We start from the raw sequence: 56,166 nt of genomic DNA, 5'->3' as shown, positions 1-56,166 counted from the left end.
ACGCCCGTTTCGCCGGCAAATGCCCTTTCGAAATGTTCAAGGTCGCCGAATCCACACACGTAGGCAATGTCCTCCAGCGACAGGGCATGATTGGCGAGATACGCCTTCGCCCTGTCGATCCGCGTGGCCATTGGCAATAGCGCGGCACCGAAATCTTCCCGAGGGTCCCCGCCTGGCGCCTCTCCACCGCTCGTCTCGATCGGCTCGCCATACCGATGCAGCAGGTGGGCGCAGATGGCGACTGCCACGGGCCGCAGCGGCGCCGGCGAAGGCGCCTTTCCGTTACCGGAAAAAAATGCCAGTAGCGCCGTGCCGAGATTGTGGATCACCGAATCCGGCTCGCCACGACGGCACACGAGGCGGCGTTGTTCTGTGTCCGGCGATAGCTCCGCAGTCTCGCCGAGCAGGGTCTTGGGTAGCACGAAAGCCAGCGAACGCAGTCGACTGTTGAGGCGAATGGCCGCCCCGTCTGCAAGATCGACGAGGCAGACCGTGCCGCGCCCAAAGCGGCGAACCGGAGTGCAGGAACCGTCCGAGCGGATGTCGGCGTGTTCGGCGTCCTCCAGATAGAGCATGAGGAAGTAGGACTCACAGGCCGGCAGTCGAACGTCATTCGCCTCACGTTCCCCAAGCTCCCGGAAAATGCTGGTCACGGAAAAGCTCGCGGCGCGGATCGGGACCGTGGTCAGGCAGGGGGCTTCTGGCGTCCCGAAGCAGACGCCTACGCATGCCATGTCTCTACTATGTAAGCTCAAGCGACAATCTCTGGCGACTTCTGTGGAACGAACCTACCGACACGAAGTCGGATCCATTCCCCAACCTTATTCCAGCCTCGGCCCGCGTGCAACGCGACTTCGGTGTGTTCCGCATCTTGCGTGCGGGGACTTCGGGTGAACGAGAATTGCAGAGATCGACATCGATGCGGAGCCGGAACAGGCTGGGCTCCCGCAACGAGGATAACCCTTGGCACCGGCTGTTGCTCGTATGGCTAAGCGTTCGTGCCCCGGAGAATTTCGAACAAAAACCAGATCCGCTGTTCGCCGTCGTCGATCCAATTCTCCAAAAAACTAGCAGTGGCTACGTCACCTTCGACGCCGAGAATTTTCGGGTTGGGCCTGTCTGTCCATGCCATGCCCTGGCGCACACCGATATCCATGAAGTTCACGCCTGCAGCGGCGACCTCGACCACTACATGTCCCGGTGTAGCGACCGGGTCGGGGAGGTCGACATATGCCATCACGTCGGTGCCACCGATCTCATTCATAACCACGGCTTTCATGATCTTCCTTTCTTGACTGATCATTCCAGAAATGCACAAAAAATTTAATCCTCACGTCAGCGCCCGAAGCGCGATCCTGGCAAGGGTCTTGAGCTCTCCTGGTCCCGCGCCGCCGCGCGCAGCGATACGGATGCCGGCGACATTCGCGAAGAGGAAATCGGCCGCCTCGTCCGTGAAGAGCGTTGCGTCCAGATCCCCTTCGGCCTGAGCCTCGGTGATGCGTTGCTCGGCGGCTTGCTTCAATCGCCGATCAGCAGCCTGATGAATTGCCGTCAGGTCAGGTCGGCTCTGGCCGAACTCGCAGATCGAGTTCACGCCTAGACAGGCCTGGGAAGCATTTTCAGCCACTCGCTCCATCATCGCCCGGATGCCGTCCTGGGCACGCGGCGCACCGCGCAGCATGGCGATGTGAGCATCCGTTTCCGCGGCGGCGTAGCGTTCCACAGCAAGGCAGTAAAGCTTCCACTTGTCACCAAACGTATCATAAAGACTTTGCCGGCCAATTTTCATCGCATGGACGAGCATTTGGGTGGACGTGCCCTCGAAACCGCGTTCGCGGAACACCTCGATGGCGTCATCCAGCGCCTGCTCTCTATCGAATTCCTTTGTCCTCGCCATATATGTGACTTAGGCATTCTGGAACGATCTATCAAGAAAAGAGCATGGCGAACGCTCTGATATCTCCTTTGGAGCTTTGACGGTGACCTCACTCGGTCGAGGTCGGTTCCGGCCAAGCCTTGGATAGCTGTCTTCGATCGGGCCGCTTCTGCCTCATTGCGCAAGGACGCCGTTCTTCTTGGCGGTCCAAGTCGCTAGGAAATCCATAAGGCCAGGGGACAAACAGTCATAAGGCTCCAAGCCAAGCTCTTTCAGACGAGCACGAACGGCGGTCATCTCATCCGGGTTATAACCGCTTTCGATGATCGAGGAGACGAAAGCCGCAAAACCGGGACCAGCCCAACCATCCTCCTCAAACCTCTCCGGATGAAGAAATGACAGACCCTTGAAGGCATGGTCCCGTTCGACCGGACCGTACATATGTACGCCGCACTCCGTGCAGGCACGCCGTTGGATGAGGGCCGAAGGATCGACAACTGCCAGCTTGTCACCGTTCTCCAGAACCTCGATCTTGTCCGTAGGGGCAACGGCGACAACAGAAAATACCGCCCCTTCAGGTTTCCAGCATTTCGTGCAGCCGCACGCGTGGTTGTGCGCGATGTCGCCACTTACTCGGACCCGGACCGGATTGCTGCTACAGTTGCAGACGAGGGTCCCTCCCGAGAAAGACCCACCGGTTGCCTTGAAGCCGGTGTCGACGGCAGGATGTATCGCAATTCTACTCATAGCTTCTCCCTCCCACGTTGGACCGCTACAATGTGAGCGGCGGATTTCTGCGCTTCCCGCGGCGAACCGCCCCTCCCGTTTAGATGCGGGATAGGGACGCGGGCGGTCTCACTAAGATTTGCCCTCCACGAGGATCGGCAGATGATAACACTTGGACGCGGGTAACGCGCTTACGGAGATGCGAAATCGCTGTTTGAGCAGAGGTCCTTCAGGCGCACAATCGAAAATAGGTGAGTGTCGGCATTGCCAGCCCCCTGAAGGCGCTGGATCTTCTGCTCGTCACTGACGCGGACAACCCCGAGATATCGGCAGTACTTCTTTCCACCACTATGACGATGTCGGATCGCGCGGTCGGCGCTCCTCATTCATGTCGCCATTGCAGTTTCCCGGGCGTTGCGCCGGATCGTCTGGGGCGGCTGTCCCAGCGTCCTGAGAAACGCCCGGCGCATGCGATCGCTATCGGCGAAGCCGGTTTCCTCCGCGATCACGTCCATGGAGTGGCGTCCTTGTTCCATCAGCAGCCGCGCCGCCTCGACGCGCAGGTTCTCCACCGCCTTGGCGGGCGACTGCCCCGTCTCTGATCGGAAGGCCCGGCTGAACTGGCGCGCGCTCAAGCCCGCCGCATCCGCCAGTTCCTCCACCGACAGAACGCTGCGCAGGTTGGCCTTGGCATAGTTGACCGATTTCTGGATCCGGTCCGACTTCGGGTCCAGTTCGAGCAGCGCCGAGAACTGCGATTGGCCGCCGGCCCTGCGGTGGTAGACCACGAGCTTGCGTGCGACCGAGCGAGCGACCTCCTGACCATGGTCCTTCTCGACCATGGCGAGAGCGAGGTCGATGCTCGCCGTCATTCCCGCCGACGTCCATACAGTGCCGTCGACGATAAAGATGCGATCCTCCTCGACCTTGACGGCGGGGAAGCGGTCCCGGAGCTGGCGTGCAAAAAACCAATGCGTGGTCGCACGGCGCCCATCCAGCAATCCGGCTTCTGCAAGAATGAAGGCGCCGGTACAGGGGCCGGCCAGCCGTCGCGCAGTTTGCAGGGAATGGCGCGCGAATTCGATCAGACCCGGCGTCACCGGCTCGATCGTGGTGCCGGCTCCAAACATCACGGTATCGTAGGTCGTATCGTCGAAGGCTTTCGTGATGACGCCAAAGCCAGCCGACGACTTGATCTCTCCGCCGGCTTCAGAAAGCAGCGTTATCTCGTAAGCCGGCTCTCCAAGCTGAATGTTGCTGATCTCGAAGGCGGTGACCGCTGCAAAACCGAGGAGCTGAAATCCTGGAAACACGACGTAGCCGACCTTGTGCATGACACACTACCTTTTGTCTGAAACCGCCGCTTATATCATATTTGCGCCATCGCAAGAAGCTCCCTCGTCCTCACGCGAAGTGGACGTTGCTCAGATCGATGGACACCAGCAGCGGATGGTCGACGACGCTATCATCCGTGCCCCGCAAGAAGGCGCGGCGCCTCGTCGGAAACCGGATGCCGTTAGCCTCGTCGTAGTCGTAGACGCGCTGTGCCGCCGCGAAACCGCCGGAGACGTCGACGCAGTAGTCGTGCCGGCGCATCAGCAGATCGTCGCCGAAAAAGAAATCCTGCACTGCGCTGTGCGTTGCGATCTGCGGTGAAAAACGTGCCCGCAGCCTGTGCCAGGTTTCTCCCGACTCGCTCCACGGTCGCAATTCCTCGACCATGACCCCAGGCAGGGTGAGCAGGAACGGCGTGGTCAGATAGGTCCACAGCGCATACCCATTAAAATACGCGCGATGAAGCGGATCCCACGCTGTCGTCTTCCCGTGCCCGGCAAAAGAAGCGCGCGGGTCTAGCCGCTCGGCAACGAGCCCGCCGTCGGTCGTCTCGATCGCGATGCGGTCGGGAGTAAAGGCCGTCCGCTGGTTCGGTGCGCCGAACGGGATCACCGACGCCTTTTCCTGATGGAGCCAGACCGTCATCTCGCGCGGATCGGCATCCTGATGGAGCCCCTTCATTCCCCACAAGGCACCGCCGGTGACGATGGTGCCCTTGACGATACTGAACTGGTTCCATCGGTCGAGCCCGCCATGGGCCGCGATGATGCGGTTGAGAAGGTCAGTCATACTTTGCCTCCGTGGGAAGCGGTGCGCATCTCGTGGACGCAGCCCCCGCGTAACGTTGTAAGCCACGCTGCCTTGCCAGGCCCGGCTGTTTGCCAGGCGACAGACAAAAGCGGGTGAGAAGAAGCGGACGGGGACGCAATCCGGCTTTCGATGGATTGCGTCCCCGAATACGGCCTCGCGGACGCTTACAATGGCAGCGGCTTGCCGGCCTGCTCCTGTACGATGTAGTCGGCGTACCAGTCCGGCCAGTTCTCATCATGCTTGCCGCCGCTTCGCTTCTCGTGTTCGCCGTGGGCGGCTGCCGCGCGCCGTAACGCGCCTGCGAGTTCGCTCGACGAGGTGAATGTCGTGATGTCCGTGTCGACGCGTCCAGGCAATCGCTCGGTGACCTCTTGGAGCAGCCAGCCGTTGCCGTCCGGATCGGCGAACGAGGCGGAGGAGCGGTAGCTGCGCCGTTCCGGATCCCGGCCGCTGATTGGCGGCTGTCCAGGGCCGGCGCGGTGGATGATCTCGCTCACGACGGCGCCGCGAGCGGTGAGTTCGGCGCGGGCAGCTTCGATATCCGAGACGACGAGATAGAGCCCGCTTGCCGAGCCGGGTACCGCCGACGTCAGCCCTGTGCCGAAGTGGATCGAGCTTGGTGATCCCGGCGGCGTGAACTGCACGACCCGGAATGTGTCACCGACCGCGAAGTCGGCGTCGAGCCTCCAACCCAGGCCGTCATAAAAGCGTTTTGCGCGGTCAACGTCCGAAACAGGGATAACAACGACCTCAAGCTTCAGGTCGACCGTTTGCACGTTGGAGGTTATGGTTGCACTGGTCATGGCTTTCTCCTTGTGACTGGGTGAGCGCGCCGTATTTCTCAAAGCGACGGACGCAACGATTTGAACGAGGCCCTGAGCTCCTGGGCAAAGATCTCCGGCTGCTCCCAGGCCGCAAAGTGCCCGCCTTTGGGCAGTCGATTGTAGTGGATCAGCGTCGGGAAGGCTTTCTCGGTCCAGCTGCGGGGAGCGGTGTAGATTTCGTCCGGAAAAGCACTCACTGCAACGGGGATGGTAACGCCCTTGGGAGCGAAGAAAGCGAGTTTGCTCTCCCAGAAGAGGCGCCCCGAAGACAACCCCGTGTTGGTCAGCCAGTAGAGCGTGATGTTGTCAAGGATGTCATCGCGCGTCAGCCCTTCCGTGGCCCCGTCAAAGACGCGGCCGATCAGCTTCTGGCTCTCCGGATCATGATCAGTCATCCATGCGGCAAGGCCGATCGGTGAATCGTTCAGGCCGTAGAGTGTCTGTGGCCGGGCTCCCATTTCCAACGCGTAGCCGACGCGATGCTTGTAGAAGAAATCGAGCTGCTTCCACGCATATTCCTCGTCGCCCGTCAGGCCCGTCGGCTGCGGACCGCCGGCCAGCGCCCCTGAAATGCTGTCGGGAAGCGTGCCGGGCATGTTGGTGTGGATGCCAAGCAACCCTGCAGGCTTCTGTAGCGCCATCTGCTCGTTAATTGCGTCACCCCAATCGCCGCCCTGTGCGACATATTTCTTGTAACCCAGGCGGTCCATCAGAACGGCCCAGGCCCGCGCGACGCGCTGCGGGTCCCAGCCAAGCTCGGTGGGCTTGCCGGAAAAGCCATAACCGGGGATAGATGGAATTATGACGTCAAACGCATCGGCTGCGGCGCCGCCGTGCGCTGTGGGATTGGTCAAGGGATCAATGATCTTCAGCTGCTCGATGATCGAGCCGGGCCAACCATGGGTAATGATGACCGGCAGGGCATTCGGATGCTTCGACTTGACGTGGATGAAGTGGATGTCGACACCGTCGATGTTCGTGACGAACTGGGGCAGGGCGTTCAACCGCGCTTCGACCTTTCGCCAGTCGTACTGGTTGGCCCAATAGTCGGCAAGTTTCCGCATCGTGGACAGTCGCACGCCCTGAGTATCGTCCGTGACCAGTTCCTGATCGGGCCACTTGGTTGCGACGACGCGCCGTTTGAGATCGGCAAGAGCCTCATCGGTTGCACGGAACTGGAAGGGATGGATGGTTTCGTCGACAGCCGGCTGAGCTGTGGACGCGCCGTTCACGGAAGCCTGCGCAACCTCGACGCCACTGCGCGCAGGAGCGCTCGTTTCGGCATGAGCCACGACCGCGGGAAGAAAAATTGCGATCGCTCCAGCCAGTGCGTAGGCGGCGAGGTGTTTGCGCTTGCCAATGATCGAATGGGGTCTCGACATGATCATTCTCCTTGTTTCAAGACCGATGGAATGCCGTCCACATGGCCGTTGAATTCAATGGGTGAGGGCTCTGACGGGAAGAAGCGTATTACCCCGCGGCTCGATATCGGGCAGCCGGCACGCTGAGGGAAAGGTTCGGCATGAGCTTCTGCCGTGCCGCTTCGTAGGCCTCCCAGTCGCGTACGTCCGGAAGCGCCGGAATGGTGATCCGCTCGCCGAGATCGAAGCCTGCAAGGGAGGCATCCACCATGTCCTCGGCGGACATGACGATCTCGCTCGGCACATGCTCCAGCGGCGTCCCGGCGATACCCCAGAATTCGGTTGCCGTGGCGCCCGGAAGCACTGCCTGGATACGGATATTGTTGTCGGCAAGCTCCTTCTGGAGCGACAGGGTGAGGGCAAGCACGAAGGCCTTGCTTCCGCCGTACACGCCATTCAGCCGTTCCGGCGTGATGCCGACGATCGAGGCGATGTTGATGATCGAGCCGGTGCCACGCTTCACGAAGCCGGGTACCGCGGCGTAGGTCAACCGCGTCAGAGCGGTGACGTTCAGGGTTATCATCTCTTCCATCTTGTCGATATCGGACTCCAGCAGCGGGGCGGTCGCGCCGATGCCGGCATTGTTGACCAGCGCGGTGATGCTTGCGTCGGTCCGAAGCACATTCTCAACGCGACCGAGATCATCCTTGTTGCCGAGATCCGCCGCGACGACTTCTACGGCGCGGTCCGTCTCGTCAGTGAGGCGCTCCGCGAGCGCGTCGAGGCGCGCCTTGTTGCGGGCCACCAAGATCAGGTCATAGCCCCTGCGCGCCAGGCGATCGGCATAGATCGCACCAATACCAGAGGAAGCGCCGGTAATCAGTGCGGTTCCCTTCGAGTTCTCAGTCATAACAATCTCCATCATCTGAATTCCTGGTCCTGATATTAGGACCTAACTCAAACGTCTCAAATGTCGTATATCCGTCAATTTAGGACATCCGGACTGGCGCCTGTCGTGGACACTGGGAGCGGTATGCGCATTTGGCCGAAGGGATACGATCGGCCCGCTCGAGCCTTTTCAACGCAGGCGGGATGCAGCAGACGACATCTGGCATCCCTCGACGATCTCAAAATCACGGCCGCCGGTTTCATGACGAGTGAAGCCGTTGAAATGCGGCCACCCATACTGTTGATGAAGATCGGAGGGATAGTCGGCGACATCACCAAGCACGCGACCGATAGATCATCGCAGCCAGGAGGAACTCATCCGAGGTACCCGGAGGCGCCATCCCACAACAACTTCAACGCCGTCACCACCAGCAATCCGTAGCAGGCCCGATAGATTTGGTGTTGGTCCAGCACGCCGTGAAGCCGCCAGCCGAGCCAAACGCCGCTGGGAATGGCGAGTAGGCAAATCGCCATCAGCGTCCAATCGCTGCCTGCCGGTCGCACGAGAAACAGCCATGGTACAGCCTTGGTCGCGTTGCCAACAGTGAAAAACAGGCTCGTCGTTCCCGCATAGACTTCCTTGCTGAGGCCGAGGGGCAACAGATACATCGCAAGGGGCGGTCCGCCCGAATGCGCCACCATCGTGGTAATTCCCGAGGTGAGACCGGCAGCGATCGCCTTCGGCGTCGAGCGCTGTCGGACCGTTACCTTCCCGCCTCCGGCAAACCACAGGCCGACGAAGACCAAGGTGACAACCGCCATGATGATCGCGATGAGGTGATGATCCAAAAAGCGGAACAGCAGATAGCCGAGCCCGACGCCGATCAACAGTCCAGGCAGCAACAGGACGAGGTCCGGCCTCGACCACGTCGAGGCCTTCCAGTAGCGCAGCGCGTACAGATCCATCGCGACAAACAATGGTGCGAGCAAGCCGCCGGCCGTCACCGGATCCATCACGATCGACAACAGTGGAATGCCGACAATGGCGAATCCGCCGCCGAATGCGCCCTTCATGAAGCAGATCAGGAACACCCCGGCAAAGGCCACGAGGACCGTGGTCGCCGTCAGTTCCGGCGCAACCGATGAGGCTATCATCGTGGCGTCGCCCGGCTGGAAGCGGTCATGAGGCCGCAAGCCGCCGCTTCGATCTCGGAGCGCGCGAGGCCAATGTCCTTAAGCGCGTCGTCGTCGAGCGCGCAAAGCCTCGCAATGGCGGCGCGGCGGACGAGAAAGCGAGCGATTTGCTCTACGGGCCGGACGATGGTTGAAAGCATTGCAGACATTTCTGTTCTCCATTGGTTTGCTCCGCGGCAATGCGACGCCGTCGGCGCCAGCGCTTGTAAAGCGCGGCCGCGTGCCACTAACCGCAGACCTTGGTAATGCCCGGTGCAATCCGGTTGACGCAGACAGTATGATCCGATAAAATCTCAGTACAATATAAACATTGAACTCGGTGCAATAATGTCGAAGTCCGCATATCTGAAGCTGGCCGATACTATCGCCGCTGAGATAGCCGCTGGTACGCTCAAGCCCGGCGACCGCCTGCCGCCACAGCGCAACTTTGCCTACGAGCGCAAGATCGCCGTCTCAACGGCGAGCCGCGTCTATTCCGAGCTAATGCGCCGCGGGCTTGTCGTCGGCGAAGTAGGCAGGGGTACCTTCATCTCGGGGGAGACCAGGCGCGGCGCAGCGGCGCCAAGTGAGCCACGCGGCATCCGGATCGACCTCGAGTTCAACTACCCGATGCTTGTGGGTCAGACCGCGCTCATCGCGAAAAGTCTGGACGGTCTGGAGAAGCCCGCTGCGCTCGATGCCGCATTGAGACAGGCGACCAGCGCTGGCACGCCAGCGCTCCGAAGCCTTGCGGCCGCCTACCTTTCGCAGGGCGCATGGTCCCCCGATCCAGAACAGCTCGTTTTTACCGGCAATGGGCGGCAGAGCATCGCGGCGGCGCTGGCGGCAGTCGTTCCAACGGGTGGCCGTTGCGGTGTGGAGGCTCTGACCTATCCCTTCATCAAGGGCATCGCAGCCCGGCTGGGTATCTCGCTGGTGTCGCTGGCAATGGACGAAGGCGGCGTACGGCCCGACGCGGTGCAAAAGGCGCACAACGAGGCGCATCTCTCGGCGATCTACATTCAGCCGGCGATCCACAACCCGTTGGGCATGACGATGACCTCGGCGCGCCGGGCGGATCTCCTGCACGTCGTCGAGAATCTCGATCTTCCCATCATCGAGGACCATGTCTACGGCTTCCTCGACGACGAGCCGCCGCTTGCCGCGCTCTCGCCGGATCGCTGCATTGTCATCGACAGTCTCTCCAAGAAGGCCGCGCCGGGCTTGACGCTGGGCTTCATCGTGCCGCCGCAGCGGCTGCGTGAAGGCGTGATGGCCTCGGTGCGTTCGGGTGGGTGGACTGCATCCGGGTTCGCGTTTGCGGCGGCGGAGCGGATGATGGGCGACGGCACCCTTGCCGAGCTTGCCAGGCTAAAGCGCCTCGACGCGCAAGCGCGCCAACATCTGGCCGCCGACCGTCTGTCGGGTTTTGAGATCCAGACCAACGCGAAATGCTATCATCTGTGGCTGACATTGCCACCGCACTGGCGATCGCAGAGTTTTGTTGCTGCCGCGGCCCGACGCGACATTGCGCTAACTCCTTCGACGACATTCGCCGTCACGCCCGGTCATGCGCCGAACGCCGTCAGGCTCGCGCTGGCGGCGCCAACAATGGATCAGCTCGATGCCGGCTTGTGCACACTGGCCGCGATGCTGGCATCCCGGGAGGACGATTTCGACACGACCGAATGATCACGGTGCAATTGCCGGCAACGTGCCGTCACGATCGAGTGGTCGCAGCACCTCTTAGAAACAAGTCCGCGCACATCCGCGCGCGCTCGGCAATCTCTTCGATGCGAGGCGCTGGTTTCTGACGTAACATAACGGCCCGCTGAGGTTCCATGACCATCATCCCGCGAAGCATCCCACAAGCGGCATGCGGATCTGCAAGCGTAAGGGCACCGCGATCGGCCTGCTTGCGTAGCCAATCCTCCATCAAGTTGTTGGTCTTGACGATCGCCTGTTCATAAAACGCGGTTGCGATCTCGGGGAAGCGGTCGGACTCGCCGATGACAAGACGCGTGATGGTGACGGTATCGTCGGAGAGCGTCAGCATGCCATAGGCCATCAGCATCCGCTCGAGACCCTGCCGCAGGTCCGTCGTCGCAAGCGTGCTCACATCCAGCGCCAACAGGAAGCGGCTGATGCGATCGGAAATCAGGTCCGAAAAGACGTCGGCCTTCGTCGGGAAAAGCCTGTAGAGCGTTTTGGTCGAAACACCCGCCTCTTGCGCAATCGCGGCAATGCTGGCCGCCGCATATCCGCTCTGGTGAAACTGCTTGTTTGCGGCCTCGAGGATGACATTCCTGGTGTCCTCGTCGCACCGCACCTGGGGCCGGCCTCGCGATCTCTTCTCGATTTTGTGATTTTGGACCATGGCGAGTTTCCAAATTTGCGTTGACTTCGATTTTATAGCGCGTATTTTGGAAAATATCAAATTTCCAATTAACCAAGGGCCGTAACCTTCGCGACCTGTTCCGGAGAGAAGCAATGCCTATCAATAAGCTGCATGCCCTGAATAATAACGTCCCCTCCGTCAATGACGCGGTTGCGGAAGCGCTGCCCGCAACGCTCGATGCCGGCAAGCCGCCACGCGTCGCAGAACTGGCCGGGTCGGGCGCTGAAGCAAGGACGGCCGGCAAACGCTCGGGCCGCTCTCTGCTCATCGGCGCGACTGCGATCGCATTGATTGCCGCCGGAGGCTATTTCGGCCATGACTATTGGACGGTTGGTCGCTTCCACGTGTCAACGGATGACGCCTATGTGAAAGCTGACTCCAGCACGATCGCTCCCAAGGTGTCCGGCCATATCACCGAAGTGCTTGTCAGCGACAACCAAACGGTCATCGCAGGTCAACCGCTTGCAAGAATCGACGATCGCGATTTCAGGTCCGCGCTCGACCAGGCGAAGGCAGATGTCGCTGCCGCCGAGGCTACGCTGAAAGCCAAGGAAGCCGCTCTCGACATTCAGCAATCGACCATCGCCGCAGCGCGCGCCACCGTCGACGTCGACCGGGCGAACGAGACCTTCGCGCAACAGAACGACAAGCGCTATTCGAACCTTGCGACCACAGGTTATGGTCCGGTGCGGACCGCTGAACAGGCAGCCTCCGAGATCGCGGTGGCGAGGGCGGCCGTTGCGCGCGACAGCGCCATTCTCGACGCCGCGATCAAACAGGTCGATCTTCTGAATGCCGAGGTTGCCCAAGCAAAGGCCGCTCTAGCCCGTGGCCTGGCCCTTCAACACCAGGCCGAACTCGATCTTTCCTATGCGACAATTCTCGCGCCTGTTGACGGCTCGGTGGGCAACCGCACGCTACGGGTCGGCCAATATGTCCAGGCGGGCACGCAGCTGATGTCGATCGTGCCAACCACCGCGGTCTACGTGATCGCCAACTACAAGGAAACACAGTTGACTGACGTGCATGCGGGCCAGACTGTCGATCTCGAAGTCGATATGTTCCCCGGCCGCACCTATCATGGCCGTGTCGACAGCATCGCGCCGGCAAGTGGCCAGGAGTTTGCTCTGCTTCCGCCGGACAACGCTACGGGCAACTTCACGAAGGTGGTCCAGCGTATCCCGGTCAAAATCGTACTTGACGGTCAGAGCGCCGCATCCGGCGATCTTCGCCCCGGCATGTCGGTGCAGCCGAGTATCGACACCAAAGCTGCCGCTCAGGGCAACCGGGTCTGATGGGAAATGTGAGGAGATTGCAGCCATGTCCTCCGAAATTTCAACCGCCACAGTCGCCTCGCAGCCGCGGGCCAGCACCAGGGATTGGATCGCCGTGCTCGCCGGCATGATCGGCGCGTTCATGGCCATCCTCAACATCCAGATTACCAATGCCTCATTGCTCGATATCGAGGGCGGCATTGGTACCGGCATCGACAATGGCGCCTGGATCTCCACCTCCTACCTGATCGGCGAAATCGTCGTCATTCCCTTGACGGCCTATTTCAGCAGCGTCTTCTCGTTCCGCCGATACATTCTGGTAAACTCGGTTCTCTTCCCACTGTTTTCGATTGCCTGTGCCTTTGCCCACGACCTTGGAACGATGATCCTTCTGCGAGGGTTGCAGGGCTTTGCCGGTGGCGTTCTGATCCCCATGGCGTTTACCATGGTCCTGACCAAGCTTCCGAAGGCGCAGCAGCCGCTCGGCCTGGCATTCATTGCCCTGTCGGTTACGTTCGCCCCTGCAATCGGCCCGACGATCGGCGGCTACCTGACAGAAAATTACGGCTGGCAGTCGATCTTCTTCATCAACGCCGTACCGAGCGCCATCATGGTCGTTGCGCTTGCCCTGACGCTCGACAAGCAGCCGATGCAGCTCCACCTGCTGAAGGAAGGCGACTGGGCAGGCATCGTTGCGATGACAGTCGGGCTCGCTGCCCTCCAGACCGTGCTCGAGGAAGGCAACAAGGAGGATTGGTTCTCGTCGGCCTTCATCGTCAGGCTCAGCATCGTTGCCTTCGTCTTTCTTTCCGCTTTCATCTGGATTGAACTCACCGTGAAGAAGCCGCTGGTGAAGCTGCGGCTGCTGACACAGCGCAATTTCGGGATCGGCGTCGCCGTCAACGTGCTCGTCGGTGTCGCACTTTTCGGTACCGTTTACATTCTGCCGCAATATCTGGGCCAGGTGCAGCGATACAACGCCGAGCAGATCGGCAACGTCCTGGCTTGGACGGGTTTGCCGCAATTGCTGCTCATTCCGCTCGTTCCTGTCCTGATGAAACGGTTCGACGCCCGTTACATCGGTTTCCTCGGCATCTCGATCTTTGCGATCAGCTGCTTCATGAACATTACCCTGTCGGCGGATAGTGCCGGCGATCAATTCTGGATCCCCAACATCGTGCGTGCGATCGGACAGGCGCTGGTGCTGACACCGATCACCGCCATCACCACAGGTGGCATTGCCCCGTCCGACGCCGCTGCGGCCTCGGGGCTGTCCAACATGTTGCGTAACCTCGGCGGCGCGGTCGGTACGGCATCGCTCGGCACGATCCTGACAAAGCGCGAGCAGTTCCATTCGAACATCATCGGCCAGTCGGTGACCCTTGCCCGGGAAGAGGTCCGCGACCATCTCTCCCAATCCACCAGCTACTTCATGGCGCACGGCGTTTCCGACCCGGTTCTTGCCAGCCACAAGGCGATCGCGGCTCTGGGTCAAGTCGTTCGACGTCAGGCGCTCATTCTGGGGTTCAGCGACACCTTCGCTGTCATCGGGGTCGTGCTGGCAATCGCTGCTCTGGCTTTGCTGCTGACCCAAAAGTCAGGGGCTGGAGGCGGCGCCGGTGCTCATTGAGGCGTTGTCAAATCGGCTGCATGCCGGCTTCTCCCCTTGGTATCGACGTCTGATTTCGCGAACCGGAGGTCGATGCCTCGGAAGCTGTGGCTGATGTTGCCGGTAAGCAACGATATGCTGCTGCGCGTCGTGCCGCGGTGCGGCTGGCGGTAAGACGGCGGCCGAAAAGATTTCTTGAATGGTTTGTCGAAATCCGGATCGTCTATGGAGGGAAGGCGGCCGTAACTGGCCCGACCAAACGCCGACCAACCAGAAGGAACGACGATCATGAAACTGATTACCATGACGAATGTCTCCCTCGATGGAGTCATGCAGGGGCTCGGCTCGGTCGACGAGGACCGCCGCGGCGGCTTCGAGCGCGGCGGATGGATCGCGCCGCTCTTCGACGAAGAGGCGGGGGCCGCATTGGGCCAGATCTACGCGCGCGCCGACGCGTTTCTGTTCGGACGGTGGACGTACGAGGTCTTTGCCGGCTCCTGGGGTGCGGTCAAAGCGATCCCGCGCGGCAACCCCGTCGCACTCGCTTTGAACACGCGGCCCAAGTACGTGGCATCGAATACGCTCAGGGACCCGAAATGGGCGAATACCACTGTCCTTTCAGGCGACATCGCGACCGCGATCCTCGACCTGAAGGCCAAGCCGGGCGGCGAGTTGCAAGTGCATGGCGGCACCACGTTCATCCGCTGGCTGCTCGACAACGACCTGGTGGATGAGATCAACCTTTTCACCTACCCCCTGATCCTCGGTCAGGGCAGGCGGCTCTTTCCCGAGACGGGTCCGGACAAGGCACTCGAACTGGTCGAGTCGCGGTCCACTGTCGGCGGGGTTATCATCCAAGCCTACCGTCTCGCCGGGCGTCCGCAGTATCGAACGGCCACAATGGAATCGACGGAAACAAAGAAGTAGACATCTCCGCCTTTGTTGCGGCAGGGCCGCACCACCGGCTGCGATAGCGCTGTTCAGGAGAGGACGCATGACGAGGCATCGAATCTACTCAGTCACTGTCGCGAGCGTCTATCCGCATTATGTCGCCAAAGCGGAGAAGAAGGGGCGCACGAAATCTGAGGTCGACGAGATTATCTGTCGGCTGACGGGACATTGCCAAGAGACGCTGGATAATCAGTTGGCGAACGACACGAATTTTGAGGACTTCTTTGCGCAAGCGCCGCAAATGAACCCCGCCCGAGCACTTGTTACGGGCGTGATCTGCGGCGTTCGCGTGGAAGACATTCAGGAACCAACGATGCGGGAAATCCGCTACCTGGACAAATTGATCGACGAACTTGCCAAAGGGAAAGCGATGCAGAAGATCCTGCGAAAATAGCCAGGCGGTTTTTTCGAACGCGCAAGGCTTAATGTTCCGGGCTTGAGCAAGTGGTGGCGTCGACCAACGACCTCATCCCTGTCGCAAGATTGAATTGCGCGCGCCAGTCGCCGTCGCCAAGGGCTTCCCAGGCATCACAATTGGAAGGACTGCAGTCCGAACTCATCGGCCGAATTGTAGGGATCTCTCGACCCCCGTGGCGGTCATTCCAACCGTCGATCACCGCGGCGCCTGTGTTCTGCTTAGGCGCCTAAGCGGAGCGTCCGGATAAAAAGGGAAGCGAAAGTGCGACCAGATCGTCAATAGCGGCCGCACACCGAGCGAAGGAGGTGGCATCGAGCGTCAAGCCGGTCGTGGCAGTGCGGCAGGGCTCTGCACGACTACAACGATGCCTAAGAATGCCACCACCCCGGCTATGCCAATTGCTACGGTCATCCAGATGGACGGCACGACGCCGAGCCCCGCCATCGACATGGACATGGCGAGCGGGGCAATCGCCGACATCATCTGTTTGGCCGACGTGGCCCAACCGAGACGACTGCCGTATCCCTTTGGTCCGAACAGTTCGAGCGGCAATGTCCCCCCGACAATGCTTGTCAGACCGGAGCCCAATCCGAAACAGATAGCAAACAGGACCGCTCCTGGGAGCCAGGGTGTCGTCATCAGCAGGATCGTCAACCCGATTGGCAGAAGCCCGGTCGCGATCACGGCCAGCCATTTCTGCGACAGTTCGCGGCCGAAGAGCATGTTGATCAGGCGACTTGCGACCTGTGCGGGACCGAACAGCGAGGCAACCAGCAGACCTGCGGCACCAAACCCGAGCGCCTGCGTCAGCGGTACCATGTGAACCAGGATCGCCGAAAGGGCATAGCCTTCGATCGCAAAGCCGAGCAGCATCAGGGCGAACAGCGGCGTTCCGTTCGCAACAGGGCGGTGTTCGCTAACGGGCGCGGTGGTGGCTCTGGAAGCGGACACGGCTGTGGTCGTCAGCCGGGCAAGCGCCAGGTGCACTGGAAGGCAGACGAGAAGGTTCAACGCTGCGAACAGCAGATAGACCTCCCTCCAGGACAGAAAACCGTGTAGCCAGGAGGTCAGTGGCCAGAACAACGAGGAGGCGAAACCAGCGATCAGCGTCAGGTGAACGATTGATTTCTGGGCCTTGGCTCCCCCGGTCTGAACGATTGCAGTGAACGCAGTGGCATAGAGAACGGCGACCGAAACGATCTCGGTCAGCGCCAGTGCGACAGCGAAGCTGATCGGTCCGGTGGAGACGGCCATCAAGACGAGTGCTGCGGACGCGAGCAGCGATCCTGCCGCCATCAACCGCCCGGCGCCAATCCTGTCGGCAAGATAGCCTGACAGGGGCGCGGCGAGGCTCCCGACCAGAAGAGCCACGGAGAAAGCTCCAAACACCCATTGCTGCGATTTGCCGATATCTTCAGCGATTTCCGGCACCAGAATGCTGAAGGCATAGTAGAGGGTGCCGTATCCGATGATCTGTGTTGCGCCGAGCCCCGCAAGTGCCCATGCCGGTAGCTTCCGTTCTCCCATCATCACGCTCGCTCTTCTTCGACAACTGGTGCGGCACAGCCGCATCCGGATTTTCCAGCGGCCTTCGCAGTCGCATCTGCGACACAGCAGGCGTCGGCTTCTACGGGCGCGGGTCCCCCGCAGCATCCCGATGTGGCGTTTACTGCGAGATCGACCGAGCACGCCCCCGTTTCGGGTAGAACCAGTTCCACCCGTCGCGCGGCGACATGATCTCCTGCAAGCTCCGCGACCACGGAACGGACCTGTTCGTAGCCGGTCTTCATCAGGAATGTTGGAGCGCGGCCATAGGATTTCGAGCCGACAATGTAGAAGTCCTTGTCCGGATGAGCCAATTCGACGACGCCGTGGGGCGGAACGGTCCCGCAGGAATGAAGGTTCGGATCGATCAGTGGCGCCAGGGCTGGTGGAGCTTCCACAGTCGGATCGAGATCAATGCGGAGTTCTCTGAGAAACGATAGGTCGGGCCGGAAGCCAGTCGTGACCACCACCCGGTCTAGCGCCTGCGTCACTGGCTCTCCGTTTGCCATCGCGTTGACGACGATCCCATCGGGCTCGGATGTCACGCTCGCAGCAGCAAAGGACGTCAGCATTTTGAGGCGACCCTCGTCCATGGCTTTCTTTGCAGCCAGCCCAAGGGTACCGCGCTCGGGAAGCTGGTCATTGAGACCGCCGCCGAGCAGGCGGGCCACTCCATGATGGCGGAGCGCCCAGAAGATTTCGGTCGCAGGATCACTTTGCTGAAGTTCCAGCAGGGCCAAGGCGACATTGATTGCTGAATGACCGCTTCCGACAACCAGTGTTCGCTTGCCGATGAAGTCAGGCCGCCTGATGCCGGCAACGTCCGGGATGCCATAGGAAACCCTGCTGGAGGAGCGTTCGCCAATGACGGGCAGGCCGTTGATCCCCATCGGGTTCGGTTGTGTCCACGTGCCTGAGGCATCGATGACAGCTCGTGCCAGAACTTCGTGCTCGCCCCCGATATCGTCGTATCGGACCACAAAAGGCGCATCCTGACGACCCTTTGATGAGACCTTGTCAAATCCCTCGCGGGTAATCGCCGTGACCGTTGTGCCGAGCTTCAGATTGGCAGCAATGGAAGGGACGGACGATAGCGGAAGCAGATAGTTTTGAACGATTTCCCGACCCGTCGGCACACCATCGGCCCGTGGGGCGTTCCAACCATGGTCGTCGAGCAATCGCCGCGCGGCATCGTCGATGTTGTATTTCCAGGGGGAAAACACCCGCACATGGCCCCAATCGAGAAGAGACGAACCGACGGAGGTCCCCCGTTCGAGGATAAGCGGCGTGATGCCTGCCTCAACCAGTCTTGCCGCAGCCGCGAGCCCAACGGGACCAGCGCCAATCACTGCGACCGGAAGAATTTCATCTAAAGCCACCTGCCTATCCTTTCGTATTTCCAGAAATTTCGAAATTGAAACGAAAAAAAATGCCTTCAGGCCACGGTTTCGCGGGTTTGCTTCGAGCAAGCCGCGTCGGCGCAGCACTCGTCAGCGAGGTAGCCGATCAGCGCATTCATGTGCCTGTAGTTTGCGGTACAAATCAGCGTCGTCGCCTGACGATCCTGGATAACAAGGCCTGTATCGACGAGCCGTTTAAGATGATGTGAGAGAGTCGATGCCGGGATTTCCAGCTTCTCCTGGAGCCTCCCGACGGGCAGGCCGTCTTCACCGGCACGCACAAGCGCCCGGTAAATCTGCAGTCGGGTAACGTTGCCAAGCGCTTCGAGCTGCGATGCTGCTTTTTCGATAATCATGGAAATAAGCTAAGGCGAGGACGGTGCTTCGGTCAAGTGATATTTCCATCTTTGTCGAAATAACCGTGAGACGAGCGACCTGATCGTCTCACGGTTGATGCCGCACGTCAGATGGCCTTGAGCTGGACCCGTTTTTCCAGCTTCTCGGCATCCTCTTTTCGCTCACTGTAGCGGTCGGTGAGGTATGGCGACGCATCCCGGGTAAGCCAGGTAAACTTCACCAGCTCTTCGCAGACATCGACGACGCGGTCGTAGTAGGACGACGGCCTCATCCGGCCATCGGCGTCAAACTCCTGGTAGGCCTTGGCAACCGAAGACTGGTTCGGGATCGTGATCATCCGCATCCAGCGGCCGAGAATGCGCATCTGGTTGATTGCATTGAACGACTGGCTACCGCCAGACACTTCCATGACCGCCAGCGTCTTGCCTTGGGTCGGTCTGATGGAGCCGAGGGAGAGCGGTATCCAGTCAATCTGGGCCTTCATGATGCCCGTCATCGCGCCGTGCCGCTCCGGGCTGACCCAGACCTGGCCCTCGGACCACGCGGAAAGATCGCGCAGTTCCGCCACCTTGGGATGGCTGACCGGCGCTTCATCGGGGAGCGGCAGGCCCCTGGGATCGAATACCCGCACCTCGCAGCCGAAGTGCTCCAGGAGACGACGAGCTTCGTGAGCGAGAAGTCGGCTGTAGGAGATTTCCCGAAGCGAACCGTAAAGGATCAGGATGCGCGGCTTGTGCGTCGAGAACGCGGGACGAAGCGCGCCGAGATCAGGCATGCGGAAGTGCTCGGAAGCTGCGGCAGGAAATGTTTCAGACAATGCGCTGCCCCTTCTCGTCGAGGACCCGTTCGCCGTCTTCCTTCGTGAAAGCGCCCTTGTGGGTGTCGGGAAGGATTTCCAGGACGACTTCGGACGGACGGGCAAGACGCGTACCCATCGGCGTGATGACGAACGGACGGTTGATCAGGATCGGGTGCTTCAGCATGGCGTCGAGCAATTGTTCATCTGTCAGCTCCAGATTATCGAGGCCCAGTTCCGCATACGGAGTGCCTTTCTCGCGGATCGCCTCACGGATCGTAAGCTGCGCATCGGTAATCATCTGCACGAGTTGGTCCCGTGTCGGAGGCGTGTTCACATATTCGATGACAGTCGGCTCGATACCCGCATTGCGGATCATTTCCAGAGTGTTGCGCGACGTGCCGCAATCCGGGTTGTGATAGATAGTGACGTCCATGATCATGCCCTTTCGGCAATGGTTTTTTCGACGAGAGTGTTTTTGACGACGGCAGGGCTTGCTTCGTACCAGCCCTTCGACCGGTTCACGATCCAGACGACGGACAGCATCACAGGGACCTCGATGAGCACGCCGACCACGGTTGCCAGCGCAGCACCCGACTGGAAGCCGAACAGACTGATCGCAGCGGCGACTGCGAGTTCGAAGAAGTTCGATGCCCCAATCAGTGCGGACGGTCCCGCAACGCAATGCCGCTCTCCGGACATGCGGTTCAACAGGTATGCGAGGCCCGAGTTGAAGTAGACCTGGATCAGGATCGGAACGGCAAGCAAAGCGATGATGGTTGGCTGGGCGATGATCTGTTCGCCCTGGAAACCGAACAGCAGGACCAAGGTGGCCAGCAACGCCACGAGCGACAGAGGCTGCAACTTGATCAAAAGCGCATCGAGAGCCTTCGTCGTGCCGTCGGCCATCAAAATTTTCCGGAGGGCTTGCGAGATTGCCACCGGGATGAGGATGTAGAGCGCAACCGAGATCATCAGCGTGTCCCAAGGGACCGTGATTGCCGACAGGCCGAGCAACAGGCCGACAATCGGCGCGAACGCGACAATCATGATCGCGTCGTTGAGTGCGACCTGGGAAAGCGTGAAATGCGGCTCACCCTTCGTCAGGTTGGACCAGACGAAGACCATGGCCGTGCACGGCGCTGCTGCAAGAATGATCAAGCCCGCGATATAGGAGTCGATCTGGTCTTCGGGCAGCCACGAACGAAACAGGTAGCCCACGAACAGCCAGCCGAGCAGTGCCATTGAGAACGGCTTTACCGCCCAGTTGATGAACAGGGTGACGCCGATCCCGCGCCAGTAGCTGCCGACCTTGGACAACGATCCGAAGTCGATCTTCAAGAGCATGGGAATGACCATCAGCCAGATGAGGATGGCGACGGGAATATTGACCTTGGCGACCTCCGCTGCACCGATCGCCTGGAAGACGCCTGGCATCAGATGACCAAGCGCAATGCCGACGAGAATGCAGAGAAATACCCAGACGGTCAGGTAGCGTTCAAACGAGGACATCAGACTGCCTTTTCCTGGGGCTGCGTGGAGCCCTCCATCTTGCCGATCTGGCGAAGGTGCTGTTCGAGCGCGAGCTTTTCGATGGAAGAGATCGGAAGGCTGAGAAACGCAGTAATGCGGTTCTTGAGGAATCGGGCTGCCTGGGCGAACGCCCGTTGCACCTCGACCTCATCCCCCTGAACGGCTGCGGGGTCTTCAACCCCCCAATGCGCGGTCATGGGATGACCAATCCACACAGGGCACGCTTCGCCTGCTGCGCTGTCGCAGACAGTGAAGATGAAATCCATCTCCGGTGCGCCGGGCTCGGCGAAGACATCCCAGCCTTTCGAGGAAAAGCCGGTGGATGGATAACCAAGCGCATCGAGTTCCCTAAGGGCATGCGGGTTCACTTTGCCCTTGGGTTGGCTGCCGGCAGAGAACGCCTTGAAGCGCCCGCTGCCTTCTTTGTTGAGGATCGACTCGGCCAAAATAGAGCGAGCAGAATTGCCCGTGCATAAGAAGAGCACGTTATAAACACGTTCAGACATTGGAGTTGTCCCTAGTGGCGTTGGTCCGACTTCAGAGAAATGGCGCCGATCATGCGGTCACTCCCACGGGTGGGCAGCAGGGCGTGAGTTCGGCAATCAGAGGGGTGCAAATCTCCGCATTGCCGCCACAGCAGTCCTTGATCAGGAACAGCGTCAGTTCGCGGAACACATCGAGGTTTGCACGATAGATGATTGAACGGCTGTGGCGCTCACCGGAGATCAAGCCCGCCTGCGTCAATGTCTTGAGATGCGCAGACATCGTGTTTTGCGGCACGTCGATGATCTTGGCCAACTCGCCGACGGGCAGGCCGTCGGGCTCATGTTTGACAAGAAGCCGGAACGTGTCGAGACGGGTGCTCTGTGCGAGTGCGCCGAGTGCGGTGATAGCTTTTGAATTATCCATATATCCACACTATTGGATATATCGATGCGCGTCAACGGGGCAAGGGGCCAAGATGTCCCCTGGTTCACGGTGCAGACGGGCAGAATCCTGACTTCTGCGTACGATCGGAGAGGTGCGGCCGCGCCGGATGTCCGCACGTCGCGTTAGACCGTTTCGAGCAGACTAAACTGAACTGGGATAAGTTTGCGAATCTTGAGTTGCCCTGCCGCATCTTTGTCAATGACAGTCAGGAACTGTCCTTTTTCAGATCCCAACGGCATAACCAGGCGTCCACCGGGCTTGAGCTGCTCAAGCAATGCCGGCGGCGACCGCTCCGCCGCCACCGCGGCCAGTATCTTGTCGAACGGGGCGTGCTCAGGCCAGCCGCGGGACCCGTCTCCAACACGAATGCCGACATTGATATGGCCGAGGCCCCGCAGCAGAGCCTCGGCGCGGCTTGCGAATTCCTCGATGATTTCGACGCTCCAGACCTGCCCGGCGAGCTCCGCGAGGATTGCGGATTGGTAGCCCAGGCCGGTGCCGATCTCGAGCACTGCCTCGTGCGGTTGGGGAGCGAGGAGATCGGTCATGAGAGCGACGATGAAGGGCTGCGAGATGGTTTTATCGAAGCCGATCGGCAGCGGCATGTCCTCGTAGGCATACGGCGCAAGCGGGGCGGGCACGAAGAGATGCCGCGGCACCTGCTGCATCGCAGCCATCACCCGCTCATCGAACGCCGCCCTGCCAAGCTCTTCGCTCGCAAGCTCCACATGGATTGCAATCAACTCGACCATGTGTCTGCGCAGGACCGCGAGGTGCTTTTCATTCATTGGTTTCATGATCACGGGCTTTCCTCAGCCAGTTTATTCCCAGAAAGCTCTGTGATCAAACTCAGGAATGACCGGAATGGAGTCCACTTGCGCCATAGGCGAGCAAACCCCAGTGGCCGCAATGGGTCGATACGCGGACCTTGGAGACATCGTTAGCGAAGGTCAGGATGTGGCGCGTTTGAGACGCGCAGGGATCACTCACCTGGTCCTACAGCGCCGCGCGTCTTATTAGACGCGCAAAGGTCGCTGTAGCACTTTGGGCTGCTGCATGTTTCCTTAAATCGAATACGATTTAAGGAAACATGCAGCAGCCTGAAAACGTTCGTCGCCACATGGCGGCCACCGACGATCAAGACGCAATCGATCTGCTCCATGGAGCCATCTCCGCCGTTCGACTGCCATTGAATCACAGAGCAAGCGGAGTTCGCACTATTCACCGGCTCGTGCGCTTGTTCCAAATCGTGCGCTAGAGCCGACGCAATGGCCGGAAAGCGGCGCGCAACTCGGCACTGAAAAGCGCCGGTTCTTCCCAGGCGGCGAAGTGTCCGCCCTTGTCCACCCGGTTGTAGTAGATCAGGTTGTGGTACGCTCGTGCCGCCCAGGTCTTCGGCGGCTTGTAAACCTCTCCCGGGAATACCGTCACGGCCGCAGGGATCGCCACTGGAGCCAACTTGTTGTTGCCGGCACTGCTCTCCCAGTAAATCCGGCCGCTCGAGGTCCCGGTGTTCGTCAGCCAATAAAGCGTGATATTGTCAAGAATCTCATCGCGGCCCAACGCGCGCTCCGGTTCACCGCGTGTGAACACCCAGTCGGCGAGCTTGTCATAGAACCACGCTGCCAGGCCAACCGGCGAGTCAGCAAGGCCATACCCGACGGTTTGCGGGCGCGTCCCCATGATCGCCGCATAGCCGAAGCCTTTGCTGAGGAACTCCCTTGCCTGGTCAAACACTGCCCGTTCCTCGCCGGTCAAATTCGCCGGTGCAGGATCACCACTTCTCAACGCCCGTGCAACTTCCGGCGGGATGGTGGTCGAGCGCTCAATCCTGTTCACATGAATGCCGAGCAGACCCGGAGGAGCCCGGCGGCCCATCGCATCGGAAATGATGGCGCCCCAATCGCCGCCCTGTGACACGTAGTGCCCATACCCAAGGCGCTTCATCAGGACGTCCCAGGCGCTGGCGACGCGATCCGGGTTCCAGCCGGTACCTTTGGGCTTTTCCGAGAAGCCGAACCCTGGAATGGACGGAAGCACGACATGGAAAGCATCCTCCGCCGTCCCTCCATGCGCCGTCGGATCTGTCAGCGGGCCAATGACTTGCAACAGTTCGAAAACGGAGCCGGGCCAGCCGTGGGTCATGATGAGCGGCAAAGCGTTGGCATGACGCGAGCGCACATGGATGAAGTGAATTTCGAGGCCGTCGATAGTCGTCAGAAACTGCGGCAAGGCATTGAGCTTCGCCTCTGCCTTGCGCCAATCGTATTCCGTCTCCCAGTAGCGCACCAGCGCCTGAAGCTTCGCCAGTTGCACGCCCTGGGAGCGATCATCGACCGTTTCCGGGTCTGGCCAGCGTGTCGCGGCAAGGCGCTGTCGGAGATCGATGAGCTCTGCCGCCCGGACCTCCACACGGAAGGGCCGAATTTCGCCAGCCTCCAGAGGCTTCGTGGTGTTCGTTTGGGTGACAGCGCTAGCAGGGCGAGACACCACGAGGGCTGCCGCCACGGCTCCATTCAGGAGCAGAGCCCGGCGCGACAGCGCGAAAGCGCCGGCGGTTTTCTCAGCGGTCATTTCACACCTCCTTCTCTCCGCTTTCGAGGATCCATTTCGAAACACTCACTTGACCGGAACGACAAGCGGGGTTCCTTTCTCGACGATGTAGGTCGCCAGCTCCGATGCCTTGCCGCTGCCGACATTTTTCGCGACATGAGCCACACCGGCCGGAATGAACAGGGCCTCGCCGGCATGAAGGGTAACCGGCGCCTTACCCTCTAGCTGGTATTCCAGCGAGCCTTCGAGGACATAGGCGACCTCTTCACCCGGATGAGAGTGCTTGATGGAGATTGCGCCCGGTTCGATATCGACGCGTGCCTGAACGGTCTCGCGCCCGAGTATGCTGAGATCGTGCTGCACAAGGTCCGTGCGCTGAATTCCCGGTTGCTGCGCCTTGGCCGCGGGCAGCACCAATCCACTTCCAACGATAAGCAGCGTACCCGCCATGATATGAGACATTTTCATATGGTCTTCCCTTCCGCGTTGTTGGAGCCCTCGTCTTTGAGGCTAACGGCACCATTTTAGTGCGTTCGTGTAGTGACGATGTGTCCGCCGGACGGGAGATTTGTAACGGCATGTATCGCCGCTTACTTCCCAGGTCTGTATCGCGATAAAGGGCAGTTGTATGAGGATGTATCCGCCCGGCTGTTCGACACCGTTCGATACACACGGGCTGCATTTGTGAAAAATGCGATACACAAGAAGCGCGCAAATCTCCTCTGCGAGCTGAGGATGGTGTCACCACCCTGGCCGTGCGCAACATGAGGAAGATCGTAATGAACGATATCACAGCTCAGCCCGAGAAGCCCCGCGGGCTGCCGGGTCACTCCACCGTGGGCACCAATGACCTGGGTGCTGCAGCGGCTTTCTATGACAAGCTGCTCGGCGTATTCGGTATCGGGCGCGTTCTCGTGCAGCCCGGAAGGGCTGTCTATTATGGGCACAAGGCGCTCGAATTCGGCGTGATCAGCCCCTTCAACGGCGCGCCGGCAAACGTCGGCAATGGCGGGATGGTCGCGTTCGAAGCCCGGTCCCGTGCTCAGGTTCAGGAGGCCCATGCGGTCGCTTTGGCGGCTGGCGGCTCTGACGAGGGTGCTCCCGGTCCGAGAGGGGAAAACTCCGACGGCCCGTACTGCGCATATTTCCGCGACCCTGAAGGCAACAAGTTCCTGGTGTACAGGAAGGGGCCTGACGAGGCTTGATCGTCGGGCATCACCGTTACCCGGGCCACCGGATTTTCAGAGCGACGATCCAGTGGCTGCGGGCCGACCTCTTTAACCCAAACAGTGTCACGCCCGGCGTATTCTGCGCCCGGCATTCGTTCAGATGCCGCTCAATTGGGCGGCATCTTTCTCTTGTAAGGCTGGCGCGCTGAGGTGTCGGCGCGCAGTGCTCAGGGATATGAGGAAGTCGCCCGTCTCCCTCTGTCTCGTCTAGGCAAGGCCCTCCGCCGCAGCGTAGGCGGACAGCACCTCCTTGATGTTTCTGTCGCCATCTGCGGGAAGGAGTGCGCGTGTCGTAACCGACTCGAGGTGATGCGCCATAAGGGCAGTCGCCTCGTCGGTCTTGCCAGCAATCAAGTTGTCTAGAAGCTCCCGATGTTCCGATACGGCGCATTCCGAAGAATGCGGTCGGCCATAGAGCGCGAGGATCAGGGAACTTCGGGCGACCAGTTCGTTCACGTAACGAATTAGGCTCGTGTTGTTCGTCATCTGTGCAAGGAGGGTATGGAACTCGCCCGCCAGGCGGATCGACGGGGCCTGCTCCTTCTTAGCGGCCTCCTCGGCCGAAATATGCGTGGAAAGCGCGTCGATTTGATCGGGCGTCAGTTTGCCGGAAAGTGTTTCCACCACGAGACGTTCCAGCGCCATTCGCGTAAGGAACAGATTGCGCGCTTCTTCAAGGGTTGGCCGCGCGACCATCGCACCCCTGTTCGGCCGCAATTCGACCAACCCCTCCTGGCTAAGACGAACCAGCGCTTCGCGGACCAGGGTTCGGCTGACACCCAGCCGTTCGCCGATAGAGTCTTCCGGCAGCTTCGACCCCGGAGACAAAGCCTGGTCGAGGATTGCGCGTTTCAAAACGCGATGAACGGCCTGAGCGCGGCCACCGCCCCCCTCGCTCTCGTTCTTTGCCATTGATCACTCCAGGTCGTAGCAATAGTCTCCTCGAATTGCATACAAAATGGCGGGGTGTCCAGTGATTTGGTGTCTCGACAGGTAACCGCATCTGGATACCCACCCAAGAGCCCGGTGCCGCCAAAACCGTTTCGGCGACCTGGTGTTGGTGCCCGCGCGCTCGTTGTCGGAAGCGTCGCCCTGACGCCGTATAGGCGCACCGTCATCCGGCGCGGCCGTGTGGTTGTGGATCGCGGCGAATTGGCTAGCGATTTGCCCGTCATCGAATGACGCCTTGTCGATGAAACGTGAAAAATCGCGAATCTGGCGTTCGCAGTGGCGGGCCACGATCGGTCGAGCCGCCAGTATGCAACGGCCAAACCTGCCGGTTCAGTGGCGGCCGACCGCGCCTTTACGGTTCGGCCCGCGTGATGATAGGTGTTTGCGATCCAACGCTTGGCAATCGTTATCAATCGCACGCTTGGTTATTTTTGAGGACAGTCATGACTCCCAAACCCAGCGACAGCAGTCCAAAATCGGCGGTCCCCAAGTCAGATGCGGTCTATCGTATCTTGAAGCGTGCCATCCTCGACCAAGCGTTCGCTGCGGGCACGAAGCTTCCCGAGGATTCGATCGGCGAGCGGCTGGGCGTTAGCCGCACGATCGTACGGCAGGTTCTGGCGCGACTGAATGGTGAGGGCTTGTTCGAATTGCGGCCGAACAAGGGAGCGTGCGTCAGCCACCCCAGCCTGGAGGACGGGCACAATATCTTTGCTGTCCGCCGCGCGTTGGAGACATTGGTCGTCGATAGCCTGATCAGCAGGCTGACGGCCCCGAAGATCAAGCAGCTTGAAGCGCGCCGAAGACAAGGCAAGGCTCAACAATCCGTCGGCCTCGATCCAACTCGCCGGCGAGTTCCACGTCCTGCTCGCACAGCTGACGGAGAACGCGATCCTATCGCGATACGTTTACCGAACTCGTCTCGCGCTCGTCCATGATTTTGTCGCTCTATGGCCGGCCTCATTCCTCCGATTGCGCCGTGTCGGAGCACCGCGAGTTGATTGCCGCACTTGCACGGAACGATCGCGAAAAGGCTTGCGAATTGATGGACCATCACATTGGGGCCATCACGACGCGCGCTCTGCTCAAAAGCAACTCGGAAAACGACCTGCCGGATCTCCTGGCCGCCTACGCAAAAGAAGAGGGCCTTTAGACCGTTTTGTCCCCTTGTGACCGGCGCGATCACTGGTTCTCCGTGCAGGACCTGCCGGAAGTCAACGCCCGTTTTCCATGCACCGGCGAAAGTCAGGACTCTTGCCCGCAGAGAATGCCTCGTAACAGAATACAATATGAGGCATAAATCGTATACTCTTAACGGCTGACAAGTTGGGCGAAAGGTGAAGCAAACTCCGGCGCGTGCCGTCTGTCGCTATCGCTTCCCGCTTCGCATAGAGCAACGTCCATGGGTGGTTGGCCCTCGTTGCAGATCTTTTTCGCATCAGTCCATTAGTTAAGATTTCTTCCCGACATTCCTTTCCGCCGACGGCTCATGCCGGTACGGGGCGCAGGCGCGCTTGAATTGATCGGCATTATTGTATGCATAAATTGGATGCAATATTGACATAAAAATGGATGCGATATACACCAGAAATGGGATTCGGTGGTGCCGGAAGGGTAGTATGTCAGGCGCACCCGTTCCCGCTGTGCTGGCGGCCTGTCGTTTCTTACTGAAGGATGTATCCGGACGTTTACCGCGCTGCGGCTGCACGCCGGGAGGACCATCGGCGTTGTTGGCTGCGGTTTGCGGCCGGAGAGTGCCTTTCGAGGCGGCCAATGCCGGTGATGCGCCCTGCCGGTCGACGCGCCGTGCCTCGCGGCGCGGTGATGAGCGGTTGAACAGACATGGAGGAGAACCGGGCATGGACATCGATTTCACTACGCTACCCCCTCCCGATCGTTATCGATTGCTGACCAATTTCATTGGTCCGCGCCCCATCGCGCTTGTTGGAACCCGGTCGTCGGCCGGACACAACAATGCGGCGCCAATGAGCTTCTTCAACGTATTCGCCCACGAGCCGCCCTTGGTTGTGCTCGGCATCCAGAACCGCGGCAATGGTGATGAGAAGGACACCGTCGCGAACATCCGCCGGACCGGCGAGTTCGTTGTCAACATGGTCGATATGGCGCTCGCCGAGGCGATGATCGTCTGTAGTGTCAACTTCGCTTCAGAAGTGGATGAACTGGACTTCGCCAGTTTGACACCGGTGCCGTGTAACCAGATCGACGTCGCCCGCATCGCCGAAAGTCCCTGCAGCTTCGAATGCAAGGTCGACCGTATCCTCGACTATCCCAAGCGCGTGCTCGTCATCGGCAAAGTCGTGCACATGCATATCCAGGACCGGTGCCTTGATGCCGAGGGGCGCTATGTGAATCCCGAAACCTACCAGCCGATCGCAAGGCTGCATGCCGACAACTACATCACTTCAGATCGCCAATTCGAACTTAAAAAGCCGGAAGAGTTACTGGGCTTCGAGTTTGAACAGGTGAACCCCAGGCCCGAGAGAGCCACCCGATGATCCGCATACACGTCATCAATCCGAATTCGACGGCCTCAATGACCGACCAAATCGCACGTGCGGCCGAGGCAGCACGATCGGAGGGCTCCGTCATTGAGGTGGAGACCGCAACGGACGCGCCTGCCTCGATCGAAGGCTACGCGGACGAGGCGATGGCCGTGCCTGCGATGCTGGCCGCAATCCGTGCCGCCGAGAAGCGGGGCGCATCGGCGCACGTGATAGCCTGCTTTGATGATCCCGGCCTTGCCGCAGCGCGCGAGGTTGCCTCCGGCCCCGTCATCGGTATCTGCCAGGCGGCGGTGCAGGTCGCAGTGACTGTTGCGACCCGCTTCGCGGTGATCACCACGCTGCCGAGGTCGGTGCCGGTGATTGAGGATCTTGTGGCGCACTACGGCGCTGCCTCGCGCTGCCGCCGTGTGCGCTCGGTCGACCTGCCGGTGCTGGCACTCGAAGCCGACCCGGCAGGGGCGCGCGCGAAACTCCTCAATGAGGCGCGCGCTGCGATACGCGAGGATGGTGTCGATGCCATCGTCCTTGGGTGCGCCGGCATGGCAGAATTGTGCGATTGGCTTTCTCGCGAAACCGGCGTGCCCGTCATCGACGGTGTGGCGGCAGCCGTCAAGCTTGCCGAGGCATTAGCAAGTGGTGGCTATCGGACCTCGAAGGCCGGCGCCTACGCTTATCCCCGCGACAAGTCCGGCGATTTCGTATCGGCTTGTCACCCCCATCATTGATCAACGGATAGGTCTCACGCCCATTTCCCAAGAAGGGATCAATTCACTGACTTTGCACTGCCGCGACGGCGCCCCCTCTGTGGCGTTGGTTCTCGTAGAACGCCGCACCCGCGTTTGCAGTCTGCAACCGCAGCACATCTCGTCCCCTATCTCGGCAAGATGCGGCGCGTACCGGCTGTCGGTGCAAAATCGAATAGTCATTGGCAAATCTCGCTGCCAAACCGCGTTTCCGTCCGTAAACTGGCGGACGCAAAATCCAAACCCACGATGAGGGAACAATGTTGGAACAAGCACTGTCGCAAAGCCGTCGGACATTTCTCAGCCAAACGGGGAAGCTGACCACCGCTTGCGCGGTTGTCGGGCTGCCTGGCGGGCTAGCTCAGGAGGCATCTGCGAACACGGCCGAGCCTGCTGCCGAGACCAGAACGACCAAGCTGACGGATCGTCACTACCTGTTGGCCGACGTGCGGCTGGAAGAAGGTTTCGAGTATGACGGCGACACAGTCATCGGCACCCGCACCGCGCTGTACACCGTTGAGATCAAGGACGGCAAGATCGCCGCGCTTCATCCCGCGAACGCAACGCTGCCCGGCGGCGTCCCGCGCTATCAGGCGCATGGCCAACTGCTGCTGCCGGCCATGCGCGACATGCACATCCATTTGGACAAGACCTTTTACGGCGGTCCCTGGCAGGCGCCGCGACCGCGCCAGGGCAAGGCCATCATGGACATGATTGCGCTGGAAGAAAAGCTGATCCCCCAATTGTTGCCCACTTCGCAGCAGCGAGCCGAGGGCTTGATCGCGCTGCTTCAATCCAAGGGGAGCACCGTCGCACGGAGCCATTGCAACATCGATCCGGTCAGTGGCCTGAAAAGTCTTGAACACCTGCAGCGCGCGCTGGAAAATCACCGCGACGATTTCGTCTGCGAGATTGTCGCCTTCCCACAACACGGTTTGTTGCATTCCAACGTCGACGCCTTGATGCGCGAAGCGATGCAGATGGGCGCGCACTATGTCGGCGGGCTGGACCCGACCAACGTCGATGGGGCGATGGAGAAGTCACTCGACTCCATGTTCCAGATCGCCCTCGATACCGGAAAAGGCGTGGACATCCACCTGCATGAAACCAGTCCGGCCGGGGTGGCGGCGATCAACTACATGATCGAAACCGTGGAGAAGAATCCCGCGCTGCGCGGCAAGGTGACCATCAGCCATGCCTTTGCCCTGACGACACTGACCCCTGAAGCATTGGAGGAGACGGCCTCCCGACTGGCGGAAAATCAGATGACGATCGCCTCGACGGTCCCGCTTGGTGCTCTGACGATGCCATTGCCACAATTGAGCAAGGCGGGCGTCTTCGTGATGACCGGAACGGATAGCGTCATTGATCACTGGTCACCGTTCGGCAGCGGCGACATGCTCGAAAAGGCCTGCTTCTACGCGCAGCTTTATCGCGGGTCTGATGAGTTCCACTTGTCGCGGGCCATGGCTATCGCCACCGGCGGCGTATTGCCATTGGATGATGCAGGCAAACGCGCCTGGCCAAATGCCGGAGATGACGCCGCTTTCACGCTTGTTGGCGCGAGTTGCTCCGCGGAGGCGGTGGCTCGCGTACCGGCGCGCACCGCCACCTTCCACCAGGGGCGTCTAGTGTTCGGCAGTATCGGCAAAGCCTGAGGCCGACCCGCCGTTGCCAGCGCGCCCGCATTCCTGCAACGGCTACAATAGGCTTGATTGTACCAACGGCGGCCGCACACGCAGGTCGCCGTTGTCGAGATCCCATCCAGCACCGCACACGAACGATGAACGCGAAGAAGCCCTTTCCGTCCACGACACAAGCACAGTCGAGTCTTTCAGTTGACGATCTGTACGGCTGCGGCACCATCGCGGACCGACATTCACTGCGCCCTTCGGCTCCCGGCCGCCATTTGCACGCGCGGCGCAATCTTGAATCTACTTGCCGGCGCTCTTGCCATCGGGGCTGCGCCAGGAGAATCTCTTCAGGTTTTTCGGTGGTGCCATAGTTTCGCTCATGGATCGCTCGTTGCTCTCTTGTTTGAATTGCTGATCGCGGGACGGAACCTGTTGCGGCAGATACGAATGGACTGAGTTCCCATGGAGCAAGACTGACCAAGTACCTCTCACCTTGGTAGCCGGTCACGCTGCCGAACGGTCAACTGGGCGTACCTTTAACGCGACATATTCGAGCGAAACTCCCGCGGCCCGTTGCCAGTTGCCTTTCGGAATGCTCGGGCGAAATTGGCTGGAGACGAATATCCCAACTCTGCCGACACGCGCGTGATCGAGCCGTTCGTGTGTCGCAGCAATTCAGTGGCTCGCTGAACCCTTGCCGCGCTCGCCAACCCGCGGAAATCGGTGCCAGCGCGATCCAGCTCACGTTGCAGCGTGCGGACGCTGGTGTCCAGCGTTTGCGCGGCACTATCGATCGACACGCTGCCGGTAAGAACTTGGACCCGCACCTGCTCCACGATTACCTCGAGCAGATCCCGTGGAGCGCCGCCTGGCCGGTCTCGCGCTAAATCCTCAATGGTGACAATGGGCCCTGAAGCGAAGAAGGCAAGCTCTCGCCTCTGCAGCGAATGGAAACGGGTGAGAATGTGGGAATTTTAAGACGTCGCCACATTGCTCCCATGCGAACACGCTATTGGAGGTTGTTTTGTGATTCGTACGCACAGCCTGCAATTTTGAAAAATAGAGGATTGATATGGTAAAAGTGTCCAGAATTGCCGCGACCATCTGTGCCGTTAGTGCGTTTCTAGCAACCGCTGGAATGGCTCAAACGGCATTCGCTCAAACTCAAGCCGAGGCCACTTCCGTGAAGCCTTTGGCCACTGGCTTGACCGATGGCGGGGCCGCCGAAGCCCAGGTAGTTGAGGCCGTCCGCACTGGAGATGTCTTAACGATCAAGCTCCGCTTCAAGCCGCTCGCCACGAGCAAGCTGGAACGAATCTACGATTCTATTAGTAAGGATGCATATGAAAACAGTTTCTACGTTCTTGCCGGCAACAAGAAATACCTGCTGCTCACGGACAGCAATGATAAGCCGCTGACAAATCCAAACCTGGTCGTCAAAGCCAACAAGGATTCACCGATCGCGGGCTCCTGGCATGGCAGATTCCCCGCTCCGCCAAAGGACGTCACCGAGGTGTCACTGACGATCCCGGGCGTCGAGACACTCGACGCAATCAAAATTACCGACCGATAGCCATGGCTGGTGCAGCGAAGTGTTCCCTTGCGATGGCCGTGATCATGATAGCGGCGAGCGGTTCTTATGCGCAGGTGCCTCCTTACCATCGCGAGATACGCGATCTTAAGGCTACGGTTCTTGATTTGAAGGGGCTACCCTCCGATTTGAATAGTGCCGTGTTTGATCTGTCGGCGAAAGCCGATGGGCTTACCGCTCAGCACGGTGGTCTTTCCGTACGACAAGATGCGACGACCGTCAGGGTGTCCATGACCGGCGATGTGCTGTTCGATTTCGACAAGGCCGACATCCAATCGGCTGCCGAACCGACACTCATGGATATCGCGCGTCTCATCGCATCCGTCCCCGCCAGCACGATCATTATCGAGGGTCATACCGATTCCAAGGGTTCGGCTCAATACAACAAGGAACTGTCCCTTCAGCGAGCCAAGGCCGTCGTGCAATGGCTTGTGAAACATGGAGCAGACAAAGCGCGGCTATCGGTCAAGGCGCTAGGCGATAGCCGTCCGATCGAACCCAATACGCAAAAAAACGGAGCGGACAATCCCCAAGGACGTGCTCTAAACCGACGCGTCGAGTTCGTTTTTCCGAAGCAGTAGAAAATGGAATCTGCGGGCCGATGAACTGATGCACGCCGGCTACTTAGGGCCGGCTTGCGTCCGCTATGGCGCTCCTGTTGGCCCGGCCGGCCGATGCTGTCCGAACGGTGACGTATTGCGCCTAACCGACATCGCCCTGGTAGAGTGTTTCGCCCATTCCCGGGGAGGCATGGCGGTTCTTGACATGTATTCAGATACGGCTTTTATGTTTGCTGGCGGCTCTGCAAACCAGCAGAGGCGTGCAAAACCCCAGCCATCAGCTCTTAGAGGCCCCAATGCGCCGAGTCCCTTCTCACGAAAATCACGTCCGAATTTCTGAGAAGTTGAGGATTCATGCGCACGTTAAATCTGGGCATCCTGGCCCATGTGGATGCAGGCAAAACTAGCCTTACTGAACGACTCCTTTTTGACGCTGGTGCCATCGACAAGCTAGGCAGCGTCGATGCAGGCAATACACAGACAGATAGCCTCGCGCTGGAGCGGCAGCGTGGCATCACGATCCGGGCTGCCGTAGTTTCTTTCACGATCGGCGACACGGCGGTGAACCTCATCGATACGCCCGGTCACCCCGACTTCATCGCCGAGGTCGAGCGCGTGCTTGGGCTGCTGGACGCTGCCGTTGTCGTTGTTTCTGCAGTCGAAGGCGTGCAAGCGCAGACGCGAGTGCTGGTGCGAGCGTTGCGGCGGTCCGGCTGCGGGAATATCTCGATCTGCCTCAGGGGCCGGCAAGGGTCACCGGAATCCAGCTTTTCGACGCCGGCAAAATTCACAGCGCAACCAGCTTCAGGGCAGGTCAGATTGCTCGGGTCAGCGGCCTTACCAGCGCCCGCATCGGCGACGTAGTAGGCACCAACCGCCTCGCAGGCGTCCCGCACCATTTTGCGCCTCCAACGTTGGAATCCGGCGTTCAACCGCAGCGTCCTTCCGAGAGTGCGGCGCTCTGGCTGGCGGTAAACCAGTTGGCCGAACAGGACCCGCTGATTGACCTGCGCAAGAACGAGGACACGAACGACATCTTTGTGTCTCTCTATGGCGAGGTGCAGAAGGAGGTTTGAGGATAGTACTGTCATCTGCGCCGAGAGGCTCGCGGGAACCGGGACGGGCCTTCAGATCATCTTCAAGGAGCCGAACCCCTTCCTGGCGACCATTGGCTTGCGCGTCGAACCGCGACCGGAAGGGGCGGGCAACAGCTTCGCGCTGGAAGTGGATGTTGGCCAGATGCCGGCAAGCTTCTACCGGGCAGTCGAGGAAACCGTATTCGAGACGCTCAAACAGGGCATCTTCGGCTGGCAAGTCATTGATTGCCACGTCGCCATGACCGCTGCTCGGCACAGTTCCCCGTCGAGCACTGCTGCAGACTTTCGGCAGTTGGCGCCGTGGGTCCTCGCAACGGCCTTATCAACGGCAAAAACCATCGTCTGTGAGCCGATCGACCAATTTGACCTCGAAGCACCTTCGGAGGCTTTGGGTGGCTTGCTGACTCTGCTTGCCAAGTCGGGCGCTGTCACCAAGGAATCGATTGTGGCCGATGGCGTAGCGCGGCTGGAAGGGCATGTCGCCTCCGAGAGGGTTCAAGGCATTCAGCAGCAATTGCCAGAATTGACAAGTGGCATGGGGACGATGGAAACCTCCTTCCACCACTATGCCCCGGCAGCCGACCCGCAGCGTTCGCGCAGGCGTTCCGGTATCGATCCATTCAACGGCCGTGAATATCTACTCCGATTGTCGCGACCTGCAGGCTGAGCGAAACTCGGAATGAAACTTGAGCCCCGGAGTGTCGTTTCCCTTGGTGGCCAGGAGAGAAAACGCCTTCCAACAATGGCGCGGCCTGGGCGTACATGCCTACAGCTGCGCGTCTTATCAGACGCGCAAGGTCGCTGTAGCACTTTGAATTGCTGCATGTTTTTATCCTTAAATCGGCTACGATGTAAGGAAACATGCAGTAGGCGGCGGCGTCTCACTCGTGCAAGAGATCTAGCAGCATGCGCACGGAGCAATTCGGGGTCCGCATGGAACTTCGCCAGCCGAGCCATTTCGTTGTGGCTGCCGGGGAACTACATTTCGGTCGGGCGGCAGCACGGGTGTATACCACCCAGCCGGGCTCGGCTGTCAGATCCAGTTTTTGGAGAAGGAACTGGGCGTGGTGTAGTCCCACCGCCGGGCCGCACGGTCGAACTGCCGGATCATCCCCTGAAAAGCCTCGCATTCGAAGGTCGACCTTCAGCCAGACGGACAAACAGCACCAGCATCCACCCAAGCTTGAATGATTTTTCCGAACTCTTCCTGTGTGCCCGGCACTGGTTCGCGGCCATCGCCGGGGTGCCAGCCCCATCCGACCAGGTCGTCATGCGCCATGTGTTCCACCATTTCAGCCATGGTCTTGTCGCCGTTACGAGCCGGGTCCTTGAGTTGCTCACAGATCTGGCCAAGCGTCTTGCCCTCCCAGGCCATTTCGATCGGAGCGAGATGCCAAGCGGGATTGCCAGGAATGCTCTTCAGTGTGTCCGCCTGGCCGATGACTGGCGTGTTTTTCTCACTGTGGCAGGTGTTGCACTGCATGCCCACGAAGCCCATGCCGCCCTCACCGCGGAACACCGGTGGTTGATGCGGATGCATCGACATCCCTTGCAGTGGACGCTCCGTTGCCGGATGACAGTTGACGCATCGCGGATGCTGGATGACCTTTCCGGCTTCTTCGAAAAGGGCGATCGAGCGCGCGCGCTTGTCGGAAATCGACTGAAAAGACTCCGCGGAGCGTAGTGCGTTGGCGTTCTGGGCCACGGACGCCGGGGCGAGCATCACGCCCGCCCCGACGATAAGACATTGTACTGCTACGCCTGCAAACAGGAGCTTGATTTTCATCTGACGATTTCCCTCACGATGAAATGAGACTGACAATGGGAAGCTGCCGCACTGGGGCGTTGGTCAGCTTTCGCCATGCATTGGCAACCGCCGGGCCTATTGGGGGCACGCCGGGCTCGCCGACGCCGGTCGGGCTCGCCGCAGATTTGATTATCTCCACTGCTACATCGGGCATTTCATTGATGCGAATCGAGCGGTAGTCGTGGAAATTCGACTGCACGATCCGTCCGCCTTTGCCCAAGGTGATCGCGTCGAACAGCACGGCGCCCAGCCCATAGCCGATACCGCCCTCCATCTGGGCCTTGATGATGTTGGGATTGACCGCGATCCCGCAGTCGACCGCACACCAGACTTTATGGACGCGGGGGGCACCGTCGGAGCCGACGGAAACTTCCACGACTTGGCCGACGAACGAACCGAAGCTTTCGACGACGGCGACACCGCGCGCGCGCCCGTCAGGAGGTGTTGATCCCCAGTCCGCCATTTCCGCTGCCTTGCGCAGGACGCCGGCGTGACGCGACCCCTTCTCGAGCAGTGCAAGCCGTCCTTCGACCGGGTCCCGACCGACGCGGGTCAGCAATTCGTCGACAAAGGTTTCGACCGCAAAGCCGGTATGGGTGTGGCCGACCGAGCGCCACCACAGCGGCGGGATCGGAAGCACGATGTTGTGTGACGTGACCTTGAGGTTGGGGACCTGGTAAGGGAGGTTGGACGCGCCCTCCACCGATGTCGAATCCAAGTCCGCCTTCGCCATGATCGACTGTCCGACGATGATCTGCTCCCAGGCCGTGATGCGGCCCTCGGCATCGATCGCCCCACGCATCCTATGGGCATACATAGGCCGGTAGAAGCCACCCTGGATGTCGTCCTCCCGCGTCCACATGTGCTTGAGCGGTCGGTCGCCGCCGATTGCGGCATAGGTCATTGCCGCCTCCTGCATGTAAGGCGAGCCGAATTGCGCCTTGCGGCCGAAGCTGCCGCCGGCAAGCTGGGTATTCACGCGGACCTTCTTTTCGTCGAGGCCGAGAATCTTGGCCGCCACCTGCTGGTCGAAGCCCGGAAATTGCGCGCCGTTGTAAATGTCGACGGAGCCATCGGCGGCCTTGATGAAAACCGCATCGAGCGGCTCCATCGGTGCGTGTGCGAGAAACGGGAAAACAATTTCCGCCTCGATCGTCTGAAGGCCATCTTGCCTGAAGGCCTCGTCGACATTTCCGGTATTCGTCGCCTCGAGGCCCGGCTCGTCAAAATGCCTGACGTATTCGGCAACTAGCTCCTGCGATGAGCGGGTTTCCGCCTTGGCAAGATCCCATTCGACCTTGAGCGCGTCGCGGCCCTTCAGTGCCGCGAAGGTGTTGTCCGCGTAGACCGCGACACCCTGGGGGATCTGTTTGACCTCGACCACGCCCATGACCTTGCGCGCCTCGCTGTCATCGAAGGTTTTCACGGTGGCGCCGAAATGCTTGGGATGGGCGACCACGGCAACCAGCAGATTGTCCGGCGTAATATCGAGTGTGAAAATCGCCGTGCCGTTGATCTTGCCCTGGGTATCGAGCTTCGGCAGGTCGGTTCCGATCAACACGAAGTCCTTCGGATCCTTGAGCTTCGGATCTGCGGGCGGAGTTTGCCGTGCGGCCCTGTCCGCCAGCGCGCCGAAGCCGCTCTCCTTTCCGGACGCTACATGCCTGACGCGGCCCTTGTCGACGGTGATTTCGGCCGCCGGCACGTTCCATTCCTCGGCAGCCGCAGCAACGAGCATGGCCCTCGCGGTGGCGCCGGCTTTGCGCATCTGCTCATAGGCGTTGGCAATCGAGCTCGACCCGCCGGTGCCCTGCAGGCCGAAAGCGAGATTGGCGTAGATCTTGTTGTCGGTCGGCGAGTGGACGGCGCGCATCTGGCTCCAGTCCGCATCGAGTTCTTCGGCGACCAGGGTAGCAAGGCCGGTGAATGGCCCCTGGCCGAACTCGATGTGCTTGGAAAGCACCGTGACGGTGTCATCCGTACCGATCTTGACGAAGGCGCTCAGCGGCCGCAGTTCGCCGCTTCCGCCGGCCGGCACCCCGGTTTGTGCCGCTTTGAGGAATTTCGGCGCGATCGCAACGCCAATAATGAGGCCCGTGCCGGCCAGGAAGCCACGACGGCTGGTTTTGATGTCATGGATCGTCACTGCCTCAGCCCTCCATCGAATTGGCAGCGTTGTGAATCGCCGCTCGAATGCGATGATAGGTGGCGCACCGACAGAGATTGCCGGTCATGGCGCCATCGATCTCATCGTCTGTCGGCTTGGGCACCATCTGCAGCAGCGCCACCGCCGACATGATCTGGCCGGACTGACAGTAGCCGCATTGCGGCACATCCAGCCCCGCCCATGCGGTCTGGACAGCTGTGGCTTCCTTGCCGGCAATGCCTTCGATCGTCACCACGTCGGAGCCATCTATCGTGGCAATCGGTGTGATGCAGGAGCGCCGCGGCATGCCGTCCAGATGCACCGTACAGGCGCCGCATTGGGCGATGCCGCAGCCATATTTTGTGCCCGTCAGCTTCTCGAAATCCCGGATCACCCAAAGGAGAGGCGTGTCAGGGTCGCCGTCGAACGTTCGGTTTTTGCCATTGAGCGTGAAAGTCACCATGTCCATGCATCCTTCTCACGGAGCCGCTGGGGCAGGCTCACAACCAAAGACTTATGGCACCAGTCGGCGATAGAAAGGGACTGGGCGAAATAGGCGATGAAGGCAGTCAATCGAACAGGTGCCGGTCGATCAAATCAATTGCCTGTGACATGATGATCGGCGGGTTGCGCGCTGCACCGGGTCCCTTCCGATGGTTGCTGGAGGAGATGCTACCATCAGCGATGGCGAAGATCCGGTCATGAGGTATAATTGAGCCATGCCGACCTTGCCGTTGATCGCGAGTTTGAGAGAATACCGCGCCGAATGGCTTCGCTATGATCTGACGTCGGGTCTGGCGATTGCAGCGGTCGGGCTGCCGAGCGCCATCGCCTACCCGGCAATTGCCGGGCTCCCGCCAGAAGTGGGCCTTTATTCCAGCATCTTGCCGCTTCTGGGTTACGCGCTCCTCGGATCTTCACGACAACTTATCGTCGGTCCAGACGCCGGAACGGTTACGGTGCTGGCCGCCGTGCTATTGTCGTTCAATCTTCCGACCACAGAAGATCGGCTCGTCGCGACCGCAGCAATCGCCGTCATCGTCGGCGGGCTGTGCTTTGCCGCCAATGCCTTACGGCTGGGCTTTATCGCAAACTTCTTATCGCGGCCGATCCTGACGGGCTTCATGACCGGCATCTCTCTATCGATCCTGATAGGCCAGCTCGGACGCCTGACGGGTGTGAAGATCGAAAGCGAAGGCGTGCTGCGGCCGATCACGGAGCTATTGGACAAGGCCGACCAGATCCATTGGCCGTCACTCACCCTCGGTGTTGGCCTTTTCGTCCTCCTGCGTCTGCTCAACGCCTGGCGCCCTGGCATTCCCGGGCCTCTGGTGGCGGTGGCGGTTGCAACGGCCATGTCGTCCGCCTTCAATTTTTCCGGCGCGGGTATTCGTGTGGTCGGGGAGATCCCCTCACGCCTGCCAATGCCGATGCTACCTATCACTACCGGGGTCTCGATCGGCGATCTCTTCTTGGGCGCTGTCGCCGTGCTGATCGTCAGTTTCGGCGCGGGCATCGTGACGGCTCGCAGCTTCGGTGCGAAGAACAAATATCCGGTCGACGCCAACCGAGAGCTGCTGGGCTTCGGTGCGGCAAACATTGCCTCCGGGTTGTTTGGGGGCTTTGCGGTAACGGCATCGGATTCGCGCACAGCCATAAACGATTCCATGGGCGGAAAGACTCAACTGGCTGGTATTTTCTCGGCTATCGCGCTGGCATTGACGGTACTATTTCTCACCGGCGCTCTGTCCTTGCTGCCGACGCCCGCGCTCGGCGCTATCCTTGCCTCAGCAGCCATCGGCCTTATCGACCTGCGCGCTCTGCGAGAATTGTGGCGCATCAGCCCGATCGAATTCGTCTTCGCCCTTATCAGCATCGCCGGCGTGTTGACCCTTGGAGTGCTGCATGGCGTGATTTTCGCTATCGGAGCGACTTTGCTCTACATCCTGATGAAGGGGCTGAAGCCGCGCGATGCCCTTCTTGGCCGCATTCCCGGGCGCGAAGGCTTCTACAAGCTGCATCGCTACAAGGACGTAAGACCGATCCCCGGCGTTGCCGTCTATCTCCTGCAAGGCAGCCTGTTGTTCTTCAACGCCGAGCATGTGCGCAGTCGCGTGGAAGAGATCGTCGAGGACCTGCCTGCCGATACGCGATGGTTCATCTTTGACGCCGGCGCGACGGCACAGATCGACAGCACGGCAGCGGCGATGCTGGATGATCTGCGTGATTTCGTCGAGAGGCGCGGCTTGAAGTTTGGCGTTGTCGAACTCCACAGCGAGCCTGGAGAAACCTTGCTGCGTTCGGGCGTCATCGACAAGATCGGCAACGGCATGATCTTCGATGATCTGGAGGACGCGATTTCCGCTTTCGAAGCTGGCAACGCCAAGACCGCAGCCTAGAAGGCCTGCGAAAGCAGACTTTATGGAAAAATCACGGTGCGACATCCTTGAAACCGGAAACGACAGCCTCCGATTTCAAGAACAGCTCAGCGCATGAAGCCAAAACCTCGAAGGAGGAAACAGGAACCTTGACCACCACCCCAGACCCGAAACCTACTTAATAGGCGGGTCAATTCTCGGCGAAAACGCCGGGTCAGCTCTCAATGGAAATCAACCGTTACCCGTCTGTAACCGGCACGGGCTGCACTTCCGGGGTAAAGAACACATCGGCGTGCATGTCGTCTTGGCGCAATCCGCGTGCAAACGTTATCTCCATCGCAGCGTCGACCATCGAGGGCGGGCCGGCGACATAGGCCTTCCAGCCGCCCAGGTCCGAAAGATCCTTTTCCACGGCCCGCGTCACGAAACCCGTTCGATACTGTGTGGATTGTGCGTCAGACAGAACCGGTGTGAAGCTGAGATTGCGATGCCGTTTGGCAAGTGCGTGGAAGTGCTCGACCAGGTAGAGGTCGCGTTCGCCCCGGACGCCGAAGTAGACATGAATCGGATGCGTGATGCCGTGGGCGAGAGCGGTTTCCACGATCGCCTTGATCGGTGCCAGCCCGGAGCCGCCTGCGACACACAGGATCGAGCCGGAATGGTGCTGGCGCAGGTAGGACGACCCCAGCGGAAATTCGAGCGTTGCCTTGTCGCCGGGCTTCAGCCTGTTGTGCACGTGTTGCGAGGTGACCCCACCCGGAACGCGGCGAATGTGGAACTCGAGGCCGGCATCGCCAGGCCGATTTGCCATGGAGTAGCTGCGGGCAGGCACCCCATCAAAGCTGACCTGCGCAAATTGTCCCGCAGCAAACCGCAAGTGAGGTCCGTCCTGCGTCGCAATCCGGACGAGCTTGATGTCGTGGGTGAGGTCATCGAGGTTGGTCACGATGCCGACAAGTCGTCGCGGCGGGTGGACGGCATCTCCGTCGTCGCTGCCAAGCCATGCCACGGCCGTAGCCGTTAGCGGAAGCGCCCGGCATGCAAGGATAAGGCCATCGGCTTTCTCTTCATCGGTGAGAGCGAAGGGCGAATGCTGGAACAGTTCCACCTCTCCGCCGATCAGTCGAGACTTGCAGGCGCCGCAGCGCCCGGACTTGCAGCCATGGGGATAAGCAATTCCAGCGGCGAGCGCCGCGTCAAGGATGGTCTGTCCGACTTGAACTTCAAGGCTGGTCCCGACCGGCCGGATATCGACGAGTTTGGCTGTCATATCAAAGGGCCCCTCAAGTGTCTTTCGCCAGACGAAACGCTGCTGTCAGCGCCGGTTTCTGGCTTTCGAACGTGCCGTAGAAAACCTCGTTGTTGATGATCGTGATGGGCGCCACCCGTACACCCGTGCGCGCCTTTGCCTCCTCGGCGATCCGTGGGTCGGTGAGATCGCGTTCTTCGTAGGCCATCCCCCGCTGGGAGAGCCAACGCTTGAGCGCATGGCAGTCCGGGCAGGTCGGCGTCGTGTAGATGAGGATGTGTGGTGCGCTGGCTTCGGTCATGGTCTGGCCTTTCTCTGAATTCGACATGATTTCGCTCGCAGCCGATCGCGCCTGAGGGGGCGGACGGAGGAACATTGCCGTCAGGCTGCGGCTTCCAGCGCTTGTAAGGTCAAGGGGTGTTTTGCATTTCGATTATTTTTCCGGACTAGGGATTTTGGCCGGTCACCCACCGTCAGAACGCGGGGTTGGGAGGCGGCGTCCCTGCTGAAACGCTGACGCCAACTTCGCTCACCTGATACTGGTTCAGTCGCGTGACCACCGCAGCAAGGCGACAGCGAAGGACATCGCCAGGAAGCCGGCGGTCTGGTGTGGCCGGCCGCTTTTCACTCTGCCCGAGCACGTCATATCACGGCCGAGCCACGGAATTCAGACGAAGACGATTGCCTTTCATTCAAAAAAATACATCGGTGAAATATGCCTGCAGGCGGTCGTATCAGGGCCTGATGACTTGCATCCGTGACCCTTTGGAAAGAGTTTTCTGCAGGCCTTGACCTTTCCATCGTTGGAAACCGCACCTTCGTCAAGAATCTATAGCCGCCGCCTCCCGCAGGTCGGGAGCGTGCGCAAATGAAGGTGAACGGGAATGAGTAAAAAAGCCGCCACACGGGTCCTAATCTGCGTCGCCATTGTCGGTGGCGCCATGGCATTTGTTTATCGGGACGAGGCGGGGTCTTATGCCAGCAGCCTCCTTGCGCTTGCTTCGTCGACCGCTGCCTCCGAAGCAGTCGCGGCCGGAGGAGAGGGAATGCCTGCGCCCCAGGTGCCGGTCGCCGAAGTCGTCACGCGCGAAGTCGCGCCTTCGGTCGAGTTTACTGGCCACCTCGAAGCGGCAAAGTCCATTGACCTGCGCCCGCGTGTCGGCGGGGCCATCGACGTCGTAAGTGTTCCCGAAGGCGGTCTCGTGCGCCCGGGCCAACTCCTGTTCCTGATCGACCCCAGACCATTCCAGGTCGCCCTGGATGCCGCCAGGGCTCAGTTGGAGCAAGCGGCCGTTCTGCTCGATCACGCCGACATCGCTTTCGGGCGCGCTGAATCGTTGGCTCCGAACGGCACAGTGTCGCGCAAGACCTATGACGATGCTCAGGCCACACGCCGCCAGCGCCAGGCGCAGGTCGAAATCGCCAAGGCAGCCGTGGCCGCCGCAGATCTCGATCTGTCGTTCACGCGCGTCACGGCCCCGATTGGTGGGCGCGTCGATCGGGTGCTCGTTACCGAGGGCAACCTGGTTGCCGGCGGCAATGCGGGAGCCGCCACGCTTCTCACCACGATTGTCTCGACTGACCCCGTCTACGTCTATTTCGATATAGACGAGGCCACCTTTCTCGATTTCGTTGCGCGCGCCCGTCCCGACAAGAGCGAAAATGCGACCCAGAAACTGCCCGTGCAGGTCGGTCTTATGACCGATGCCGGGTTCCCGCATACGGGCGTCCTCGACTTCCTCGGAAACCGGGTCGACCGCGGCACCGGCACTATCCGAGCCCGAGCTGTCGTTCAGAACCCCGATGGTCGGCTAGCGCCTGGCCTCTTCGCGCGAGTGAACCTGGTTACCGCGGAGCCGGCAAATTCCGTGCTCATCGACGATCAGGCGATCGGTATCGATCAGGGCCGCCGCTATGTGCTGGCGCTCGGGCCTGAGAACAAGGCCGAATACCGCCCGGTTGAACTCGGACCGATGATAGATGGTTTGCGCGTTGTCTCGACCGGCCTCAAGCCGGGCGAGAAGATCATTATCAAGGGGCTCGTTCGTCCCGGCATGCAAGTGGATCCGCAGATGATTTCGATGCTCCCCGGCCACGCGGGAGATGGCGACCGGGCAACGGCCGAAACGCAGGAGGCGCGTCGATGAACATCCCGCGTTTCTTCGTCGATCGCCCGATCTTCGCGGTCGTTCTCTCTGTCTTGATGCTGATCGCCGGTGGCCTGACGCTCCTGAAGCTGCCGTTGAGCGAGTATCCCCAGGTGACCCCGCCAACGGTGCAGGTCACCGCAAGTTATCCGGGCGCCAATCCCGAGGTGATCGCCGAAACGGTTGCCGCACCGCTGGAACAGGTGATCAACGGCGTCGAGAACATGCTCTATATGAGCTCACAGGCCGCGACGGACGGACGCATGACGCTGACGGTGACCTTTCAGCAGGGCACCGATCCCGACATGGCGCAGATCCAGGTACAAAACCGCGTCTCCCGCGCGCTTCCGCGTCTGCCGCAGGAAGTGCAGCGCATCGGCGTCGTGACGCAGAAGACCTCGCCCGACATCCTGATGGTCGTGCATCTCGTCTCGCCAGACGACCGCTACGATCCTCTCTATCTGTCGAACTTCGCCACTTTGCAGGTGCGCGACCAGCTTGCGCGCCTGTCCGGTGTGGGGGACGTACTGGTCTGGGGTGCTGGCGAATACTCGATGCGGATCTGGCTCGATCCGGCCAAGGTGGCGGCGCGCGGTCTGACCGCTTCCGACGTGGTGGCGGCAATCCAGGAGCAGAACGTCCAGGTGGCCGCCGGCTCGGTCGGCCAGCAGCCGGACGCCTCGGCGGCACTCCAGGTCACGGTCAACACCCTTGGCAGGCTTTCGAACGAGGAGCAGTTCGGCGACATCGTCGTCAAGACGGGCGGCGCCGGTCAGATCACCCGCCTGCGGGACGTTGCCCGTATCGAACTTGGTGCGGACTCCTACGCGTTGCGCAGTCTTCTTGACGGCAAGCCGGCGCTGGCGTTGCAGATCATCCAAAGCCCCGGCGCCAATGCGCTTGACGTGTCGAGCGCCATTCGCGGCACCATGGAAGAACTACAGAAAGGTTTTCCCGAGGGTATAGAGTATCGCATCGCCTACGACCCTACCGTCTTCGTCAAGTCTTCTCTGGAAGCCGTGGTGATGACACTGCTTGAAGCCACTGCGCTGGTCGTGATCGTGGTCGTGCTCTTCCTTCAGACCTGGCGCGCCTCGATCATCCCGCTGGTTGCCGTGCCGGTATCGTTGGTCGGCACATTCGCCTTTATGTACATGTTCGGCTTCTCGCTGAACACGCTGTCGCTGTTCGGGCTCGTACTGTCGATCGGGATCGTGGTCGATGACGCCATCGTGGTCGTCGAGAACGTAGAGCGTCACATCGGGCTGGGCGAAACGCCGACGGAGGCGGCGCGCAAGGCCATGGACGAAGTGACCGGGCCGATTATTGCCATTACTTCGGTGCTGTCGGCCGTGTTCATTCCCTCGGCATTCCTGTCCGGCCTGCAAGGGGAATTCTATAGGCAGTTCGCGCTCACGATCGCAATCTCGACGATCCTGTCGGCGGTCAACTCTCTCACGCTTTCTCCTGCGCTCGCAGGCGTGCTCCTGAAGCCGCACCACGGCGACGTGAAGCGCGACCGGCTGACGATCATAATCGACACCCTGTTCGGGTGGTTCTTCCGATTGTTCAACCGCTTCTTCGACAGGGCTTCGAACGCCTATGTCTGGTCGGTGCGCCGCGCCGTGAGGCTCAGCGCGCTCGTCTTGCTCGTCTACGCCGGTTTGGTCGGAATGACCTGGATGGGTTTCCAGACTGTGCCCAACGGGTTCGTGCCGGCCCAGGACAAATATTACCTTGTCGGCATCGCCCAGCTTCCGACCGGAGCCTCGCTCGATCGGACCGAGGCGGTCGTCAAGACGATGTCGGAGATAGCGCTTGCCGAACCGGGCGTTGAAAGCGTCGTTGCGTTTCCGGGTCTTTCGGTCAACGGCATGATCAATATTCCGAACGCCGCCGTGATCTTTACGATGCTCAAGCCCTTTGACCAGCGCAAGGATCCCTCCTTGTCCGCCTTCGCCATAGCGGGTCGCCTGATGGGCAAGTTCAGCCAGATACCCGATGGTTTTGCCGGCATCTTCCCGCCACCACCTGTTCCGGGCCTCGGTTCGACCGGCGGCTTCAAGATCCAGATCGAGGATCGGGCAGGGCTTGGCTTCGAGGCACTAGCGCAAGCGCAGGGCGCGATCATGGGCAAAGCAATGCAAACGCCTGAGCTGGCTGGCATGCTCGCGAGCTTCCAGGTGAATGCCCCACAGGTGCAGGTGGACATCGACCGGGTGAAGGCCAAGTCGCAGGGAGTGCCGCTCAACGCGATCTTCGAGACGTTGCAGGTCAACCTTGGCTCGCTCTATGCGAACGACTTCAATCGCTTTGGCCGCACCTATCGCGTGATGGTCCAGGCTGACGCGCCATTCCGCATGCAGCCGGAGGACATCGGCCGACTGAAGGTGCGTAACGCGGCGGGCGACATGATTCCGTTGTCGGCCCTGCTGACCATCAAACACAGTTCGGGGCCGGATCGCATCATGCATTATAACGGGTTCCCATCGGCCGATATCAGCGGTAGCCCGGCGCCCGGATACTCGTTCGGGCAAGCGACCGCAGCCATAGAACGGGTCGCATCGGAAACGTTGCCACCCGGCATGGCTTTCGAGTGGACCGAACTCGCCTATCAGGAGAAGCAAGCCGGGAACACGGCTCTGTACGTCTTCCCATTGTCTGTTCTGCTCGCGTTTCTGATTCTCGCGGCGCAGTACAACAGCTGGTCATTGCCGTTCGCTGTGTTGCTCATCGCTCCGATGGCGTTGCTTTCTGCGATCGCAGGCGTCTGGTTTACCGGGGGCGACAACAACATCTTCACGCAGATCGGCTTCGTCGTACTCGTGGGTCTCGCTGCCAAGAACGCCATCCTGATCGTCGAGTTCGCCAGAGCAAAGGAAGACGAAGGCATCGTTCCCCTAAACGCCGTGCTCGAAGCAGCCCGGCTTCGCCTGCGGCCGATCCTGATGACCTCACTCGCCTTCATCGCCGGTGTCGTGCCGCTCGTGATCGCGACGGGAGCTGGTGCCGAGATGCGCCACGTCATGGGCATCGCAGTCTTCGCAGGCATGCTCGGCGTTACATTGTTCGGGCTCGTGCTCACTCCGGTGTTCTACGTCGTCGTGCGCCGCATGGCGATCAGCCGCGAGCAGCGAAGGAGCTCCGACACCGCCCTGGAAACGCCCACCTAGGGGGTTCGGTGTCGCGAGGCTGAAAGGGGGCGGCCACCGCCCCCTTTCAGCCTGACATGCCTGAAGACCAGCCCATTCGCGGTCGCCATCGCCGGCACGGGACGGCCGTTCTTCAATGCAACCTTGGGGCGCGTCACGATCGAGCACACGGTGACGACTGATGCTGGTACGGGGGGAGGGAAACTATGGCATCCCTGGATTCCGTTCCAGCGCGGAGCGCAGCTTCATCGTTGCTGGAGCTGGATCGCCGACTTTGATGCCGACGAGGTTCGCTGGTGCGATCCGGTGTCGGTGTCACCGTCTTGGAAGACGCGGCGACTTTCTGGGGCCGGAGCAAGAGCGCTCCCATTGGCTCGCCGGATCGATATCCATACAGTCTGTTTGAAGGACGCTAAGATCGTCAGCCTCGGCTTCTCCACCAATGGCGGTGCCGCACGCATGGAGTATGACGACGACGTCGGCACTGGCCCAATAGTATGAGGCAAGCGCCGATTTTACAGGGATGCGGGCAAACATAAGGCGTTGATAAAGGCGGAGATTCCGCCGAGCGATGGATCATCCGATCCCGACGTCTGGCGCTGCAAACGGCGAGGATTGGAGGGACGACCTTTGGGGCGGTGTCTTAGCGCCGCCTGGCTCGCCGGCTTCGTCCGAAGTGATACTGCCATCCGCTTCATGCTGCAGATACCAGATATCAATCGGCAACCGCCGGCCAGCGAGCACCACGTCATTCTGTACCGTCCAAAGTGCAGATGGCGCAGGCTTGCGCAATTGTTTGACCAGCGCAGATGAGACAACAAGCGGTGAACTCAGGGTCTTCGTAAGGGCCTCAAGTCGCTGGGCGACATTCACCGCATCCCCTATGACTGTGAATTCGCTATGGCATCCGCTGTCCAGGACGCCACCGACGACGGAGCCATAGTGCAACCCTATGCCAGCGCTTAGGGCCGGATACCCGTCAACCAAATTCTGTTGCTTCCAGTCACTCAACGCGTCGACCAGGTCGAGAGCGCAAGCGAGCGCACGATCCGCGTCATCCTTCATTGCCGTGGGTTGGCCGAATACGGCCATGACGCCATCACCGATGAACTTGTCGACGGTTCCGCCATGGTCGAAAATGATCCCCGAAACGAGATGACGGTATTGTGCCAGAACCGTTGCCAGTTCACGAGCGGGTGCTGTCTCTGCAAAACTGGTGAAGTCACGCAGATCGACGAACATGATCACGGCATTGCGCCGTTCGAGTTCGAGAGCCGAACTTCCTTCCTGAAGATCGGCGACGACAAGCGGCGAGAAGAACCGGGACAGATTGAGGCGTCGCCTGTCTGCCAGCAGAGCCTCCTTCCGCGTTTTATCGTGATCCTTGGCGAGCAGATAGATTGCAAAGGCGGTGAAGCCATAGCTCACCGTCAGACCAAGATCTTGATTGAAAAAGTAAGCAATAAACGAAACCGCGTCGGCCGTGTGATGCCTGGCCGCGGTAACCGCGAGCATGCCGATCCAGGCAAAAAGGACGATGCCTGAAAAGACGAGGACCAGCCGACGGTCAAGCTTCAGGCCAACATGATTGAGGAGAATGAAAGCGACGACAAGGCTGGTCGTCGTAACATTGTGGTTCTCGGTGACCGGGCCGCCAAGGATATGGGCATAGAGGATCAACGCGACCAGGAGCGCGTCAAGAACCACGAAAAGCGTTTTCAGCCAGGATCGTCCGGGCAGGAAGCGGGCACCCATGACAGATGCGATGCTGATAACCAGATAGCAAATAATGACGGCGAAATGGGTCCCTTCAACCCCTGCGTCCCCGCCCAGAAAGAGATTGGCGAGAAGGATGGCGAAGGCGACGAACCGCAGGAGGATTGAACGGATTTCCCGCTCGAAGTCCCAGTCAGCGCTGAGTGAAGATCTCATGTTTTCCTCTGGACATGCGGGTACGTTTCGGAGTCCCTCACGGTCAGCCGAGCCCGCTTGCTCCAGGCACCATGAAGGACAAAGTGATCCTTGTGGGCCTTCCAACGATGGTAAGGTCAAGAGCTTGCTGCCGTGAGGGCCCGCGTCCAAGCGTGCATCGGCCGCAAGGATCCCGACATCGAGCTGCCATATCCGGCAGTTCGACCAATGACCTCATCCGAGGCCCGGAGAACGGCCGCCCGGTCGAAACATCGGCTCGTTGACCGCCTTGTCAAGGCTCGCATGCCTGATGGCCAGCCTACCCGCCCGCGGATGGCGCCCCACGATCTTGCCTACGACCGCATCGTCAATTGATGTTCTCGCCAGATGGTGAACAAGCCCGCGCCGACGACAATGAGGGCACCTACGATCATGTTGTGCGTTAAATTCTCGCCGAACAACATCACGGCGACAATGACATTGAGAACCAGCTGAAAATAGGTGACTGGTTGAACCTCTGCGGCCGGAAGCAGCCCGTAAGCCCTGATCAGGAAGTAATGGCTCAGCGTACCGCAGACGCAAAGCGCCGCAAGCGCAAACCAGTCGAAGCGCTGGACTTCGGTCCAATAGAAGGGGCCGATCAGCGAAATCGCGACAGCTCCGACGACGCCGGCATAAAAGAGGCTGGTCACCGCCGAATCCTCATGACTGACCGCGCGTGTGGCGATGCTGTAGAGCGCAAACAGCACGGATGCCGCGAGCGGCAGAAGGAGCGACATGTCGAAGTGAACGTCGACTGGATTTATGATCACCAGAACGCCAATCAGACCAACCAGTACTGCGCTACCACGCCGCCATCCAACCGCTTCTCCGAGGAGAGGAATTGATAGCACGGTGATGATCAACGGCGTTGCCTGGAAGATCGACTGGCTCATGGCGAGCCCGGCATGAACATAGGAAAAGACGATGATGACGATTTCCGCCACCAGCAAAAGTCCGCGGACAATCTGTAACCAGGGACGGCGCGTCTGAATGGCACGGCGAATCCCGCCCGGTGACGACGCGGCGAAACAGAGTACGAAGAGCGCGAACGCCCAGAACCGTATCATGGTTATGAAAAGCGCCGGATAACGGTCACCAAGGTATTTGGTGATGGCGTCCTGGGCCGCGAAAATGCAGATCGCCAGAAAAGCGAAGAGGTAGCCGCGGGTCTTGGAGGTCATCACACATACACTCGGACAGAATCGTTGACGATCCTGAATAGCATAGTCATCGGGTGAAGGTCCGATGCAAACCGCCATGTGCCGATCCCGCGGAAGATGTCTGATATCATTCCAAAGCCCGAGCGCGGGAATGGTTTCGGAGTTCTCCTTCGAAGATGGAGTCATGCAGGGCTTCTCACGCACCACATCGGTCCCTGCATCAATCGATAAAAAGAGGTTGGGTGGTTGGCGGCTCATTGGCATGACAGCGCCTTCCAGCGCCTTCTAGCGCATTGGTTCGCACGGCCACTTTTCACACTCGTCAGACGAACTGCACAGCAGTTGGGTTACCGGAAGCGCGGTCGTTTGGGCGGGGCGTTGGTTTCGAGCTCATGTCTGCTGGCGAACTTCCCCAAGAGGGAAAGGAGCTTGCCCTGATCCTTGCTGCTTATGCTGTGGCGGACGCAATGCTCGACGACGTCGAACACAGGTTTGGGCGGCTGCGTGCTCAGCTTTTCATCGACGATATGTTTAGACATGACCGTTCCTCCGGCTTTGATAACGCCGGTAGGGGGAGGCGAGTTCCCTGTATGAGCCAATTCTGCATTTCACCGCAGCCGGGACCGGCGTCGCCGCTGGGTGATGGCCCGGCGGTGAGGAGGCCGGCGACACCACCGATCACACCCCTGCGGCGATCTCCCTACAGATCTCCTCGAGTTTTCGCTGGGCCACGAGTAGACGCTCTTGGGCGACATCCGGTGTCTTGCAAACGGTCACGCGAGCCTCGACCATCGTACCGATGAACTCCATTGGGTGAGCGCCGAGGACTTCGCAAATAAGCACAAGCATCGGCACGGAAATCGTGCTCCTGCCATCTTCGTACTTCTGGACCTGGTGGAGCGTGATGCCAAGCGCGGTGGCAAGCCTATCCCGAGAGAACCGGCGATCAAGCCGCACGACCCGGAGGCGTTCGCCAAGTTCTTCCGCAAGCGCGGCTGTTGTGTCGACGGGTGTTGGCATGGCACTGCACCTCCAGCGACTTATGTCTGGATCGAGCGTGCTGTTGCGCACAATTCTCTGCAATCCGTCCGTTTGCGGTACAACGGTCAAACGACCGGCCGCAGTGTGCGACTTGTGGCGAGTTGCTCTAACTGGGTACTCATCAATAGCGGTAGGGCGGAGTGAGATCCGTCGCCCAGTGCGCGGAATCGGCGAGCGTAGCGCCTTTTCCGGATCGGATGAACCAATTGGATAGATGCAGGGAAATGGCGCCTCAGAAATGCTTCAAAATACAACGTTTAATTGAGTTTCCCATGGCGGGCTGGGCGTATCAGATCAGGCAAGGCTTTGTGAGAAATAACCTTCAGTGGCGCGGAGCGGGCATTTCGTCTTGATCAAGTTTCTGAGTCGCAATCAGGACTTCGAGGCGATTGCGGACATTTAACTTTTGCATAAGTGCAGTCATATGATTCTTAACGGTTTTTTCGCTAATCTTCAGTTCGACCGCGATCTGGCGGTTGGTACATCCCCGCGTCAGCATCGCGATGATTTGGCCTTCCCTAAGGCTGAACTTGATGGGTGGCCCGGCTGCGACACGAAGTGACGCCATTCTGTGGTGTTCGATCAACTTGCAGGCGAGATCCCGACTTATGAAAATCTCACCTCGTTGAACGGCCTTAACCGCATCAATGAGTTCCTGTGGACTGGTCCCCTTGACGACGTAGCCGCTGGCACCGGCCTTGAGAGCATTGATTGCGATGTCAGATTTCGACATCGCGCTGAATGCCAGGAATCTCGTCCTGCAGCCGCGTTTCACCAGTTCCAGGATAGTATTGAAGATGTTGCCCGGCATCATAATGTCGACGATGAAAACATCGGGGTACGTTTCAAGCCCGATCTCAAGTACTTCATCCGCGGTGGACCCAGTCGCAACGACTTCAAACTCTTCCTTGGGTCTAAACAGGTCTACGAGACCCGCGAGCATCAACGGATGATCATCGGCAAGAGCCAGCGTAATTGATCTCATATTTGATCTCCCACCCTCTGACGGGAGATATACGCCCACACCCATTTCCTGTCCATGAGCTTATTTAGGTAAGTCTAAATTTGTAGTGCGACAACGGTCAGGAATTGTCCGTCGGGCAAAGCCACCGTGTGAACCGCCTGACCTCGAAAACCGCGGTCTTGCCGCGCCCTGTGATTAAGACCTTGGTCCCAAGGGTTAGGCGACCAATGTCATGGGCGCCGCAGGCACCAAGGTCTGAAAAAAGACTGGACTTAGGCAACTGGCCAAGAGGCACCAGACCAGTTGATTATTGGCAAATTAGATAAAGCGAATGTTTCTGTCGACGATGCGCGGGCAACACCCCGCGCAGCGGGACGATCGACGTCATCAATAATATTTCACCGGTCACGCCAAGCCGCATTTGCCGGCTTCAAGGGGAGAGTAGAAATGGTTGCCTACATTCGTTCTGACCTCGATTTCATCTTGAAGCAGATCAAAATCGCAGAGGATCACGCGCTCTTCGAGCAGTCAGGTGGCACTCAGGGCAAGTCGCTGTTCGGCCCGAACGGCTCGATCCCGAGCTACAATATTTCCTGGGGCCTGCGAACGGTTGACGGCACTTACAACAACCCGCTTCACCCGGAATGGGGTGCGGCCGACAACGAATTCCCAGAGCCTTTGGGCACGGATTTCCGCACGATCATGGTGGATCCCGACGGTCCTGGGCCGGCACCGATGGTTCCGATCACCTACACGCCTGGGGTCGACAATACTCCCGGCATGCCTGACGGCCCTGGCAATTCCGGCCCCGGCGACGTCTTCGACCCCTATGTGCGTACCATCTCCAACCTGCTCGTCGACCAGACCCTTGGCAACCCATCGGCCATTCTGACCGGCCTGCAACGGGCAGGCATCGTCCCTCCGGAAGAGCAGATGGCTGTCACGGCAGCGATTTCGGCCGCCTATGAACCGCTGGTCCAGCAGTTCAGAGCGGTCGCAACGGCTGAGCGCGACTATGCAGAAGCCGCAGCGGCGGCCTCGGCCAGCCCCAACAACGCGGCGCTGCAGCAGGCGGCGGCGGATGCCCTTACCGAACTGAACACGGCACGGCTGGAACTTGCTGCCGTGGACGATGACCTGATGACCCTTCTCGAAACCAACGGTATCGAACTGGAGGGCGCGAACGTCAAGATCACCAACCTGGCTCCGGACGAAGGTCTGTCCGCGTCGTTCAATTCCTGGTTCACGCTTTTCGGCCAATTCTTCGACCACGGGCTCGATCTGGTCGCCAAAGGCGGCAGCGGCACCGTGTTCATTCCGCTCATGCCGGATGATCCGCTCTATGTGCCGGGCGGCACCACGAACTTCATGGTCCTGACGCGCGCAACCTTGGTAGGGCCGGGTAACGATGGTGTGCTGGGAACTGCGGACGATACGGATCGTCCGGTGAACAACACCACGTCCTTCGTCGACCAGAACCAGACCTATACCTCGCACCCCTCTCATCAGGTCTTCCTGCGCCAGTATGTTCTGAATGATGACGGCGTTCCGGTCGCAACCGGACGGCTGATTGAGGGCGTCAATGGAGGGATGGCCACCTGGGCCGACGTCAAGGCGCAGGCAAGAAACATCCTCGGCATCGAACTGACCGATTTTCATGTCGGCAACCTGCCGCTGCTGGCCACCGACGCATATGGCAATTTCATCCCGGACCCCGACACCGGCTTCCCGCAGGTCGTCATGGCAGGTTCACCCCAAACGCTCGCATCCGGCACGCCGACGGCGCCGCTCAGCCTCGTTAATCTGATCGCGGACGGTCCTGACGCGGACACGCTTCCCGATGTGCAGCATCTGGCAGTTCGGACCGGCCATGCCTTCCTGGCCGATATCGCCCACAACGCGGTCCCAACCGGTCTCGCCGACGGCGACATCGAGATTGGTCTTGGCAATCCGGACCAGTCGCCGACCGACGGCCAGTATGACAACGAGTTGCTCGACGCCCACTTCATCGCTGGCGACGGTCGCGCAAACGAAAATATCGGCCTGACAGCCGTCCACCACGTGTTCCACTCGGAACACAACCGGCTGGTACAGCACACCAAGGATGTGGTGCTGGCCGATGCCAACGCTATGCTCACCAATGGTGCTTCGCAGGCGGAAGCCGTTGCATTTCTGAACGAATGGCTGGCTGTTGACGTCACGGAAGTTCCGGCAAGCGCAACTGGGCTCATCTGGGACGGCGAACGCCTGTTCCAGGCTGCCAAGTTCGGCACCGAAATGCAGTACCAGCATCTCGTGTTTGAAGAGTTTGCCCGCAAGATCCAACCCAATATCAACGTGTTCCTGGTGCCGGACGGTTTCGACGTCACCATCGACCCATCGATCGTGGCTGAGTTCGCCCATGTGGTCTATCGCTTCGGTCACTCGATGCTCACCGAGTCCATCGACCGCTTCGACGAAAACTTCAACGAAGATCACATCGGTTTGATCGAAGGCTTCCTCAACCCAATGCAATTCACGAACAATGGGACCACTGAGGTTACCAGTGCCGATATCGCGGCCGGTGCCATTATCCGCGGCATGACACGCCAGGTCGGCAACGAAATCGACGAATTTGTCACCAGCGCTTTGCGCAACAACCTGCTAGGTCTGCCGCTCGACTTGGCGACCATCAACCTTGCCCGTGGCCGTGACACAGGCGTGCCGACTTTGAATGAAGCACGCGCCCAGTTTTATGCGGCCACCAACCAGGATTCTCTGCTCAAGCCCTATGAGAGCTGGGTCGACTTCGCCAGTCATCTCAAGCATGAAGCCTCGATCATCAACTTCATCGCCGCCTACGGCACGCATCCGCTGATCACCGGCCAGACGACGATCGAAGGCAAGCGCGACGCCGCCATGACCCTGATCTTCAACCAGTCATTCGGTGGGCTGGCGGTTCAGGCGAACGCGGAGGACTTTCTCAATGCCACCGGCGCCTTTGCCGGCGGTTCGCTCGGCGGCCTCAACGATGTCGATCTGTGGATCGGTGGCCTTGCCGAACAGATCATGCCGTTCGGCGGCATGCTCGGCTCGACGTTCA

Annotated in this window: 54 protein-coding genes and 3 pseudogenes (2 of these 57 running past the window's edge); 21 read left to right on the top strand and 36 right to left on the bottom strand. The window is 60.1% G+C overall.

What is annotated here, in order from left to right; translation table 11 throughout:
- The 11 genes and pseudogenes from ABIE33_RS29555 to ABIE33_RS29505 form a co-directional block, all read right to left on the bottom strand.
- Positions 1–653: the 5' portion of a helix-turn-helix domain-containing protein gene (locus tag ABIE33_RS29555; RefSeq protein ID WP_429131682.1), read on the bottom strand. The gene continues 37 nt to the left of window position 1, outside the view; 653 of the gene's 690 nt are visible here — the first part of the coding sequence; it begins with the start codon at positions 651–653; its stop codon lies beyond the left edge, outside the window.
- Between the two features lie 431 nt (positions 654–1,084).
- Positions 1,085–1,279 (bottom strand): annotated as a pseudogene (locus tag ABIE33_RS29550) (quinone oxidoreductase); the annotation flags it as partial.
- Between the two features lie 51 nt (positions 1,280–1,330).
- Entirely contained in the window at positions 1,331–1,897 is a 567-nt protein-coding gene (locus ABIE33_RS29545) for a TetR/AcrR family transcriptional regulator (RefSeq protein ID WP_429131681.1), read from the bottom strand.
- A gap of 153 nt (positions 1,898–2,050) precedes the next feature.
- Positions 2,051–2,623 carry an S-(hydroxymethyl)glutathione synthase gene (gene gfa, locus ABIE33_RS29540; protein WP_429131679.1) on the bottom strand — a complete coding sequence of 191 codons (573 nt, stop codon included), beginning with the start codon at positions 2,621–2,623 and terminating at the stop codon, positions 2,051–2,053.
- Positions 2,624–2,988: 365 nt separating this feature from the next.
- Positions 2,989–3,936: a GlxA family transcriptional regulator gene (locus ABIE33_RS29535; RefSeq protein WP_429131677.1), complete on the bottom strand. Its 948-nt coding sequence runs from the start codon at positions 3,934–3,936 to the stop codon at positions 2,989–2,991.
- 70 nt (positions 3,937–4,006) lie between these two features.
- Positions 4,007–4,726, bottom strand: coding sequence for a hypothetical protein (locus ABIE33_RS29530; protein WP_429131675.1), 720 nt, complete (start codon positions 4,724–4,726; stop codon positions 4,007–4,009).
- A 185-nt stretch (positions 4,727–4,911) separates the two neighbouring features.
- Positions 4,912–5,550: a VOC family protein gene (locus ABIE33_RS29525; protein WP_429131674.1), complete on the bottom strand. Its 639-nt coding sequence runs from the start codon at positions 5,548–5,550 to the stop codon at positions 4,912–4,914.
- A 38-nt stretch (positions 5,551–5,588) separates the two neighbouring features.
- A complete protein-coding gene (locus ABIE33_RS29520) occupies positions 5,589–6,953 on the bottom strand; it encodes an epoxide hydrolase family protein (RefSeq protein WP_429131672.1) in 1,365 nt (454 codons plus the stop codon).
- Between the two features lie 88 nt (positions 6,954–7,041).
- Positions 7,042–7,842, bottom strand: a complete 801-nt coding sequence (locus ABIE33_RS29515) for an SDR family NAD(P)-dependent oxidoreductase (RefSeq protein WP_429131670.1) — start codon at positions 7,840–7,842, stop codon at positions 7,042–7,044.
- Positions 7,843–8,195: 353 nt separating this feature from the next.
- Complete coding sequence (locus tag ABIE33_RS29510; RefSeq protein ID WP_429131668.1) at positions 8,196–8,975, bottom strand: sulfite exporter TauE/SafE family protein; 780 nt, start codon at positions 8,973–8,975, stop codon at positions 8,196–8,198.
- Positions 8,972–9,163, bottom strand: coding sequence for a DUF1127 domain-containing protein (locus ABIE33_RS29505; protein ID WP_429131666.1), 192 nt, complete (start codon positions 9,161–9,163; stop codon positions 8,972–8,974). Before ABIE33_RS29505 ends, ABIE33_RS29510 begins: the two co-directional genes overlap by 4 nt.
- 178 nt (positions 9,164–9,341) lie before the next feature.
- On the opposite strand from ABIE33_RS29505, the gene ABIE33_RS29500 reads away from it, so the two are divergent.
- Positions 9,342–10,685, top strand: a complete 1,344-nt coding sequence (locus ABIE33_RS29500; RefSeq protein ID WP_429131665.1) for a PLP-dependent aminotransferase family protein — start codon at positions 9,342–9,344, stop codon at positions 10,683–10,685.
- Positions 10,686–10,713: 28 nt separating this feature from the next.
- On the opposite strand, the gene ABIE33_RS29495 is transcribed toward ABIE33_RS29500, so the two are convergent.
- A complete protein-coding gene (locus tag ABIE33_RS29495; protein ID WP_429131704.1) occupies positions 10,714–11,370 on the bottom strand; it encodes a TetR/AcrR family transcriptional regulator in 657 nt (218 codons plus the stop codon).
- A 113-nt stretch (positions 11,371–11,483) separates the two neighbouring features.
- On the opposite strand from ABIE33_RS29495, the gene ABIE33_RS29490 reads away from it, so the two are divergent.
- Both ABIE33_RS29490 and ABIE33_RS29485 read left to right on the top strand, forming a co-directional pair.
- Positions 11,484–12,686, top strand: coding sequence for an HlyD family secretion protein (locus tag ABIE33_RS29490; RefSeq protein WP_429131663.1), 1,203 nt, complete (start codon positions 11,484–11,486; stop codon positions 12,684–12,686).
- Between the two features lie 25 nt (positions 12,687–12,711).
- On the top strand, positions 12,712–14,295 hold the full coding sequence (locus ABIE33_RS29485; RefSeq protein WP_429131661.1) for a DHA2 family efflux MFS transporter permease subunit: 1,584 nt from the start codon (positions 12,712–12,714) through the stop codon (positions 14,293–14,295).
- On the opposite strand, the gene ABIE33_RS29480 is transcribed toward ABIE33_RS29485, so the two are convergent.
- Positions 14,289–14,579 (bottom strand): hypothetical protein, encoded by a 291-nt coding sequence (locus ABIE33_RS29480; protein WP_429131659.1) that lies wholly within the window; start codon positions 14,577–14,579, stop codon positions 14,289–14,291. The two genes, ABIE33_RS29485 and ABIE33_RS29480, sit on opposite strands and share 7 nt — an antisense overlap.
- Between ABIE33_RS29480 and ABIE33_RS29475 the strand changes: the two genes are divergently transcribed.
- Both ABIE33_RS29475 and ABIE33_RS29470 read left to right on the top strand, forming a co-directional pair.
- A complete protein-coding gene (locus tag ABIE33_RS29475) occupies positions 14,563–15,201 on the top strand; it encodes a dihydrofolate reductase family protein (protein ID WP_429131657.1) in 639 nt (212 codons plus the stop codon). The genes ABIE33_RS29480 and ABIE33_RS29475 overlap by 17 nt on opposite strands.
- Positions 15,202–15,268: 67 nt before the next feature.
- The gene (locus ABIE33_RS29470; RefSeq protein WP_429131655.1) at positions 15,269–15,619 is read left to right on the top strand and encodes a DUF2200 domain-containing protein; all 351 of its coding nucleotides are present in this window, start codon (positions 15,269–15,271) and stop codon (positions 15,617–15,619) included.
- A 342-nt stretch (positions 15,620–15,961) separates the two neighbouring features.
- Here the strand turns inward: ABIE33_RS29470 and arsK are convergent, their stop codons facing one another.
- From arsK to ABIE33_RS29415, 11 genes are all read right to left on the bottom strand, one after another.
- Entirely contained in the window at positions 15,962–17,173 is a 1,212-nt protein-coding gene (gene arsK, locus ABIE33_RS29465; RefSeq protein ID WP_429131653.1) for an arsenite efflux MFS transporter ArsK, read from the bottom strand.
- Positions 17,173–18,567 (bottom strand): FAD-dependent oxidoreductase, encoded by a 1,395-nt coding sequence (locus ABIE33_RS29460; protein WP_429131651.1) that lies wholly within the window; start codon positions 18,565–18,567, stop codon positions 17,173–17,175. Before ABIE33_RS29460 ends, arsK begins: the two co-directional genes overlap by 1 nt.
- A gap of 56 nt (positions 18,568–18,623) precedes the next feature.
- Positions 18,624–18,944, bottom strand: coding sequence for an ArsR/SmtB family transcription factor (locus tag ABIE33_RS29455; protein WP_429131649.1), 321 nt, complete (start codon positions 18,942–18,944; stop codon positions 18,624–18,626).
- Between the two features lie 107 nt (positions 18,945–19,051).
- Complete coding sequence (gene arsH / locus ABIE33_RS29450; protein ID WP_429131647.1) at positions 19,052–19,762, bottom strand: arsenical resistance protein ArsH; 711 nt, start codon at positions 19,760–19,762, stop codon at positions 19,052–19,054.
- Positions 19,755–20,183 carry an arsenate reductase (glutaredoxin) gene (gene arsC / locus ABIE33_RS29445; RefSeq protein WP_429131645.1) on the bottom strand — a complete coding sequence of 143 codons (429 nt, stop codon included), beginning with the start codon at positions 20,181–20,183 and terminating at the stop codon, positions 19,755–19,757. Before arsC ends, arsH begins: the two co-directional genes overlap by 8 nt.
- Entirely contained in the window at positions 20,180–21,253 is a 1,074-nt protein-coding gene (gene arsB, locus ABIE33_RS29440) for an ACR3 family arsenite efflux transporter (RefSeq protein WP_429131643.1), read from the bottom strand. The genes arsC and arsB overlap by 4 nt, the downstream gene beginning before the upstream one ends.
- Entirely contained in the window at positions 21,253–21,780 is a 528-nt protein-coding gene (locus ABIE33_RS29435; protein WP_429131640.1) for an arsenate reductase ArsC, read from the bottom strand. The genes arsB and ABIE33_RS29435 overlap by 1 nt, the downstream gene beginning before the upstream one ends.
- Positions 21,781–21,829: 49 nt before the next feature.
- Positions 21,830–22,183: an ArsR/SmtB family transcription factor gene (locus ABIE33_RS29430; RefSeq protein WP_429131638.1), complete on the bottom strand. Its 354-nt coding sequence runs from the start codon at positions 22,181–22,183 to the stop codon at positions 21,830–21,832.
- A gap of 143 nt (positions 22,184–22,326) precedes the next feature.
- Positions 22,327–23,001 (bottom strand): protein-L-isoaspartate(D-aspartate) O-methyltransferase, encoded by a 675-nt coding sequence (locus ABIE33_RS29425; RefSeq protein ID WP_429131702.1) that lies wholly within the window; start codon positions 22,999–23,001, stop codon positions 22,327–22,329.
- 457 nt (positions 23,002–23,458) lie between these two features.
- Positions 23,459–24,778: an epoxide hydrolase family protein gene (locus tag ABIE33_RS29420; protein WP_429131636.1), complete on the bottom strand. Its 1,320-nt coding sequence runs from the start codon at positions 24,776–24,778 to the stop codon at positions 23,459–23,461.
- A 45-nt stretch (positions 24,779–24,823) separates the two neighbouring features.
- Positions 24,824–25,225 (bottom strand): cupin domain-containing protein, encoded by a 402-nt coding sequence (locus ABIE33_RS29415; protein ID WP_429131635.1) that lies wholly within the window; start codon positions 25,223–25,225, stop codon positions 24,824–24,826.
- A gap of 311 nt (positions 25,226–25,536) precedes the next feature.
- Between ABIE33_RS29415 and ABIE33_RS29410 the strand changes: the two genes are divergently transcribed.
- Positions 25,537–25,962, top strand: a complete 426-nt coding sequence (locus tag ABIE33_RS29410; protein ID WP_429131633.1) for a VOC family protein — start codon at positions 25,537–25,539, stop codon at positions 25,960–25,962.
- Positions 25,963–26,193: 231 nt separating this feature from the next.
- On the opposite strand, the gene ABIE33_RS29405 is transcribed toward ABIE33_RS29410, so the two are convergent.
- On the bottom strand, positions 26,194–26,898 hold the full coding sequence (locus ABIE33_RS29405; RefSeq protein WP_429131631.1) for a GntR family transcriptional regulator: 705 nt from the start codon (positions 26,896–26,898) through the stop codon (positions 26,194–26,196).
- 482 nt (positions 26,899–27,380) lie between these two features.
- On the opposite strand from ABIE33_RS29405, the gene ABIE33_RS29400 reads away from it, so the two are divergent.
- The 6 genes and pseudogenes from ABIE33_RS29400 to ABIE33_RS29375 form a co-directional block, all read left to right on the top strand.
- A complete protein-coding gene (locus tag ABIE33_RS29400) occupies positions 27,381–27,875 on the top strand; it encodes a GntR family transcriptional regulator (RefSeq protein WP_429131629.1) in 495 nt (164 codons plus the stop codon).
- Complete coding sequence (locus ABIE33_RS29395) at positions 27,872–28,090, top strand: FCD domain-containing protein (protein ID WP_429131627.1); 219 nt, start codon at positions 27,872–27,874, stop codon at positions 28,088–28,090. Before ABIE33_RS29400 ends, ABIE33_RS29395 begins: the two co-directional genes overlap by 4 nt.
- Before the next feature lie 706 nt (positions 28,091–28,796).
- Positions 28,797–29,453: a flavin reductase family protein gene (locus ABIE33_RS29390; protein WP_429131626.1), complete on the top strand. Its 657-nt coding sequence runs from the start codon at positions 28,797–28,799 to the stop codon at positions 29,451–29,453.
- On the top strand, positions 29,453–30,187 hold the full coding sequence (locus ABIE33_RS29385) for an aspartate/glutamate racemase family protein (protein WP_429131700.1): 735 nt from the start codon (positions 29,453–29,455) through the stop codon (positions 30,185–30,187). The genes ABIE33_RS29390 and ABIE33_RS29385 overlap by 1 nt, the downstream gene beginning before the upstream one ends.
- Positions 30,188–30,465: 278 nt before the next feature.
- Positions 30,466–31,863: an amidohydrolase family protein gene (locus ABIE33_RS29380; RefSeq protein ID WP_429131625.1), complete on the top strand. Its 1,398-nt coding sequence runs from the start codon at positions 30,466–30,468 to the stop codon at positions 31,861–31,863.
- Positions 31,864–32,103: 240 nt separating this feature from the next.
- Positions 32,104–32,295, top strand: a pseudogene (locus ABIE33_RS29375) (DUF2721 domain-containing protein); the annotation flags it as partial.
- Between the two features lie 80 nt (positions 32,296–32,375).
- Here the strand turns inward: ABIE33_RS29375 and ABIE33_RS29370 are convergent.
- On the bottom strand, positions 32,376–32,639 hold the full coding sequence (locus ABIE33_RS29370) for a helix-turn-helix transcriptional regulator (protein ID WP_429131698.1): 264 nt from the start codon (positions 32,637–32,639) through the stop codon (positions 32,376–32,378).
- Between the two features lie 272 nt (positions 32,640–32,911).
- On the opposite strand from ABIE33_RS29370, the gene ABIE33_RS29365 reads away from it, so the two are divergent.
- The 5 genes and pseudogenes from ABIE33_RS29365 to ABIE33_RS29345 all read left to right on the top strand — a co-directional run.
- Positions 32,912–33,412 (top strand): hypothetical protein, encoded by a 501-nt coding sequence (locus ABIE33_RS29365; RefSeq protein WP_429131623.1) that lies wholly within the window; start codon positions 32,912–32,914, stop codon positions 33,410–33,412.
- A 32-nt stretch (positions 33,413–33,444) separates the two neighbouring features.
- Positions 33,445–34,011 (top strand): OmpA family protein, encoded by a 567-nt coding sequence (locus tag ABIE33_RS29360; RefSeq protein ID WP_429131621.1) that lies wholly within the window; start codon positions 33,445–33,447, stop codon positions 34,009–34,011.
- A 333-nt stretch (positions 34,012–34,344) separates the two neighbouring features.
- Entirely contained in the window at positions 34,345–34,854 is a 510-nt protein-coding gene (locus ABIE33_RS29355; RefSeq protein WP_429131618.1) for a GTP-binding protein, read from the top strand.
- 186 nt (positions 34,855–35,040) lie between these two features.
- Positions 35,041–35,754, top strand: coding sequence for a hypothetical protein (locus ABIE33_RS29350; protein ID WP_429131616.1), 714 nt, complete (start codon positions 35,041–35,043; stop codon positions 35,752–35,754).
- 266 nt (positions 35,755–36,020) lie between these two features.
- Positions 36,021–36,151 (top strand): annotated as a pseudogene (locus tag ABIE33_RS29345) (LysR family transcriptional regulator); the annotation flags it as partial.
- Positions 36,152–36,231: 80 nt separating this feature from the next.
- Here ABIE33_RS29345 and ABIE33_RS29340 read toward each other — a convergent pair.
- The 3 genes from ABIE33_RS29340 to ABIE33_RS29330 all read right to left on the bottom strand — a co-directional run bounded on the left by ABIE33_RS29340 (position 36,232) and on the right by ABIE33_RS29330 (position 39,503).
- The gene (locus tag ABIE33_RS29340) at positions 36,232–36,810 is read right to left on the bottom strand and encodes an Isoquinoline 1-oxidoreductase subunit (RefSeq protein WP_429131697.1); all 579 of its coding nucleotides are present in this window, start codon (positions 36,808–36,810) and stop codon (positions 36,232–36,234) included.
- Positions 36,811–36,886: 76 nt separating this feature from the next.
- Positions 36,887–39,040: a molybdopterin cofactor-binding domain-containing protein gene (locus ABIE33_RS29335; RefSeq protein WP_429131614.1), complete on the bottom strand. Its 2,154-nt coding sequence runs from the start codon at positions 39,038–39,040 to the stop codon at positions 36,887–36,889.
- Between the two features lie 4 nt (positions 39,041–39,044).
- Complete coding sequence (locus ABIE33_RS29330) at positions 39,045–39,503, bottom strand: (2Fe-2S)-binding protein (RefSeq protein WP_429131613.1); 459 nt, start codon at positions 39,501–39,503, stop codon at positions 39,045–39,047.
- Between the two features lie 256 nt (positions 39,504–39,759).
- Between ABIE33_RS29330 and ABIE33_RS29325 the strand changes: the two genes are divergently transcribed.
- On the top strand, positions 39,760–41,439 hold the full coding sequence (locus tag ABIE33_RS29325; protein WP_429131611.1) for a SulP family inorganic anion transporter: 1,680 nt from the start codon (positions 39,760–39,762) through the stop codon (positions 41,437–41,439).
- A gap of 217 nt (positions 41,440–41,656) precedes the next feature.
- Here the strand turns inward: ABIE33_RS29325 and ABIE33_RS29320 are convergent, their stop codons facing one another.
- Both ABIE33_RS29320 and ABIE33_RS29315 read right to left on the bottom strand, forming a co-directional pair.
- Positions 41,657–42,688 (bottom strand): 2Fe-2S iron-sulfur cluster-binding protein, encoded by a 1,032-nt coding sequence (locus tag ABIE33_RS29320; RefSeq protein ID WP_429131610.1) that lies wholly within the window; start codon positions 42,686–42,688, stop codon positions 41,657–41,659.
- A 13-nt stretch (positions 42,689–42,701) separates the two neighbouring features.
- A complete protein-coding gene (locus ABIE33_RS29315; protein WP_429131608.1) occupies positions 42,702–42,968 on the bottom strand; it encodes a glutaredoxin family protein in 267 nt (88 codons plus the stop codon).
- Between the two features lie 583 nt (positions 42,969–43,551).
- On the opposite strand from ABIE33_RS29315, the gene ABIE33_RS29310 reads away from it, so the two are divergent.
- Both ABIE33_RS29310 and ABIE33_RS29305 read left to right on the top strand, forming a co-directional pair.
- The gene (locus ABIE33_RS29310) at positions 43,552–44,814 is read left to right on the top strand and encodes an efflux RND transporter periplasmic adaptor subunit (RefSeq protein ID WP_429131607.1); all 1,263 of its coding nucleotides are present in this window, start codon (positions 43,552–43,554) and stop codon (positions 44,812–44,814) included.
- Positions 44,811–47,987: an efflux RND transporter permease subunit gene (locus ABIE33_RS29305; protein ID WP_429131605.1), complete on the top strand. Its 3,177-nt coding sequence runs from the start codon at positions 44,811–44,813 to the stop codon at positions 47,985–47,987. Before ABIE33_RS29310 ends, ABIE33_RS29305 begins: the two co-directional genes overlap by 4 nt.
- Before the next feature lie 555 nt (positions 47,988–48,542).
- On the opposite strand, the gene ABIE33_RS29300 is transcribed toward ABIE33_RS29305, so the two are convergent.
- The 5 genes from ABIE33_RS29300 to ABIE33_RS29280 form a co-directional block, all read right to left on the bottom strand.
- Positions 48,543–49,898 (bottom strand): adenylate/guanylate cyclase domain-containing protein, encoded by a 1,356-nt coding sequence (locus ABIE33_RS29300; RefSeq protein ID WP_429131695.1) that lies wholly within the window; start codon positions 49,896–49,898, stop codon positions 48,543–48,545.
- Between the two features lie 332 nt (positions 49,899–50,230).
- Complete coding sequence (locus ABIE33_RS29295) at positions 50,231–51,100, bottom strand: DMT family transporter (RefSeq protein ID WP_429131694.1); 870 nt, start codon at positions 51,098–51,100, stop codon at positions 50,231–50,233.
- Positions 51,101–51,426: 326 nt separating this feature from the next.
- Entirely contained in the window at positions 51,427–51,618 is a 192-nt protein-coding gene (locus tag ABIE33_RS29290; RefSeq protein ID WP_429131603.1) for a hypothetical protein, read from the bottom strand.
- Between the two features lie 139 nt (positions 51,619–51,757).
- Positions 51,758–52,099 carry a helix-turn-helix domain-containing protein gene (locus ABIE33_RS29285; protein ID WP_429131601.1) on the bottom strand — a complete coding sequence of 114 codons (342 nt, stop codon included), beginning with the start codon at positions 52,097–52,099 and terminating at the stop codon, positions 51,758–51,760.
- A gap of 343 nt (positions 52,100–52,442) precedes the next feature.
- Positions 52,443–53,105, bottom strand: coding sequence for a LuxR C-terminal-related transcriptional regulator (locus tag ABIE33_RS29280; protein ID WP_429131599.1), 663 nt, complete (start codon positions 53,103–53,105; stop codon positions 52,443–52,445).
- Between the two features lie 426 nt (positions 53,106–53,531).
- Between ABIE33_RS29280 and ABIE33_RS29275 the strand changes: the two genes are divergently transcribed.
- Positions 53,532–56,166, top strand: the beginning of a protein-coding gene (locus tag ABIE33_RS29275) for a peroxidase family protein (RefSeq protein WP_429131597.1). It continues 4,628 nt past the right edge of the window; the window shows 2,635 of its 7,263 coding nt (coding positions 1–2,635); its start codon is at positions 53,532–53,534; its stop codon lies beyond the right edge, outside the window.

The sequence above is a fragment of the Ensifer sp. 4252 genome, assembly GCF_050434565.1.
Classification (GTDB): Bacteria; Pseudomonadota; Alphaproteobacteria; order Rhizobiales; family Rhizobiaceae; genus Ensifer.
The sequence above is the reverse complement of the archived record's forward strand: the minus strand, read 5'-3'. Positions and strand labels throughout refer to the sequence as shown.

What these genes read in the sequence shown, in the direction of transcription:
- ABIE33_RS29545 (WP_429131681.1), bottom strand. Translation starts at nt 1,897, where the DNA reads ATGGCGAGGACAAAGGAATTCGATAGAGAGCAGGCGCTGGATGACGCC.
- gfa (WP_429131679.1), bottom strand. Translation starts at nt 2,623, where the DNA reads ATGAGTAGAATTGCGATACATCCTGCCGTCGACACCGGCTTCAAGGCA.
- ABIE33_RS29535 (WP_429131677.1), bottom strand. Translation starts at nt 3,936, where the DNA reads ATGCACAAGGTCGGCTACGTCGTGTTTCCAGGATTTCAGCTCCTCGGT.
- ABIE33_RS29530 (WP_429131675.1), bottom strand. Translation starts at nt 4,726, where the DNA reads ATGACTGACCTTCTCAACCGCATCATCGCGGCCCATGGCGGGCTCGAC.
- ABIE33_RS29525 (WP_429131674.1), bottom strand. Translation starts at nt 5,550, where the DNA reads ATGACCAGTGCAACCATAACCTCCAACGTGCAAACGGTCGACCTGAAG.
- ABIE33_RS29520 (WP_429131672.1), bottom strand. Translation starts at nt 6,953, where the DNA reads ATGTCGAGACCCCATTCGATCATTGGCAAGCGCAAACACCTCGCCGCC.
- ABIE33_RS29515 (WP_429131670.1), bottom strand. Translation starts at nt 7,842, where the DNA reads ATGACTGAGAACTCGAAGGGAACCGCACTGATTACCGGCGCTTCCTCT.
- ABIE33_RS29510 (WP_429131668.1), bottom strand. Translation starts at nt 8,975, where the DNA reads ATGATAGCCTCATCGGTTGCGCCGGAACTGACGGCGACCACGGTCCTC.
- ABIE33_RS29505 (WP_429131666.1), bottom strand. Translation starts at nt 9,163, where the DNA reads ATGTCTGCAATGCTTTCAACCATCGTCCGGCCCGTAGAGCAAATCGCT.
- ABIE33_RS29500 (WP_429131665.1), top strand. Translation starts at nt 9,342, where the DNA reads ATGTCGAAGTCCGCATATCTGAAGCTGGCCGATACTATCGCCGCTGAG.
- ABIE33_RS29495 (WP_429131704.1), bottom strand. Translation starts at nt 11,370, where the DNA reads ATGGTCCAAAATCACAAAATCGAGAAGAGATCGCGAGGCCGGCCCCAG.
- ABIE33_RS29490 (WP_429131663.1), top strand. Translation starts at nt 11,484, where the DNA reads ATGCCTATCAATAAGCTGCATGCCCTGAATAATAACGTCCCCTCCGTC.
- ABIE33_RS29485 (WP_429131661.1), top strand. Translation starts at nt 12,712, where the DNA reads ATGTCCTCCGAAATTTCAACCGCCACAGTCGCCTCGCAGCCGCGGGCC.
- ABIE33_RS29475 (WP_429131657.1), top strand. Translation starts at nt 14,563, where the DNA reads ATGAAACTGATTACCATGACGAATGTCTCCCTCGATGGAGTCATGCAG.
- ABIE33_RS29480 (WP_429131659.1), bottom strand. Translation starts at nt 14,579, where the DNA reads ATGGTAATCAGTTTCATGATCGTCGTTCCTTCTGGTTGGTCGGCGTTT.
- ABIE33_RS29470 (WP_429131655.1), top strand. Translation starts at nt 15,269, where the DNA reads ATGACGAGGCATCGAATCTACTCAGTCACTGTCGCGAGCGTCTATCCG.
- arsK (WP_429131653.1), bottom strand. Translation starts at nt 17,173, where the DNA reads ATGATGGGAGAACGGAAGCTACCGGCATGGGCACTTGCGGGGCTCGGC.
- ABIE33_RS29455 (WP_429131649.1), bottom strand. Translation starts at nt 18,944, where the DNA reads ATGATTATCGAAAAAGCAGCATCGCAGCTCGAAGCGCTTGGCAACGTT.
- arsC (WP_429131645.1), bottom strand. Translation starts at nt 20,183, where the DNA reads ATGATCATGGACGTCACTATCTATCACAACCCGGATTGCGGCACGTCG.
- arsB (WP_429131643.1), bottom strand. Translation starts at nt 21,253, where the DNA reads ATGTCCTCGTTTGAACGCTACCTGACCGTCTGGGTATTTCTCTGCATT.
- ABIE33_RS29435 (WP_429131640.1), bottom strand. Translation starts at nt 21,780, where the DNA reads ATGTCTGAACGTGTTTATAACGTGCTCTTCTTATGCACGGGCAATTCT.
- ABIE33_RS29430 (WP_429131638.1), bottom strand. Translation starts at nt 22,183, where the DNA reads ATGGATAATTCAAAAGCTATCACCGCACTCGGCGCACTCGCACAGAGC.
- ABIE33_RS29425 (WP_429131702.1), bottom strand. Translation starts at nt 23,001, where the DNA reads ATGAAACCAATGAATGAAAAGCACCTCGCGGTCCTGCGCAGACACATG.
- ABIE33_RS29420 (WP_429131636.1), bottom strand. Translation starts at nt 24,778, where the DNA reads ATGACCGCTGAGAAAACCGCCGGCGCTTTCGCGCTGTCGCGCCGGGCT.
- ABIE33_RS29415 (WP_429131635.1), bottom strand. Translation starts at nt 25,225, where the DNA reads ATGAAAATGTCTCATATCATGGCGGGTACGCTGCTTATCGTTGGAAGT.
- ABIE33_RS29410 (WP_429131633.1), top strand. Translation starts at nt 25,537, where the DNA reads ATGAACGATATCACAGCTCAGCCCGAGAAGCCCCGCGGGCTGCCGGGT.
- ABIE33_RS29405 (WP_429131631.1), bottom strand. Translation starts at nt 26,898, where the DNA reads ATGGCAAAGAACGAGAGCGAGGGGGGCGGTGGCCGCGCTCAGGCCGTT.
- ABIE33_RS29400 (WP_429131629.1), top strand. Translation starts at nt 27,381, where the DNA reads ATGACTCCCAAACCCAGCGACAGCAGTCCAAAATCGGCGGTCCCCAAG.
- ABIE33_RS29395 (WP_429131627.1), top strand. Translation starts at nt 27,872, where the DNA reads ATGATTTTGTCGCTCTATGGCCGGCCTCATTCCTCCGATTGCGCCGTG.
- ABIE33_RS29390 (WP_429131626.1), top strand. Translation starts at nt 28,797, where the DNA reads ATGGACATCGATTTCACTACGCTACCCCCTCCCGATCGTTATCGATTG.
- ABIE33_RS29380 (WP_429131625.1), top strand. Translation starts at nt 30,466, where the DNA reads ATGTTGGAACAAGCACTGTCGCAAAGCCGTCGGACATTTCTCAGCCAA.
- ABIE33_RS29365 (WP_429131623.1), top strand. Translation starts at nt 32,912, where the DNA reads ATGGTAAAAGTGTCCAGAATTGCCGCGACCATCTGTGCCGTTAGTGCG.
- ABIE33_RS29360 (WP_429131621.1), top strand. Translation starts at nt 33,445, where the DNA reads ATGGCCGTGATCATGATAGCGGCGAGCGGTTCTTATGCGCAGGTGCCT.
- ABIE33_RS29355 (WP_429131618.1), top strand. Translation starts at nt 34,345, where the DNA reads ATGCGCACGTTAAATCTGGGCATCCTGGCCCATGTGGATGCAGGCAAA.
- ABIE33_RS29350 (WP_429131616.1), top strand. Translation starts at nt 35,041, where the DNA reads ATGGCGAGGTGCAGAAGGAGGTTTGAGGATAGTACTGTCATCTGCGCC.
- ABIE33_RS29340 (WP_429131697.1), bottom strand. Translation starts at nt 36,810, where the DNA reads ATGCTCGCCCCGGCGTCCGTGGCCCAGAACGCCAACGCACTACGCTCC.
- ABIE33_RS29330 (WP_429131613.1), bottom strand. Translation starts at nt 39,503, where the DNA reads ATGGTGACTTTCACGCTCAATGGCAAAAACCGAACGTTCGACGGCGAC.
- ABIE33_RS29325 (WP_429131611.1), top strand. Translation starts at nt 39,760, where the DNA reads ATGCCGACCTTGCCGTTGATCGCGAGTTTGAGAGAATACCGCGCCGAA.
- ABIE33_RS29320 (WP_429131610.1), bottom strand. Translation starts at nt 42,688, where the DNA reads ATGACAGCCAAACTCGTCGATATCCGGCCGGTCGGGACCAGCCTTGAA.
- ABIE33_RS29315 (WP_429131608.1), bottom strand. Translation starts at nt 42,968, where the DNA reads ATGACCGAAGCCAGCGCACCACACATCCTCATCTACACGACGCCGACC.
- ABIE33_RS29310 (WP_429131607.1), top strand. Translation starts at nt 43,552, where the DNA reads ATGAGTAAAAAAGCCGCCACACGGGTCCTAATCTGCGTCGCCATTGTC.
- ABIE33_RS29305 (WP_429131605.1), top strand. Translation starts at nt 44,811, where the DNA reads ATGAACATCCCGCGTTTCTTCGTCGATCGCCCGATCTTCGCGGTCGTT.
- ABIE33_RS29300 (WP_429131695.1), bottom strand. Translation starts at nt 49,898, where the DNA reads ATGAGATCTTCACTCAGCGCTGACTGGGACTTCGAGCGGGAAATCCGT.
- ABIE33_RS29295 (WP_429131694.1), bottom strand. Translation starts at nt 51,100, where the DNA reads ATGACCTCCAAGACCCGCGGCTACCTCTTCGCTTTTCTGGCGATCTGC.
- ABIE33_RS29290 (WP_429131603.1), bottom strand. Translation starts at nt 51,618, where the DNA reads ATGTCTAAACATATCGTCGATGAAAAGCTGAGCACGCAGCCGCCCAAA.
- ABIE33_RS29285 (WP_429131601.1), bottom strand. Translation starts at nt 52,099, where the DNA reads ATGCCAACACCCGTCGACACAACAGCCGCGCTTGCGGAAGAACTTGGC.
- ABIE33_RS29280 (WP_429131599.1), bottom strand. Translation starts at nt 53,105, where the DNA reads ATGAGATCAATTACGCTGGCTCTTGCCGATGATCATCCGTTGATGCTC.